53 protein-coding genes (1 of these 53 cut by a window edge) are annotated in these 55540 nt (G+C 65.3%); 23 read left to right on the top strand and 30 right to left on the bottom strand.

All coding sequences use genetic code 11. From position 1 onward, the window contains the following. From AC3FNH_RS15925 to AC3FNH_RS15900, 6 genes are all read left to right on the top strand, one after another. Positions 1–956, top strand: partial view of a 2Fe-2S iron-sulfur cluster-binding protein gene (locus AC3FNH_RS15925; RefSeq protein ID WP_488720712.1) — the 3' portion only. Its footprint begins 34 nt before the window's first position; the window shows 956 of its 990 coding nt (coding positions 35–990); its start codon lies off the left edge, out of view; its stop codon occupies positions 954–956. Between the two features lie 52 nt (positions 957–1008). Continuing rightward, positions 1009–2262, top strand: coding sequence for an aromatic ring-hydroxylating dioxygenase subunit alpha (locus AC3FNH_RS15920; RefSeq protein WP_488720711.1), 1254 nt, complete (start codon positions 1009–1011; stop codon positions 2260–2262). A 4-nt stretch (positions 2263–2266) separates the two neighbouring features. Then, the gene (locus AC3FNH_RS15915) at positions 2267–2737 is read left to right on the top strand and encodes an aromatic-ring-hydroxylating dioxygenase subunit beta (protein WP_488720710.1); all 471 of its coding nucleotides are present in this window, start codon (positions 2267–2269) and stop codon (positions 2735–2737) included. A 23-nt stretch (positions 2738–2760) separates the two neighbouring features. Beyond that, complete coding sequence (locus AC3FNH_RS15910; RefSeq protein WP_488720709.1) at positions 2761–3075, top strand: non-heme iron oxygenase ferredoxin subunit; 315 nt, start codon at positions 2761–2763, stop codon at positions 3073–3075. Positions 3076–3150: 75 nt separating this feature from the next. Beyond that, positions 3151–3372 (top strand): DUF3820 family protein, encoded by a 222-nt coding sequence (locus tag AC3FNH_RS15905; RefSeq protein ID WP_488720708.1) that lies wholly within the window; start codon positions 3151–3153, stop codon positions 3370–3372. Positions 3373–3538: 166 nt separating this feature from the next. Beyond that, complete coding sequence (locus tag AC3FNH_RS15900) at positions 3539–4423, top strand: isocitrate lyase/PEP mutase family protein (RefSeq protein ID WP_276101790.1); 885 nt, start codon at positions 3539–3541, stop codon at positions 4421–4423. 13 nt (positions 4424–4436) lie between these two features. On the opposite strand, the gene AC3FNH_RS15895 is transcribed toward AC3FNH_RS15900, so the two are convergent. From AC3FNH_RS15895 to AC3FNH_RS15880, 4 genes are read right to left on the bottom strand one after another with little or no spacing between them, the layout of a single operon-like run. Further along, positions 4437–5498, bottom strand: coding sequence for a VWA domain-containing protein (locus tag AC3FNH_RS15895; protein WP_276101791.1), 1062 nt, complete (start codon positions 5496–5498; stop codon positions 4437–4439). After that, positions 5495–6517 carry a DUF58 domain-containing protein gene (locus AC3FNH_RS15890; RefSeq protein ID WP_488720707.1) on the bottom strand — a complete coding sequence of 341 codons (1023 nt, stop codon included), beginning with the start codon at positions 6515–6517 and terminating at the stop codon, positions 5495–5497. Before AC3FNH_RS15890 ends, AC3FNH_RS15895 begins: the two co-directional genes overlap by 4 nt. Continuing rightward, positions 6495–7508, bottom strand: coding sequence for an AAA family ATPase (locus tag AC3FNH_RS15885; protein WP_276101793.1), 1014 nt, complete (start codon positions 7506–7508; stop codon positions 6495–6497). Before AC3FNH_RS15885 ends, AC3FNH_RS15890 begins: the two co-directional genes overlap by 23 nt. A 12-nt stretch (positions 7509–7520) precedes the next feature. Further along, complete coding sequence (locus AC3FNH_RS15880) at positions 7521–8444, bottom strand: S1C family serine protease (RefSeq protein ID WP_488720706.1); 924 nt, start codon at positions 8442–8444, stop codon at positions 7521–7523. Between the two features lie 75 nt (positions 8445–8519). Between AC3FNH_RS15880 and AC3FNH_RS15875 the strand changes: the two genes are divergently transcribed. From AC3FNH_RS15875 to AC3FNH_RS15855, 5 genes are all read left to right on the top strand, one after another. Then, the gene (locus tag AC3FNH_RS15875) at positions 8520–9584 is read left to right on the top strand and encodes a VWA domain-containing protein (protein ID WP_276101795.1); all 1065 of its coding nucleotides are present in this window, start codon (positions 8520–8522) and stop codon (positions 9582–9584) included. A 136-nt stretch (positions 9585–9720) separates the two neighbouring features. Further along, positions 9721–10488 (top strand): ParA family protein, encoded by a 768-nt coding sequence (locus AC3FNH_RS15870; protein WP_488720705.1) that lies wholly within the window; start codon positions 9721–9723, stop codon positions 10486–10488. Positions 10489–10581: 93 nt separating this feature from the next. Beyond that, positions 10582–11196 (top strand): TetR/AcrR family transcriptional regulator, encoded by a 615-nt coding sequence (locus tag AC3FNH_RS15865; RefSeq protein WP_488720704.1) that lies wholly within the window; start codon positions 10582–10584, stop codon positions 11194–11196. A 119-nt stretch (positions 11197–11315) separates the two neighbouring features. Continuing rightward, positions 11316–12284 carry a Bug family tripartite tricarboxylate transporter substrate binding protein gene (locus AC3FNH_RS15860; RefSeq protein WP_488720703.1) on the top strand — a complete coding sequence of 323 codons (969 nt, stop codon included), beginning with the start codon at positions 11316–11318 and terminating at the stop codon, positions 12282–12284. A 9-nt stretch (positions 12285–12293) separates the two neighbouring features. After that, on the top strand, positions 12294–13484 hold the full coding sequence (locus tag AC3FNH_RS15855) for a M24 family metallopeptidase (RefSeq protein ID WP_488720702.1): 1191 nt from the start codon (positions 12294–12296) through the stop codon (positions 13482–13484). 76 nt (positions 13485–13560) lie between these two features. Here AC3FNH_RS15855 and AC3FNH_RS15850 read toward each other — a convergent pair whose 3' ends face one another. Further along, positions 13561–14364: a BPL-N domain-containing protein gene (locus AC3FNH_RS15850; protein WP_488720701.1), complete on the bottom strand. Its 804-nt coding sequence runs from the start codon at positions 14362–14364 to the stop codon at positions 13561–13563. Between the two features lie 79 nt (positions 14365–14443). Next, positions 14444–14917 (bottom strand): Lrp/AsnC family transcriptional regulator, encoded by a 474-nt coding sequence (locus tag AC3FNH_RS15845; RefSeq protein ID WP_276101801.1) that lies wholly within the window; start codon positions 14915–14917, stop codon positions 14444–14446. A gap of 410 nt (positions 14918–15327) precedes the next feature. On the opposite strand from AC3FNH_RS15845, the gene hppD reads away from it, so the two are divergent. The 5 genes from hppD (at position 15328) to AC3FNH_RS15820 (ending at position 21338) form a co-directional block, all read left to right on the top strand. After that, the gene (gene hppD / locus AC3FNH_RS15840; RefSeq protein ID WP_276101802.1) at positions 15328–16407 is read left to right on the top strand and encodes a 4-hydroxyphenylpyruvate dioxygenase; all 1080 of its coding nucleotides are present in this window, start codon (positions 15328–15330) and stop codon (positions 16405–16407) included. A gap of 140 nt (positions 16408–16547) precedes the next feature. After that, entirely contained in the window at positions 16548–17933 is a 1386-nt protein-coding gene (locus tag AC3FNH_RS15835; protein WP_276101803.1) for an amino acid permease, read from the top strand. A 119-nt stretch (positions 17934–18052) separates the two neighbouring features. Further along, positions 18053–19252 carry an amino acid aminotransferase gene (locus AC3FNH_RS15830; protein WP_276101805.1) on the top strand — a complete coding sequence of 400 codons (1200 nt, stop codon included), beginning with the start codon at positions 18053–18055 and terminating at the stop codon, positions 19250–19252. A gap of 230 nt (positions 19253–19482) precedes the next feature. Continuing rightward, complete coding sequence (locus AC3FNH_RS15825) at positions 19483–20277, top strand: SDR family NAD(P)-dependent oxidoreductase (RefSeq protein WP_488720700.1); 795 nt, start codon at positions 19483–19485, stop codon at positions 20275–20277. Between the two features lie 230 nt (positions 20278–20507). Continuing rightward, entirely contained in the window at positions 20508–21338 is an 831-nt protein-coding gene (locus tag AC3FNH_RS15820; protein WP_276103266.1) for a MipA/OmpV family protein, read from the top strand. Positions 21339–22191: 853 nt separating this feature from the next. On the opposite strand, the gene AC3FNH_RS15815 is transcribed toward AC3FNH_RS15820, so the two are convergent. Next, positions 22192–22371: a hypothetical protein gene (locus AC3FNH_RS15815; RefSeq protein WP_276101807.1), complete on the bottom strand. Its 180-nt coding sequence runs from the start codon at positions 22369–22371 to the stop codon at positions 22192–22194. A gap of 281 nt (positions 22372–22652) precedes the next feature. On the opposite strand from AC3FNH_RS15815, the gene AC3FNH_RS15810 reads away from it, so the two are divergent. The 3 genes from AC3FNH_RS15810 to AC3FNH_RS15800 all read left to right on the top strand — a co-directional run bounded on the left by AC3FNH_RS15810 (position 22653) and on the right by AC3FNH_RS15800 (position 24707). Further along, on the top strand, positions 22653–23126 hold the full coding sequence (locus AC3FNH_RS15810; protein WP_488720699.1) for a hypothetical protein: 474 nt from the start codon (positions 22653–22655) through the stop codon (positions 23124–23126). Between the two features lie 192 nt (positions 23127–23318). Next, on the top strand, positions 23319–23648 hold the full coding sequence (locus AC3FNH_RS15805; RefSeq protein ID WP_488720698.1) for a DUF3175 domain-containing protein: 330 nt from the start codon (positions 23319–23321) through the stop codon (positions 23646–23648). A gap of 27 nt (positions 23649–23675) precedes the next feature. After that, positions 23676–24707: a class I fructose-bisphosphate aldolase gene (locus tag AC3FNH_RS15800; protein WP_488720697.1), complete on the top strand. Its 1032-nt coding sequence runs from the start codon at positions 23676–23678 to the stop codon at positions 24705–24707. A 10-nt stretch (positions 24708–24717) separates the two neighbouring features. Here AC3FNH_RS15800 and AC3FNH_RS15795 read toward each other — a convergent pair whose 3' ends face one another. Continuing rightward, the gene (locus tag AC3FNH_RS15795) at positions 24718–25251 is read right to left on the bottom strand and encodes a cytochrome b/b6 domain-containing protein (RefSeq protein WP_488720781.1); all 534 of its coding nucleotides are present in this window, start codon (positions 25249–25251) and stop codon (positions 24718–24720) included. 25 nt (positions 25252–25276) lie between these two features. Continuing rightward, positions 25277–25543, bottom strand: a complete 267-nt coding sequence (locus AC3FNH_RS15790) for a PepSY domain-containing protein (protein ID WP_488720696.1) — start codon at positions 25541–25543, stop codon at positions 25277–25279. 408 nt (positions 25544–25951) lie between these two features. Here AC3FNH_RS15790 and AC3FNH_RS15785 point away from each other — a divergent pair, with 408 nt between their 5' ends. Next, entirely contained in the window at positions 25952–26437 is a 486-nt protein-coding gene (locus AC3FNH_RS15785; RefSeq protein WP_488720695.1) for a hypothetical protein, read from the top strand. Then, positions 26418–27032 carry a hypothetical protein gene (locus AC3FNH_RS15780; RefSeq protein WP_488720694.1) on the top strand — a complete coding sequence of 205 codons (615 nt, stop codon included), beginning with the start codon at positions 26418–26420 and terminating at the stop codon, positions 27030–27032. The genes AC3FNH_RS15785 and AC3FNH_RS15780 overlap by 20 nt, the downstream gene beginning before the upstream one ends. 97 nt (positions 27033–27129) lie before the next feature. Here AC3FNH_RS15780 and AC3FNH_RS15775 read toward each other — a convergent pair whose 3' ends face one another. From AC3FNH_RS15775 to kce, 16 genes are all read right to left on the bottom strand, one after another. Beyond that, positions 27130–27609, bottom strand: coding sequence for a nuclear transport factor 2 family protein (locus AC3FNH_RS15775; RefSeq protein ID WP_276101815.1), 480 nt, complete (start codon positions 27607–27609; stop codon positions 27130–27132). Between the two features lie 10 nt (positions 27610–27619). Then, the gene (locus AC3FNH_RS15770; protein ID WP_488720693.1) at positions 27620–28222 is read right to left on the bottom strand and encodes a TetR/AcrR family transcriptional regulator; all 603 of its coding nucleotides are present in this window, start codon (positions 28220–28222) and stop codon (positions 27620–27622) included. Positions 28223–28335: 113 nt separating this feature from the next. After that, on the bottom strand, positions 28336–29103 hold the full coding sequence (locus tag AC3FNH_RS15765) for an IclR family transcriptional regulator (RefSeq protein WP_488720692.1): 768 nt from the start codon (positions 29101–29103) through the stop codon (positions 28336–28338). A gap of 44 nt (positions 29104–29147) precedes the next feature. Next, positions 29148–30305 carry a CaiB/BaiF CoA transferase family protein gene (locus AC3FNH_RS15760; RefSeq protein ID WP_276101819.1) on the bottom strand — a complete coding sequence of 386 codons (1158 nt, stop codon included), beginning with the start codon at positions 30303–30305 and terminating at the stop codon, positions 29148–29150. A 13-nt stretch (positions 30306–30318) separates the two neighbouring features. Then, on the bottom strand, positions 30319–31485 hold the full coding sequence (locus tag AC3FNH_RS15755) for an acyl-CoA dehydrogenase family protein (RefSeq protein ID WP_488720691.1): 1167 nt from the start codon (positions 31483–31485) through the stop codon (positions 30319–30321). Positions 31486–31506: 21 nt separating this feature from the next. Next, the gene (locus AC3FNH_RS15750; RefSeq protein ID WP_276101821.1) at positions 31507–32487 is read right to left on the bottom strand and encodes a Bug family tripartite tricarboxylate transporter substrate binding protein; all 981 of its coding nucleotides are present in this window, start codon (positions 32485–32487) and stop codon (positions 31507–31509) included. A gap of 91 nt (positions 32488–32578) precedes the next feature. Next, positions 32579–32968, bottom strand: a complete 390-nt coding sequence (locus AC3FNH_RS15745; RefSeq protein WP_276101822.1) for a cupin domain-containing protein — start codon at positions 32966–32968, stop codon at positions 32579–32581. A gap of 118 nt (positions 32969–33086) precedes the next feature. Beyond that, the gene (locus AC3FNH_RS15740; protein WP_488720690.1) at positions 33087–33680 is read right to left on the bottom strand and encodes a uracil-DNA glycosylase family protein; all 594 of its coding nucleotides are present in this window, start codon (positions 33678–33680) and stop codon (positions 33087–33089) included. A 124-nt stretch (positions 33681–33804) separates the two neighbouring features. Then, on the bottom strand, positions 33805–34551 hold the full coding sequence (locus AC3FNH_RS15735; RefSeq protein WP_488720689.1) for an SDR family NAD(P)-dependent oxidoreductase: 747 nt from the start codon (positions 34549–34551) through the stop codon (positions 33805–33807). Between the two features lie 226 nt (positions 34552–34777). Then, positions 34778–35938 (bottom strand): porin, encoded by a 1161-nt coding sequence (locus AC3FNH_RS15730; protein ID WP_488720688.1) that lies wholly within the window; start codon positions 35936–35938, stop codon positions 34778–34780. Positions 35939–36089: 151 nt separating this feature from the next. Beyond that, on the bottom strand, positions 36090–36938 hold the full coding sequence (locus AC3FNH_RS15725; RefSeq protein ID WP_276101826.1) for a TauD/TfdA dioxygenase family protein: 849 nt from the start codon (positions 36936–36938) through the stop codon (positions 36090–36092). A gap of 12 nt (positions 36939–36950) precedes the next feature. Next, positions 36951–37931: a tripartite tricarboxylate transporter substrate binding protein gene (locus AC3FNH_RS15720; protein WP_488720687.1), complete on the bottom strand. Its 981-nt coding sequence runs from the start codon at positions 37929–37931 to the stop codon at positions 36951–36953. 80 nt (positions 37932–38011) lie between these two features. Then, positions 38012–38983, bottom strand: a complete 972-nt coding sequence (locus tag AC3FNH_RS15715) for a quinone oxidoreductase family protein (RefSeq protein WP_488720686.1) — start codon at positions 38981–38983, stop codon at positions 38012–38014. 65 nt (positions 38984–39048) lie between these two features. Continuing rightward, positions 39049–39795: an SDR family NAD(P)-dependent oxidoreductase gene (locus AC3FNH_RS15710; RefSeq protein WP_488720685.1), complete on the bottom strand. Its 747-nt coding sequence runs from the start codon at positions 39793–39795 to the stop codon at positions 39049–39051. Between the two features lie 106 nt (positions 39796–39901). Next, positions 39902–40960, bottom strand: a complete 1059-nt coding sequence (locus AC3FNH_RS15705) for a beta-keto acid cleavage family enzyme (RefSeq protein WP_276101830.1) — start codon at positions 40958–40960, stop codon at positions 39902–39904. Positions 40961–41061: 101 nt separating this feature from the next. Further along, positions 41062–41997: a 3,5-dioxohexanoate:acetyl-CoA acetone transferase gene (kce, locus tag AC3FNH_RS15700; protein ID WP_276101831.1), complete on the bottom strand. Its 936-nt coding sequence runs from the start codon at positions 41995–41997 to the stop codon at positions 41062–41064. Between the two features lie 163 nt (positions 41998–42160). On the opposite strand from kce, the gene AC3FNH_RS15695 reads away from it, so the two are divergent. Then, the gene (locus AC3FNH_RS15695) at positions 42161–43195 is read left to right on the top strand and encodes an AraC family transcriptional regulator (protein WP_488720780.1); all 1035 of its coding nucleotides are present in this window, start codon (positions 42161–42163) and stop codon (positions 43193–43195) included. Positions 43196–43316: 121 nt separating this feature from the next. Here the strand turns inward: AC3FNH_RS15695 and AC3FNH_RS15690 are convergent, their stop codons facing one another. The 5 genes from AC3FNH_RS15690 to AC3FNH_RS15670 all read right to left on the bottom strand — a co-directional run bounded on the left by AC3FNH_RS15690 (position 43317) and on the right by AC3FNH_RS15670 (position 51344). After that, entirely contained in the window at positions 43317–44318 is a 1002-nt protein-coding gene (locus AC3FNH_RS15690) for a zinc-dependent alcohol dehydrogenase family protein (RefSeq protein ID WP_488720684.1), read from the bottom strand. Positions 44319–44483: 165 nt separating this feature from the next. Further along, a complete protein-coding gene (locus AC3FNH_RS15685) occupies positions 44484–47810 on the bottom strand; it encodes an error-prone DNA polymerase (protein ID WP_488720683.1) in 3327 nt (1108 codons plus the stop codon). Next, entirely contained in the window at positions 47807–49414 is a 1608-nt protein-coding gene (locus tag AC3FNH_RS15680; protein WP_488720682.1) for a Y-family DNA polymerase, read from the bottom strand. The genes AC3FNH_RS15685 and AC3FNH_RS15680 overlap by 4 nt, the downstream gene beginning before the upstream one ends. Next, positions 49347–50210, bottom strand: coding sequence for a translesion DNA synthesis-associated protein ImuA (gene imuA / locus AC3FNH_RS15675; RefSeq protein WP_488720681.1), 864 nt, complete (start codon positions 50208–50210; stop codon positions 49347–49349). The genes AC3FNH_RS15680 and imuA overlap by 68 nt, the downstream gene beginning before the upstream one ends. Positions 50211–50402: 192 nt before the next feature. Then, on the bottom strand, positions 50403–51344 hold the full coding sequence (locus tag AC3FNH_RS15670; protein WP_488720680.1) for a hypothetical protein: 942 nt from the start codon (positions 51342–51344) through the stop codon (positions 50403–50405). A 489-nt stretch (positions 51345–51833) separates the two neighbouring features. Here AC3FNH_RS15670 and AC3FNH_RS15665 point away from each other — a divergent pair, with 489 nt between their 5' ends. Continuing rightward, positions 51834–55496 (top strand): ATP-binding protein, encoded by a 3663-nt coding sequence (locus AC3FNH_RS15665; protein WP_488720679.1) that lies wholly within the window; start codon positions 51834–51836, stop codon positions 55494–55496. The last annotated feature ends 44 nt before the right edge of the window (positions 55497–55540 follow it).

Raw genomic sequence — 55540 nt, 5'->3', positions numbered from 1 at the left:
TCGACGTCGCCGGCGGCGAGAACCTGCTGGCCGCGCTGCAGAAGCACGGCATCCCCATTTCGCACAGCTGCATGGCCGGTCGCTGCGGGACCTGCCGCTGCCGGGTGATCGACGGGGACATCCATGAAGCCGGCGGCTACGAATTCCACAATGCCGACCACGCGTCGCAGCGCCATGTGCTGGCCTGCCAGTCGGTAGTAGCCGGCAACTGCACCATCGAGATTCCCGAGCCGGACGAGGTGGTCGTGCATCCCGCGCGCATCGTCAAGGCGACCGTCACCGCGCTGACCGACCTCACCCACGATATCCGGATGATCCGGCTGGCACCGTCCAGGCCGTTGTCGTTCTCGCCAGGCCAGTACGCGATGCTGCAGTTCACGCCGGACCATGTCCGCCCGTACTCGATGGCGCGCCTGGCCAGTGACGGCGAGCTGGAATTCCATGTGCGGATGGTGCCCGACGGCCGCGTCACCCGTTACATCCGCGACGTCCTGAAGGTAGGCGACACCGTCCGCGTCAGCGGTCCGCTGGGCACGTCGTACCTGCGCACGCGCAACGACGATCCGATCCTCTGCATTGCCGGCGGCACCGGACTTGCCCCGGTACTGTCGATCGTGCGCGGCGCCATCGCGGCGGCGCTGCAGAATCCGATCCATCTCTACTTCGGCGTGCGCGCGCCGCGCGATGCCTATGGGCTCGACTGGCTGAGCGAACTATCGCAGCGGCACCCGCAACTCCGAGTCGAGGTCGTGTCGACGTTGCCGGGCGACGACGCCGGCTTGCGCACCGGCCTGGTCACCGAGGCTGTCGCGGCGGACTTCTCCGACCTGCAAGGCTGGCGCGCCTACCTGTGCGGCGCACCGCCGATGGTCGATGCCGCCACGCTGCTCCTGCGCAGCAAGGGCGTGCAGCCCGCACACATCTACGCAGACGCCTTCTATGCAACGGGCACCTGACCACCGCGCAACACCCAGACATCCAGACATCACAACGACGGAGACGACATCCATGGCGAGCGACCCCGCACAAGACCGGCCGGTATGGGCCGACGACGGCATCAGCCGCATCCCGTTCCGCGTCTACACGGACCAGCAGCTTTACCAGCGCGAGCTGGAACGCGTGTTCTATCAGGGCCACTGGAACTACGTGGGCCTGGAGGCGGAAATTCCGCATCCGGGCGATTTCAAGCGGACCACCATCGGCGAGCGCTCGGTCATCCTCGTTCGCGACCAGGAAGGCGGGATCAACGTGGTCGAGAACGTCTGCGCCCATCGCGGCATGAAGTTCTGCCGCGAACGCAGCGGCAACCGCAAGGACTTCCATTGTCCTTACCACCAGTGGAACTACGACCTGAAGGGCAACCTGCAAGGCGTGCCGTTCCGGCGCGGCGTGAAGCAGGACGGCAAGGTCAACGGCGGCATGCCGGCCGACTTCAAGCCGCAGGACCATGGACTCACGCAACTGAAGGTCGCCTCGCGCGGCGGCGTGGTGTTCGCGTCGTTCGACCATGGCGTGGAGCCGCTTGAGGATTACCTCGGGCCGGAAATCCTCGGCTATTTCGACCGCCTGTTCAACGGCCGCAAGCTGAAGGTGCTCGGCTACAACAAGCAGCGCATCCCGGGCAACTGGAAGCTGATGCAGGAGAACATCAAGGATCCGTACCATCCCGGGCTGCTGCACACGTGGTTCGTCACGTTCGGCCTCTGGCGCGCGGACAACAAGGCGCGCCTGGTCATGGACCCGCAGTTCCGTCATGCGGCCATGGTCTCCACGCGCGGCCAGGGCGGCAAAGGCGAGGTCACATCGGGCGTGGCCAGCTTCAAGGACCAGATGACGCTGCAGGACGACCGCCTCCTCGACATCGTCCACGAGCCCTGGTGGGGCGACCCGACCGCAGTGATGATGACGGTCTTCCCGAGCGTGATCTTCCAGCAACAGGTGAACTCGGTGTCGACGCGCCACATCCAGCCCAACGGCCCGGATTCCTTCGACTTTGTCTGGACGCATTTCGGCTTCGAAGACGACACCGAGGAAATGACGCGCCGCCGCCTGCGCCAGGCCAACCTCTTCGGCCCCGCCGGCTTTGTCTCCGCCGACGATGGCGAGGTCATCGAATGCTCGCAGGAAGGCTTTGCGCAGAAGCCGTGGCACCGCGTCGTCGCGGAGCTTGGCGGCAAGACCGTGGAGAACACCGAACACATGGTCACCGAGACCCTGATCCGGGGCATGTACGCCTACTGGCGCAAAGTCATGGAGATCTGACGACATGGAATTCGCAACGTATCACGCGCTGCTGTCGCTTTATGCCGACTACGCCAGCGCCGTCGACCAGGGCGAGTGGGACCGCTGGCCCGACTTCTTCACCGACGACTGCCTCTACCGCATCCAGCCGCGCGAGAACTTCGAACGCGGCCTGCCGCTGGCCACCATGTCGCTCGAGAGCAAGGGCATGCTCAGGGACCGCGTCTTCGGCATCCACGAAACGCTGTTTCACGATCCCTACTACCAGCGCCACATCATCAGCGCGCCGCTGGTGCGTGAAAGCACCGGCGAGCACATCGTCACGGAAGCAAACTACGCGGTACTGCGCACCAAGCCCGACCAGGTGAGCGAGGTCTTCAACACCGGCCGCTATCTCGACCGCATCGTACCCACTCCGCAAGGCCTGCGCTTCGCCTCGCGCCTTTGCATCTTCGACAGCGAGATGATCCCCAACTCGCTGATCTATCCCATCTAGCCACGACAACCGGAGACAACACCATGACCGAAACTTGGATGGAGGCCGCCGCGCTCGCCAGCGTACCGCAGGACGATGTGATTGCCGTGGAGGTACAAGGCCGCGAGATCGCCCTGTATGGCGTCGATGGCGAGGTGTTCGCCACCGACAATCTCTGCACGCACGGCCATGCCCGGCTCTGCGACGGCTTCCTCGACGGCCACGAGATCGAATGTCCGCTGCACCAGGGCAAGTTCGATGTGCGGACCGGTGCGGCAATGTGCGCACCGTTGACGGAGGCGGTACGCGCCTATCCGGTGAGGATCGAGGGCGGCAAGGTGTTTCTCGACCTGGGCTGAAGGCGCACCGACGGGTGCGTTCCGCCTGCGGCGGTGGCGCTACAATGCCTGCAACACCCCGAGGAATCACCCGTCATGCTGCCAGACAGCGAATCCCTTCTCCTGCTTGTCACCCGCCAGATGCAGTTCGGCAAACACAAGGGAACGCTGATTGCCGACCTGCCCGGCAACTACCTGAACTGGTTCGCGCGGGAGGGATTTCCTCCCGGCGAAATCGGGCGGCTGCTGGCGTTGATGCACGAGCTGGACCACAACGGACTGACGGACCTGCTCAAGCCGCTGCGCGGCAGGGTCTGAACCTCGGGCTGGGTGCCCGGCCATAGTGTAATCTACAACCAATCCATCTCCCTTTTTGCGGTGCCCGCGCGACCCAAGATCCGCTGCAGTCGCCGCACCGCCCCGTCACGGCGCTCGCCCCTCCCGATGATGCCGCCGGCATTCCTACCAATCCCGGAGACGCCCCATGACCTCCACCACCTCCTCCCGCAGACGAGCATTTCGCCAGCAGGTCGCGTCGAAGCAGGGCCTGCTCATGCCCGGCGCATTCAACGCCATGAGCGCAAGGGTGATCGAAGACCTCGGCTTCAAGGCGCTCTACCTGACCGGCGCCGGTGTCACCAACATGTCATTCGGCCTGCCCGATCTCGGCTTCATTGGCCTGAGCGACATCGCCGAGCACACCGCGCGGGTGCGCGATGCCGTCGACCTGCCGCTGCTCGTGGATGCCGACACCGGCTTTGGCAACGCGCTGAACGTCCGGCATGCCGTGCGCACGCTCGAACGTGCCGGGGCGGACGCGATCCAGCTCGAAGACCAGGTGATGCCGAAGAAATGCGGGCATTTCGCCGGCAAGGACGTCGTCAGCACGGACGAGATGGCGGCAAAGATCCGGGCCGCGGCCGAGGCGCGCGACGATCCGGATTTCCAGATCGTTGCACGCACCGATGCCGCCGCCGTGCATGGCATCGAGGATGCGATCGAACGTGGCCACCGTTTTGCCGAAGCCGGCGCCGATATCCTCTTTCTCGAGGCGATCGAGGATCTCTCCGACATCGCCCGCCTGCCCGGCCTGTTCAAGGTGCCGCTGCTGATCAATATCGTCATTGGCGGCAAGACGCCGGTGCAAGGCCGCGATGCCCTGCAGCGGTTTGGCTACGGCCTGGTGCTCTATGCCAACGCCGCGCTGCAGGGCGCCGTGCGCGGCATGCAGCAGGCACTCGGCAGCCTGCAGTCGAACGGCCGGATGGACGAGGACCCTGCCATGGTCGCGCCCTTCGGCGAACGCCAGCGCCTGGTCCGCAAACCGATGTACGACGAACTTGAAGCGCGGTACAAGACCGAGGACTGAGCGCTGGGCCGACCTATAGCACCCGCCCGAACCACCATAACGACAGCAGCCCGGCACAGGCTGCCAGCAGCGCGCCCAGCGCCGCGAAGAACGCCGTCACTTCGACCTGGTCGCGCTTGTCGAAGGCAAGCCTTGCATTGAGCGCGCGGTATACCTTCTTCAGCGAGGCGGCATCCTCGAGGCGGAAGTACTCGGCCCCGGTTGCATCGGCGACTTGCTTCAACGCCTTTTCGTCGAGCCTGACACGCGCCGACCAGCCGTCCGCCGACAGCACCACGCCTTCGGTGGTGCCGACGCCGACGGTATAGACGCGCACACCGTACCTGGCGGCGAGTTGCGCGACCTGCTCCGTGCCAGGGCCCGCGTTGTTTTCGCCATCGGAGAACAGGACGATTGCGCCCGACGCATAGGAACCAGGCGTCGCGGGGCCATCGTCGCCGGGTGCCCCGGGCTTTTTCGGCGGCGCGACGTCGATGCCGTTCATCAGGCGTTCAGCGTCGCCGGCAGCCTCCGGCAACAGCGTTGTCAGCGCAACGAGCAGGCCATTGCCCAAGGCTGTGCCGCCTTGCGGCTTCAGCCCTTCAATGGCCGCGGCCACGTCGTCCTTGCTGCGACTGGGCGCCTGTGCCAGCGCGGCGGTGCCCGCCATCGCCACCACCCCCACGCTGACGCCCGCTGGCTGGGCGTCGAGCAGGACCTTTGCTGCCTGCTGGGCAGCGCGGATGCGGCTCGGGCGCACGTCCTGAGCACGCATGCTGCCCGACAGGTCGATGACGAGGATCACGGTCTTGATACGCGAAGGCAGCATCAAGACCGCCTGCGGACGGGCCATGGCAAAGATCAGCGTGCTCAAGGCCAGCAGTGTCAGCACGGCAGGCACGTGACGGCGCCAGCCTGTCCCGCCCTTGATGGCCGCGCCGACGGATCTCAGCGCGGGACGGTTCACCGCCGCACGCCGCCGGCGCAGGTCGAGCCAGAGGTAGCTTGCGGCCAGTACCAGGACCAGGGCGAGCAGCCAGAGCATGCCGGGCCACAGAAAGCTGAATAGCGGCAGCCGGTTCACGGTCTCGGTCATATCGTCCCCATGGCCGCCATTCTGTCCGCTCCCCTGGCTGCCCCTTGCCGGAATCGGCGCTCGCGCGTGAACTGCAGCAGTGCCAGGTCGATCGGCGCGTAGGTCGAAAGCGTCAGGCATTCCACGCCCGCGCACGCGAACGCGCGGCGCAGTTCGGTCTCGCGCGCCTCGGCAGCGGCGGCGAAGCGCTTGCGGAATGCAGGATCATGCGTGTCGACGAACATCTGCTCTGCGCTTTCGGCATCCTGCAGCACCACCAGCCCCAGGTCGGGCAAGGCCATCTCCAGCGGATCGACCAGCCGCACGGCGACGACTTCATGGCGCCGGGCCAGCATGGCAAGCGGCACTTGCCAGCCCGGGGTGCTGATGAAATCGGAAACGACGAACATCACCGAGCGCCGCTTCGCGACGGCGCGCGCGCGCTCGAGCAGGTCGCGCAGGCGGGTCTCGCCCGGGCATGCGGCCGGGGTCGCGTGCATGCGGTTCAGCAGGTGCAGCAGCTGGCGCCTGCCGGAGCGCGGCGGGATCATCGATGCCTCCGCCCCGCCTGCCCCGCCATAGAGCACGGCGCCGACGCGGTTGCCATAGCGCGTCAGCAACAGCGCCATGACGGTGGTGAAGTCGCTCAGCAGGTCGCGCTTGCGCACCGCGCCCGAGCCGAATTCCACCGACCCGCTCAGGTCGAGCACGAACCACGCCGAGAGGTCGCGGTCTTCCTGGAACTCGCGCACATGCGGCGTCTGCAGCCGGGCCGTCACGTTCCAGTCGATATGCCGCACATCGTCGCCGGGACGGTACTCGCGCAAGTCGGCAAGATCCAGCCCGAAGCCGCGGAACAGCGTGCGGTAGTCGCCTTGCAGAAGACCGTCGAGGCGCCGCACCACGGTCCACTCCAGGCGCCGCAACAGCGTCTCGGCCTGCCTGGCGCCGACACTTGCCAGCGCCGCGCCGGCACGCGCGGCCTCGGGGGCGACCGCCCCCGCGCCGTGCCGGCGCTTACCGAGCCACCGCCCGAACATGGGATTCGAGCGGGCGCTCCGGAACCGGCAACGCCTGCAGGATGCGCGTGATGAGCTGGTCCGCCGTCGCGCCGTCCGACATGGCCTCGTACGACAGCGACAGGCGGTGGCGCAACACGTCGGGCACCAGGTCGACCAGGTCTTCCGGCACGGCATAGTTCCGGCCGCGCAGGAACGCCAGCGCGCGCGCGCCTTCGACCAGGCCGATGGTCGCGCGGGGACTCGCACCGAACGCAATGTAGCGCCCCAGCTCCTCCAGGCCGCAGCTCGCCGGCTTGCGGGTGGCGGCCACCACGCGCACGGCATACTGGACCAGCGACGGGTCCACATAGACGTTGCGGCATTCCTCCTGCAGGCCCGCCAGATGCTCGGGCGTGGCAATCGCACTCACGCTGATCCTGGGTCCGGTGACGCGGTTGACGATGACGACCTCCTCCTCCTCGCTCGGATAGCCGACCAGCACCTTCATCATGAACCGGTCGACCTGCGCCTCGGGCAAGGGATAGGTGCCTTCGGTCTCGATCGGATTCTGCGTCGCCATGACCAGGAACGGCGTGGGCACGCGATGGGTCTCGCCGGCAATGGTGACCTGCTTCTCCTGCATGACTTCCAGCAGCGCGCTCTGCACCTTGGCCGGCGCCCGGTTGATCTCGTCGGCCAGCAGCAGGTTGGCGAAGACCGGCCCGCGCACGGTCGAGAACTCGCCGGTGCCCTGGTTGTACATGCGCGTGCCGACCAGGTCCGCGGGCAGCAGGTCCGGCGTGAACTGGATGCGCTTGAAGGACCCGCTCATGGTCATGGCCAGCGTGTTGACGGTCAGCGTCTTGGCCAGGCCAGGCACGCCTTCGACCAGCAAGTGGCCGCCCGCGAGAATGGCCACCAGCACGCGTTCGAGAAAGTGGTCCTGCCCGACCACGATCCGCTTCACCTCGTACAGCAGGCGCTCCATCAGGTCGGCGCTGTCCATCGCGCCATGGGCTTGATCGTTCATAGGCCTCCGCGTCTAGAAAGGAGAAGTTCCAAGGGAAGCGCCGGCGCTTTCGATGGTGACGGCAAAGCCGATCCCGAGGAAGGTGCCGCTCTGGTTGGGGTTGAGGATGGCGGTGACGATCCCGACCACTTCGCCGTCCATGTTCACCAGCGGGCCGCCCGAATTGCCGGGATTGGCCGCTGCGTCGAACTGGATCAGGTTGTCCAGGCTCTGCTTGTTGTCGGGCGACACGAACTGCCGGTCGAGCCCCGACACCACGCCGGCGGACACCGACGGCCCGATGCCGAACGGAAAGCCGACTGCGACGACTTCGGACCCCGGCGCAAGGTTGCGGCTGGAGCCCAGGGTCGCTGCCGGCAGGTCGTCGGGGATGGATTTCGGCCTGACGAGGGCAAGGTCCTTTTCCGGTATCGCCTGCATCACCGTCGCCTCGGAAGTCAGGCCATCGTGAAACCGGACCTCCACGCGCTTGGCATCGGCAACCACGTGGTAGCTGGTCAGCACCAGCCCGCTTTCGGTCACGACCACGCCCGAGCCAATGTGACGCGCTTCACGCCCGCCTTTGGCCGGATCCTTGCCGGCAGGCGGATCTGCCTTGGCCTGCTCGTCGGGCGGCGAGCGCCGTGATGGCGGCAAGGCTCTTGGGCGTGTGGCCGGCGGATCACGCCTGGCGCGCGGCGCGGGCGCAGCTTCGGGCACTGGCTCCGCCGGCGAGAAGCTGCGCACTTCCACCACGGATTCGCGGATGGCCTCGGCCGCCCGCGCGGTGCGCGACGGCAGGCTCTTGGTCTGCAGCGTGTGCAGCACGGCCGCGTCGATATCCGCCTGCGTCAGTACCCGTGGCGATGGGCGCGACAGCCACGCAAAGGCCAGCGCCGACGCCACCACCACCGTGACCGCCGCCGAGACCCATCCGTAGATCGTCACACGCTTCATCGCACGCTCCCGAGGTCCCGTGCCGCCTTAAAAAATACAGTACCATCCCCTTAACCATGCGCCAAGGAGCAGGGCATGCAGTTTCTCTGGCCGCAAATGCTCTGGCTGCTGCTCGCGCTTCCGTTGCTGGCAGTCGCTTACCTGTACCTGATCGCGCGACGCAAGAAGGCCGCCCTGCTTTACGCCAGCCTTGCGCTGCCGCGCGCCGCGCTCGGCCCCGGCCAACGGCTCCGGCGTCACATTCCCCCGCTGCTCTTCCTGTTTGCCCTGGGCGCCGCCCTGCTGGCCTGCGCGCGGCCCACGGCTACCATCACGCTGCCGTCCGACACGATCACCCTCGTGCTGGCCATGGATGTCTCGCGCAGCATGGAAGCCACCGATGTGGCGCCCACGCGCATCAGCGCCGCACAGCAGGCGGCGCGCGACCTGATCGTCGGCTTGCCGGGTAGCGTTCGCCTTGGCATCGTCTCGTTCGCCGCCACGGCTACCGTGGTGCTGCGCCCCACCAGCAACCGGCAGGACATGATCGACGCGATCGACCGGTTCCAGCTCCAGCGTGGGACGGCGACGGGCAGCGGACTGATCCAGGCACTGGCCGTGCTGTTTCCGGACGATGGCATTGACCTCGAAGCGATTCTCTTCAGCGACGACCCGCCCTTCTCCTCGGCGCGCGGGGCCAGGCCGCTCGACGAAGCGGCCGCGGCCGACGCCGCGCGCAAGCGTGCGCAGGAGCGGCCACCGGCGCAGCCGGGCTCCTACCGGCACGGCGCGGTCATCCTGCTCAGTGATGGCCGCCGCACCACGGGCCCGGACCCGCTCGACGCGGCGCGCATGGCGGCACAGCGTGGCGTGCGCGTCTATACCGTCGGCTTCGGAACGCTGGGCGGCAACGCGCCCGAGACCAGCCTCTCCTACTACATGCAGCTCGATGAGCCCACCTTGCGCACGGTGGCCACGCTGACCGGGGCCGAGTACTTCCAGGCAGGCTCGGCGGCGGACCTGAGCCAGGTGTACCGCGAACTCAGCGCGCGCTTCGCGATGGAGCGCCGCGAGACCGAGGTCGGTGCGCTGCTGGCCGCGGTGGCAGTCTTGCTGCTGGTGTCGGCTTGCGCACTTTCGATGCTGTGGTTCCGGCGCTGACGTTGCCTGGCAGGCAAGGTCCTGACATACCGGAATCCAGGTGTCAACGCGTGCCTGCAGCCTTGTGCACCGTGTCCCGACGCCATGTTGTTGAGGTATGCTTCCGCCTCCAGAACGATCTTCTCCAGAGGGGCAAATGCGGCGCGTCGTGTTCAATCAGAAGGGTGGCGTGGGCAAGTCGACCATCGTGTGCAATCTCGCCGCGATCAGCGCCAGCAAAGGCTTGCGCACGCTCGTCGTGGACCTGGACGCGCAGGGCAACTCCACCCAGTACCTGATGGGCGCACAGGCCGCCGAGGCCAGCCCCACCGCCGCCCACTTCTTCGAGTCGTCGCTGACCTACAGCTTCAAGCCGGTCGACCTGGGCAGCTTCATCCATGCCACGCCATTCGAGAACCTCGATGTGATGCCGGCGCATCCCGACCTCGATGCGCTGCATGGCAAGCTGGAATCCCGCTACAAGATCTACAAGCTGCGCGATGCCCTGATCGAACTGGAGTCGGTCTACGACGCGATCTACATCGACACGCCGCCCGCGCTCAACTTCTACACGCGCTCCGCGCTGATCGCGGTGGAGCGCTGCCTGATCCCGTTCGATTGCGATGACTTCTCGCGCCGGGCCCTGTACACGCTGCTCGACAACGTGAAGGAGATTCAGCAGGACCACAACGAGGCGCTGCACGTGGAAGGCATCGTCATCAACCAGTTCCAGCCGCGTGCGAGCCTGCCCGTGAAGCTGGTCGAAGAACTGGTCAGCGAAGGGCTGCCGGTGCTGGGCTCACGGCTGTCGTCGTCGGTGAAGATCCGCGAATCGCACCAGCACGCTACGCCCATGATCCACCTCGATCCGCGCCACAAGCTGTCGCAGGAGTACCTGGCGCTGCACAGCGAGCTGGCAGGCTGAGGCATCGTCGGGGATCGTCGGAGCCGGATCACGTAGAATTCCGGCCTGCCGCCCTGCCCCGCTTTCGGGGCGGTGCACGACGACCACCGAGCCATGCCGAAATCCAAAGCCACCGCCATTGACCGGTCCACCAGCGAGCAGGCACTCCAGCTGCTCGACGCCGCCACCGGGCAGGTGCTTGCCAATGGCCTCGGGGACCTGTCGCTGCGCAGCATGGCCGATGCGCTCGGCACCAGCCACCGGATGCTGATCTACTACTTCGGGTCCGCCGATGGCTTCTGGCAGGCGCTGCTGCACCGTATCCGGCACGCGGAGCAGGACGCGCGCCAGCGCGTGATCGTCGACGGCATGGAGCCCCAGGCCGCGATGGAAGCCGCTTGGGACCGCTACTCCGCGCCCGGCTACCTGCCGATCATGCAGTTGCTGTTCGAGATCTATGGCAAGGCCATCCGGGATCGCGAGCGCTTCAGCGGCTTCCTCGAGGACGTTGTCGGCAGCTGGACCACGATGCTCGCCGAGCGCTTTCGCCAAAGCATGGACCTTGACGAGGACGAAGCGCGCCTGCGTGCGCGCGTCGAAGTTGCCACGATGCGTGGCCTGTTGCTGGACCTCGTCACCACCGGCGACCGCGAGGGCACCACGGCCGCACTGAAGTATTTCGCCAGCCGCATGGCAATGTCCCCCACCTCCGGCAAATCCTCCACGTAGCTCCCGCTTCGCTGACGAGATCGGCGTAAACCCCGATTTCGCCCTTCGATGTACCACATGGTACATTGCTTCCACGCTCCGGCGGTCGGGGCGTCTCTCGCAATGAATCAAGGTGGAATATGGACCGGCGACAACTACTGGCCTGGGCGGCCGGTACCGCGGCAGCGATCACGCTGCCGGGTATCGGGCTGGCGCAGGCTTTTCCCTCGAAACCCGTGCGGCTCGTGGTGCCGCAGGCCGGAGGCAGCGGCAACGACGTATTGGCCCGCGCGCTCGCGGAAAAGCTGGGGCAGGCCTGGAAGCAGCCTGTCGTCGTGGAGAACAAACCCGGCGCCAACGGCACGCTGGCGATCGGCTACGTGCTGGGCCAGCCGGCCGATGGCCACACGCTGTTCTTTGCCGGCGTCTCCAACCTCGCGTTCAATCCCTTCCTTTACCCGAAGCTGCCTTACAGCCCGACCCGCGACCTGACCGGCGTGGCGATGCTGGCCAATTCGCCGTTCGTATTCGTCGCGGCGCCATCGCTCAAGGTCGGCTCGTTCCAGGATTTCGTGCGCATGGCGAAGGCGCATCCGGGCGAGATCAGTTTCGCATCGGGTGGCATCGGCAATTCCACGCACCTGGCCATGGAACTGGTCGCGGAACGCACCGGCATCCGCATGCAGCACGTGCCGTTCAACGGCACCGGCGGTTCCACCAGCCTGATGAGCGGACAGACGCCCGTGATGATGAACGTGATCGCCGGAGTGCAGCCCTTCTTTGCCGGCAGGAAACTCGTCCCGCTGGCGGTTACCGGTGACAAGCGCCTGCCGGCCCTGCCAGCCGTGCCCACCTTCAGGGAACTTGGCTACGACGTTCAGGTGCCGGGCTGGTACGCCATCGTCGCGCGGGCGGGCACGCCGGCTAGCGTGATCCAGCAGGTCAATGCCGACATCAACCACGTGCTGGACGACCCCGGATTCAGGGAGAAGCTCGGCTTCCAGTTCCTTGAGCCGATCAAGGGGCCGCCGTCGGAAGTCGAGCGCTACATCCAGCGCGATGCCGACACCTGGGGCCCGATCATCCGGCGCCTGAACATTTCTCTCTAGGACATCGATATGGCATACCTGAGCAAGGCAGTACACGACTATCGCCTGGCGGCGATGCATCGGCTGATGGACCGCCTGCGCGTCGACGCGCTGGTCTTCGGCACGCCCGACTTCTTCCAGTACGCGACCAATTTCCAGCTCGACGTCTGGCCGTGGGAACGCCCCGTGTTCGTGGTCGTTCCGCGCAACGGCGAAACGTTCGCGGTGATGAACGAACTGTCGACCAACCACCTGCGCTTCGCCGCCAGCAAGGGCACGGTATGGCTCACGGACGTGACCTTTTATGCCGAGCATCCGCGTATTTCGAACCGGCTGCCGTTGCCCGCGCAATTGCCTGAAGTCGTCGCGGCGCTGCTGGGCGCAAAGGGGCTCGGCATGTCGCGGATCGCCGTCGACGTCCAGCATCCGATCCTTGCCGGCGCGCAGCGCTACCTGCCGGAACTGACCTTGCGTCCGTCGCTCGCGGAAATGCGCAGCCTGCGCTGGGTCAAGCACGCCGAGGAGCACCAGGTCATGCGCGACCTGGCCGCGCTGACCGACTGGGTACAGGACCGCTACCGCGAGAACATCCGTGCGGGCCGGCTGGTGCAGGAACTCGACCACGCCATGGCCGCGCTGATGGTGGAAGAAGCGGCGCGCCGCTTCCCGGGTGAGGACTTCGACATCCTTAAATGCTGGACGCTCACCGGGCCCGCCTCGGCCTCGCCGCATGGCGACGGCGCCGCATGCGGGGCACGGATTGCGCGCGGCGACACCATCGTCAACCTCGTGCTGCCGCGACTGAACGGCCTCCATGTCGAGAACGAACGCACCTGGTTCTGTGGCCAGCCCGACGCCGAACAGTCGCGGCTTTACCAGGTCGCCGCGCAGGCGACCGACGCCGCGGTGGCCGCCGCCGTGGTCGGCAACCGCGTCTGCGATATGGATGCCGCGGCCCAGGCGGTGATCGAAGCAGCCGGCTGCGGACAGTACGTCTTCCACCGTACCGGCCATGCGGTCGGCCTGCTGCTGCACGAGTATCCCGAAGACATGGCGTTCAACACGCGGGCGCTGCTTGCCGGCGAAGTGTACTCGTCCGAGCCGGGACTCTATGTCTATGGCCTTGGCGGCTTCCGGCTCGACGATACGGTGATCGTCGGCGACAAGCCGGAAGTGATCGTCAATACGCCGAAAACGCTCGAGTATGCGACGGTGAGGTAAGACGCGCAGGGTTGGCGCGGGCGCCTGGCATCCCAGCCGCGCCAGCCCTTCCGGGATTGCCCGATGCGGCTGCCGGTCAACCCAGCGCCAGCCCGCCGTGCGCCAGCACTTGCCGGAACACCTCAAGCCGGGCGTCGCCGGTCGCGGCCAGCCGCTGGCAGACGTGCATATGCTTGTCCATGTCGCTGTGTCCGCGCAGCGCTTCCTCGCACTCCTGCTCGGAGATTTCGAGGTGGACGCCGGTCAGGATCGCGCGTCCCTGGCCGACCCGCGAACTGACGATTGCCGGTGGCGTGCCCTCGATATCGGCATAGACGGCCAGCACTTCCGTGCCGGCATCGGCCGCTTCGCCAAAGTCGAATCGGCAGCCGCCATGGTAGTGGGTGTAGACCGACATCGGCGCCGCGGCCAGCCGGTCGGTGGTGCGCAGTTCAACCGCTGCGGTGGTGCGCGGCGTCCCGTCATAGAGCCGGCCGCCAGTGAGCTCGGGCAGCGAGCCGACCGCGACCGCATCGACGAAGCTCAGTTCGCGCGGGCCGCAGATCGCGCCTTGGGTGCCAGCGTGGAAGGCCAGTTCCCGGCACGCGTAGTAGGCGCCCGCGCAGATCCCCAGGTAGACGCCGCCCTCCTCGACGAAGCGCCGGATGCGCGCATTGGGCGCGCCATTGAGCTTCGCGCAATACGGCAGGTCGGCACCGCCCGGCATGACGAACATGACGGCGTCGTCGAACAGCGTCGGGTCATGCCGGATGTCCGATGCCATGACCGCGCGCATTTCATAGGCGCCGGACTGCAGCTGCTGGCCGATCGTGCGCATCAGGCACGCGGTCCAGTCGGAGGCACCGGCATCGATGTAGGTCAGGATGTGGGGCTTTGGCATCTTGGATTGCAACCGGTCGGGCCACCATGGCGCTTTGCACCGAGTGTATGCCACATACGGATCGGCATCCGCAAAGGCTTCACACCTCCATCGGCACGGCGCTGGTGCACTTGATCTCGTCGAGGCACACGCTGGACTTCACGCCGCTCACGCCTGGAATGCGCATCAGCGTATCCAGCAGGAAGTCCGACAGCGACTTGAGATCCCTGGCGACCACCTTCAGCACGTAGTCGATATCGCCAGTCACCGAGAAGCACTCCTGGATCTGCGCGAGTTCCGCCACCAGGCTCTTGAAGTTGGACAGGTCGCGGATATGGCCGCGCTCCATGGTCACGTGGATGAACGCCACGACGCCGAAGCCCAGGGCCGCCGCATCCAGCCGTGCCTCGTAGCGCTTGATGATGCCGCTCTCCTCCAGGCGGCGGTGGCGGCGCAGCGTTTGTGCCGGCGACAGCGCAATGGCTTCAGCCAGCTCCAGGTTCGAAGCCCGTCCCTGCTCCTGTAGCACCCCCAGCAAACGGCGATCCGTGCGGTCCAGCTCGATGGTTTGCACTTTTGTTTCCCCTATATTCGATTACATGCAATCAGATTTCGTAATTCAGGGTTTCCCTGCGTGAGTTATGAAATCCAATTTTGTCGGCCAGAATATACACTGCATCCCAGATTGGCAATGCCTACGAGAAGCCAGAGAGACTTCCAGACATTGCCAGCGCGCGCCGCAGGTCACGATCGTGGCGCACCGTTCGCAATATTATTTCCCGGCCAACCGGCCGGCCTGCAAGCGCCCCATGACCACTCGCCTACCGTCCCCGCCACGTCAGAACGCCCACCGGCACGACGCCGGGCTCCGGACACGCGTGCGCTGATTCCAGCGCTTGCCCGCTTTTCCCTTTTCCCCCACGCTGCCGGGCACCCTATCCGGCGCGTGAGATCAAAACACTTACCTTCCCCGTGAGACAAACCATGGCCGACCTCTTTGACAACCCGATGCAACTGATGGGCTTCGAATTCGTCGAATTCGCCTCGCCCACCCCCAATGTGCTGGAGCCGCTGTTCGAGAAGATGGGTTTCTCGCTGGTGGCCCGCCACCGCTCCAAGGACGTGCTGCTGTATCGCCAGGGCGAAGTCAACTTCATCGTCAACCGCGAGCCGCACAGCCACGCCGCCTACTTTGCCGCCGAACACGGCCCGAGCGCCTGCGGCATGGCGTTCCGCGTGAAGGATTCGCACAAGGCCTATGCCCGCGCGCTGGAGCTGGGCGCGCAGCCGGTGGAAATCCCGACCGGCCCGATGGAACTGCGCCTGCCCGCGATCAAGGGCATCGGCGGCGCGCCGCTGTACCTGATCGACCGCTTCGAGGAAGGCAAATCGATCTATGACATCGACTTCGAGTTCATCGAGGGCGTGGACCGTCACCCCGAAGGCCACGGCCTGAAGCTGATCGACCACCTGACGCACAACGTCTACCGTGGCCGCATGGCCTACTGGGCCAGCTTCTACGAGAAGCTGTTCAACTTCCGCGAGATCCGTTACTTCGACATCAAGGGCGAATACACGGGCCTGACCTCCAAGGCCATGACCGCGCCGGACGGCAAGATCCGCATCCCGCTGAACGAGGAATCGTCCAAGGGCGCCGGCCAGATCGAGGAATTCCTGATGGCCTTCAACGGCGAGGGCATCCAGCACATCGCCTTCCTGACGGACAACCTGATCGAAGTCATCGACAACCTCCAGCTCGCCGGCGTGGAACTGATGACGGCGCCGAACGACTACTACTACCAGGCCCTGGATACCCGCTTGCCCGGCCACGGCCAGCCGGTGGACCAGCTCAAGGCCCGCGGCATCCTGCTGGACGGCACCACCGAAGGCGGCAAGCCGCGCCTGCTGCTGCAGATCTTCTCGAAGACCGTGCTCGGCCCGGTGTTCTTCGAGTACATCCAGCGCAGCGGAGACGATGGCTTCGGCGAAGGCAACTTCAAGGCGCTGTTCGAATCGCTGGAGCGCGACCAGATCGCGCGCGGCACACTCAAGGTCGAGGCCTGACCGGCCCCGTCCTGTCACCGTCGCCGGGCACCGCACCCCATGCCCGGCGATCCTTACGGCCCAGGCGTCCCACCCGCACAGCAAGAGACGCCAGGCCTGCGCATGCCATTCCATAAGAATGGGTAGAGGAAACAACACAGATGGTTGCAAGCAACAATGACGGCACGCTCAAGCGTGGCCTCAAGAACCGGCACATCCAGCTGATCGCCCTTGGTGGCGCCATCGGCACCGGGCTGTTCCTGGGCATCGCCCAGACGATCAAGATGGCCGGCCCCTCGGTCCTGCTCGGCTATGCCGTCGCGGGCATCGTGGCCTTCTTCATCATGCGCCAGCTCGGCGAGATGGTGGTGGACGAGCCGGTTGCCGGCTCCTTCAGCTACTTCGCCAACAAGTACTGTGGCCACTTCGCCGGCTTTATGTCGGGCTGGAACTACTGGGTGCTGTACATCCTGGTGAGCATGGCCGAGCTGTCGGCGGTCGGCATCTACGTGCAGTACTGGTGGCCCGGCATTCCGACCTGGGTCTCGGCGCTGGCGTTCTTCCTGATCATCAACGCCATCAACCTGTCGAGCGTGAAGTCGTTCGGCGAGATGGAATTCTGGTTCTCGATCGTCAAGGTCGCGGCCATCATCGGCATGATCGGCTTCGGCGGCTACCTGCTGGTGTCGGGCAATGCCGGCCCGCAGGCCAGCATCACCAACCTGTGGCAGCACGGCGGCTTCTTCCCGAACGGCCTGGGCGGACTGGTCATGGCCATGGCGGTGATCATGTTCTCGTTCGGCGGCCTGGAACTCGTCGGCATCACGGCGGCGGAAGCCGACCAGCCCGAGAAGAGCATCCCGAAGGCGACCAACCAGGTCATCTACCGCATCCTGATTTTCTACGTCGGCGCGCTGGCGGTGCTGCTGTCGCTGTACCCGTGGGAAAACGTCGTGACCGGCGGCAGCCCGTTCGTGCTGATTTTCCACGCGCTGAACAGCAACTGGGTGGCCAATGTGCTGAACGTGGTGGTGCTGACGGCCGCGCTGTCGGTCTACAACAGCGGCGTGTACTGCAACAGCCGCATGCTGTTCGGCCTGGCCCAGCAGGGCAATGCACCGAAGTCGCTGCTCAAGGTCAGCAAGCGCGGCATTCCGCTGACGGCGCTGGGCGTCTCGGCGGCGGCCACCGGCCTGTGCGTGCTGATCAACTACTTCATGCCCGGCAAGGCGTTCGAGCTGCTGATGGGCCTGGTGGTCTCGGCCCTGATCATCAACTGGGCCATGATCAGCATCATCCACCTGAAGTTCCGCGCCGATAAGCGCAAGGCCCGCCAGGAAACGCGTTTCCAGAGCTTTGGCTACCCGCTGACCAACTACCTGTGCCTGGCATTCCTGGGCGGCATCCTGTACGTGATGTACCTGACCGACGGCCTGCGCATCTCGGTGTACCTGATCCCGGTGTGGCTGGCCGTGCTCGGCATCAGCTACCGCCTGCGCCAGAAGAACGCCGTGCCGGCCCTGCAGGGCAGCGTTTCGGCCCGGTAAGTCCCCGGCAAGACAACGGCGGCGCGCCATGGCGCGCCGCCGGTTACACTTCAGTCTGTGCGCCCGGCGCCCGGCCGGCCGCGCACGCTCCAGCCCCGACCCAGAATCCTGAGAATCCCATGTTTGCACATATCGAGGCCTTTCCCGGCGACCCGATCCTTTCGCTCAACGAAGACTTCCAGAAAGACCCGCGCACCGAAAAGGTCAACCTGAGCATCGGCATCTACTTCGACGATGACGGCCGCCTGCCGGTGATGCAGGCCGTCGAAAAGGCGGAGGCCGCGCTGCTGGCCGACATGGGCCCGCGCCCCTATCTGCCGATGTCGGGCCTGGTGGCCTACCGCAATGCCGTGCAGGCCCTGGTGTTCGGCGAGGACAGCCCGGCCCGCGCCGCCGGCCGCGTCGCCACGCTGCAGACCCTGGGCGGCTCGGGCGCGCTGCGCGTCGGTGCCGACTTCCTCAAGCGCTACTTCCCCCAGTCGCAGGTATGGATCAGCGACCCGAGCTGGGAAAACCATCGCGTCGTGTTCGAGCGCGCCGGCTTCACCGTCAACACCTATCCCTACTATGACGATGCCACCGGCGGCCTGAAGTTCGACGCCATGGTCGACGCCATTGGCAAGCTTCCGAAACAAAGCATCGTGCTACTGCACGCTTGCTGCCATAACCCGACCGGCGTGGACCTGAACCAGGACCAGTGGCGCCAGCTCGTCGGCGTGCTCAAGGCGAAGGAACTGCTGCCGTTCGTCGACATGGCCTACCAGGGCTTCGGCGAAGGCCTGGAGGAAGATGCGTTCGCGATCCGCGAACTGGAGCGCCAGGGCGTGCCGTGCCTGGTGGCCAACTCGTTCTCGAAGAACTTCTCGCTGTACGGCGAGCGTTGCGGTGGCCTGAGCGTGGTGTGCAACAGCGCTGGCGAAGCGGCCAACGTGCTGGGCCAGCTGACCGGTGCGGTGCGTGCCAACTACAGCAACCCGCCGACGCATGGCGCACGCGTGGTGGCCAAGGTGCTGACCACGCCTGAGCTGCGCTCGCTGTGGCAGCAGGAACTGGCGGAGATGTGCAACCGCATCGCACGCATGCGCCAGGCCATCCACCACAACCTGCGCGACCATGTCAGCGGTGAAGCGCTGTCGCGTTACCTGACCCAGCGCGGCATGTTCACGTACACCGGCCTCACCGCCGGCCAGGCCGACCGCCTGCGTGAAGACCACGGCGTGTACCTGCTGCGTTCGGGCCGCATGTGCGTGGCCGGGCTCAATGAACGCAATGTGACGGTAGTCGCCAAGGCCATCGCCAGCGTGCTCGGCGGCAAGTAAATCCCCCGCCGCTTGCGCGGTCCGGCCTCTGTTCCGGACCGCGTTCCCTCCTTCAGGGCCCACGGCCACCGTGGCGCCTGCGCTACATTCTCCGCATTCCCCCCGCCTGCAAGCCTTGGCCGTTCGTAGTACAAACGCAGGGGCGGCGGCGGCGCCATGCCAGGTGCCGTCCATGCCATCCTCCGAGGCCTCCTGCGCCGCGTTCGGCGCACATCCTGAAAGGTACCGCCATGAAGATCGATCTGTCGGGCAAGACTGCCCTGGTCACGGGTTCCACCGCGGGTATCGGCTTTGCCACGGCGAGGGGCCTGGCGCAGGCCGGCGCGCGCATCATCCTGAACGGGCGAAAGGCCGATGCGCTGGCGAAGGCGGCGGACACGCTGCGCGCCGAAGTGCCCGGCGCGGACGTGGTCACGTTCGCCGGCGACCTGGCCACGCCGCAAGGCGTGCAAGCGCTGCTGGCGCAAGTGCCGGCCGTCGACGTGCTGGTCAACAACCTGGGCATCTTCAACCCTCAGGATTTCTTCGAGACGCCGGACAGCGAATGGACGCGCTTCTTCGAAACCAACGTGATGTCGGGCGTGCGGCTGTCGCGTGCCTACGCGCCCGGCATGGTGCAGCGCAAGTGGGGACGGATCGTGTTCATCTCGTCCGAATCCGGGCTGAACATCCCCGTGGAGATGATCCACTACGGTTTCTCCAAGACCGCACAGCTCGCGGTATCGCGCGGGCTGGCCAAGCGGCTGGCCGGTACCGGCGTGACGGTGAATGCGGTGCTGCCCGGGCCAACCCTGTCGGAAGGCGTGGAGGAAATGCTGGCTGATGAAGTCAAGCGCACCGGTAAACCCGTGGAGGAAGTCGCGGCGGATTTCGTCAAAGCGCATCGCAGTTCATCTATCATTCAGCGCGCGGCGACCGTCGATGAAGTGGCCAACATGATCGTGTACGTGTGCTCGCCGCAGGCGTCCGCGACGACCGGTGCCGCGCTGCGCGTGGATGGCGGCGTAGTCGATACCATTGCATGACCGGTGCCGATGCAGATTCTGCGAGCGGCAGGGAAGTTTGAGATGGCTTGCACGGCTTTGCCGGGCCGCGCGAGCCGCATGACCAGCTGAGGCATCGGGCATCGCGCTTGCTCGGCCAGATACAAGAAAAAGACCGCCCTTGCATGGCATGCGGTCAGGAGGAATACGTGAAGAACGTGAAGACCCCGGGAATCGCAATGGCTTCCAGTACGCCACGCGCCGGCTGCCGCATGCGCGTGTCAGCGTACCTGCTGGCGCTGGGCGCTCTGGCGTCGACGCAAGCGCAAGCGCAGACGCCGGCCCCGCTGGCCGAATGGCAGTTCTCCGTCGGCGTGCCGCTCGAAAAGCTGTTCGAAGAGACCATTCCGGAATGGGAAGTCCGCCTTGGCGCGGCGGCAATGCTGCGCCCGCACTATGACGGCTCGTCGAAATACATCGTGATCGGCGGACCCAGCGTCGATATCCGCTACCGCGACATCGCGTTCGCCTCGATTGGCGAAGGCCTCGGTGTCAATGTCCTGCGCGGCAAGAACTACCGGGCAGGTATTGCGCTGACCTACAACCTGGGCCGGCGCGCCGAGGAAAATTCCCCGCTGCTGGACGGCATGAAGAACATCAACCCGGCGCCGGAAGCCAAGCTCTTTGCAGAATACGCCGTGTCCAAGGAATTCCCGCTGGTGATGCGCGTCGACGCGCGCCGCAGCCTGGGTGGCTCGGATGGCTGGATCGGCGACATCGGCGCCTACATGCCGTTGCCGGGCAGCTCCGAGAAGTTCTACTGGTTCGCGGGCCCCACGCTGACCCTGGCGGACTCGCGCTACATGAACGCCTGGTACGGCGTGAGCGCATCGCAGGCACGGCCCGGACGGCCGCAGTTCAGCCCGGGCGGCGGCGTACGCTCCTACGGCTTCGGCCTCAGCGCGGTCTGGTTCTTCGACAAGCACTGGTTCGCCACGACCGATGTCTCGGTGCTGCAGCTCGTGGGCGATGCCAAGCGCAGCCCCCTCACGCAGACTGCGACGGGCGGGGCCTTCGATCTGTCGATCAATTACCAGTTCTGAGCGGCGCGGCAAGAAAAAAGGTTCTTTGCCGGATTGCGGGGGGATGGGGAATGACGGGGTTGTCGTTCTTGGCAGGCGCCGCTGTTTCGCCGGCGTAGCCGGCGAGTCACTTTTTGTCCGAGCGACAAAAAGTAACCAAAAAGCGCGTTTACTTGCCCTAGCGGGCGAATATTGATCGTAGTGTGCTGCGGGTGTTGTACGGGGATGGGCTTCAGAGTGTGCTTGGCCGCCTGCCGCGTGGTGCGCGTCCGTGGGCAGGATTAGAGCGCTGATTGAACGAGCCCCGAAACTGTCCGTGGTCCCTGCTGCTATCGACATCGTGTAATCGCCTTCGGCTGCGCTACGCGCAGAGCCCTAGTCTGAGCACCGAGGCCGCAGGCAAACCGCGCCACAGCGAAGCAGAGAAACCGAACCGTTGGCACGGGCGACGACGATGCCCGTCGCATACCGACTAGGACGTGCGCGCAGCGCAGCCGAAGGCGTCCCACCACTGACCTCGTTGGAACGCTGTACCCGAGCCCTACATGGGGATCGTACAAGAGCCGGTTATCGCAGGCACTGGTTCTGAATCACTATGCGTAGCAGGCTCGAACGGGCACCCAAGCATCGCGAGACCAAAGCCGCTTGAACACAAAAAGCGCATCGTTGATGGCCAGCCGCCAGGCGACGCGCTTTTCTGCTTACTCTTTTGTCGCTCGGACAAAAGAGTAAGTCGCCGGCTACGCCGGCGAAACAGCCGCGCCTGCCAAACACGCCCCCCTCCCCCATTCCCGCAATCCGGTGAAGAACCGAAAAAAAGCGGCGGAGCCTCCTGCCGAGGCTGCGCCGCACGGCAAACCCATCAGCCCGGCACTTATTGCGCCGTCTTGTCGGCGGCAGGCTTCTTCGCGTGCTTGTGAGCGTGGGTCTTCTCCTTGTGGTTGCTCTTCTCCACCTTGGCAGGCTCCTTCGACTCCGGCGCGGCAGCCGGCGCTTGCGCAAATGCACCAGCGGCAAACAGGCCCAGGGTCAGGATGGCAAGGACTTTCTTCATTGTCAGTCTCCGGAAGGACGCGCGAGGTTGCGCGTTGCTCCTGAAAACGTCGACCGGCAGCGTACTGTTGACGGGCCGCCCGCGGAGTGTGTAACGGAATATTTCCGCCGCACGGAGGACTTTGCGGTACCGCAATATCCCGTCGATGTGATTTAAAGCTGGCAATCCTGTGCCGATAACGCTGGCATCCCCCGCATATTCCGTTCCCCAGCCTCGTACGTACGTTGCCCCCGGCGTGGCGTGCAGCAAATCGCAAGCAGTCCCTCAACTGGAGCATCACCATGAGCCTGATCGAATCCGCCACGGCAAGCCCGCCCGTCCCCTCCTCTGCGGATACTCCCGCCATGGCAGCGGACGCGGCTGCCGATACGCCGGGTAGCGCCACGGCGCGGCCCGGTGCCGACGTCCGGATCTCCATGCCCGGGAGCATCCTGGGTTCCGGACGCGCGGCGAAGGAGGCAGCCGCCAAGGACAGCGAAATCGACAACAGCAACCTGCCCGACAACGTCAAGAAGCTGGTCAAGCGGCTGCGCGAACTGCGCGAGAAGCTTGAGCAGAAGGTCCAGGAATTGCAGGAGCTCAGCAACAGCACGACCGGCAACCCCGAGCAGCGCCGCATGCGCATCGAGGCGCTGCGCACCGAGGTTGACGGGCTGACGGCCGCCATGGCCAGCGTCAGCGCCGACCTCGCCGAAGCTACCCGCAAGTTCAGCAGGGATCAGAAGACGCTCGTAGCCAGCCTGATCATGGGCTAAGGCCACGCCGTATCCGGCTGCGGGCTCAAGCGGGGCATCAAGCGGGGCATCAAGCGGGGCAGCGACATCGGGCCGCCTTGTGATGCCCCGCCCTGATGTAACCGCTCCCACGCAAAGGAGCGCCCCTGGCACCCACATTGCACCTGGAATCGCCTAGTCTGGGATAGAGAGCAGCCGTTTCGGGGATGCACAGTGGCCGCAGCCAGATCCACACGACAGTCCAGCAAGCAGCGCCGCCATGGCCGCCATGCGCGCCGCTGGTCAAAGCAGGTCGGTGAACACAGTGACGCGCTCGACCTGGAACCCGACACCTTCAAGCGCACCGACCCGAAGGAAATCGCCGCTTCGCTGAAGCGCTCTGCCGAACACAGCCGCCGGCGCAAGGGCACGGCGTTCCAGTCGGCCATGTCGATGCTCAATTTCTACATCAACCGCGCGGGCCGCAACCTGCCGAAGACGCAGCTGGACGTACTCCAGCGTGCCAAGGGCAAGCTGCGCGAAGCCTTTGGGCGCGCGCCGTGACAGGACAGCTGGAGAACCGGAGAAGCTATGGATACCGCAAGCGAACTGCAGGCCACGGTGAAGGCCATGGTGCAGCCGGGCAAGGGATTGCTCGCCGCCGACGAAAGCGGCCCCACCATTGCCAAGCGCTTCGCCACCATCGGCGTGGAGTCGAATGAAGAAAACCGCCGTGCATGGCGCAGCCTGCTGTTGTCGACGCCAGGGCTTGGCGCGCATATCAGCGGCGTGATCCTGTATGAGGAAACGCTGGGCCAGCGCGCCGACGACGGCACGCCGCTGCCCGAGCTTTGCGCGCGCCAGGGGATCGTGCCCGGCATCAAGGTCGACAAGGGCAAGGTGCCGCTCGTGAATGCGCCGGGCGACGAGATCACGGAAGGGCTGGATGGATTGCCGAGGCGGCTGGAGGGCTACCGCCAGCAGGGCGCACGCTTCGCCAAATGGCGTGCGGTGATCAATGTTTCGGACACCTTGCCCGGCGCGCTTGCCGTGCAGGCCAACGCGCAGGTGCTGGCCGCGTATGCGGCGATCTGCCAGGCAGCGGCGATCGTGCCGATCGTCGAGCCTGAAGTCCTGATGGACGGCGACCACAGCATGGCGCGCTGCGCGGCCGTGACCGAACGCGTGCTGCATGCGGTGTTCCATGCGCTGCATCGCTATGGCGTGGTCTTCGAACACATGGTGCTCAAGCCGAGCATGGTGATCGCCGGCAAGAAGTGCGCGCAGCAGGGATCCGTGCAGGACGTGGCCAGCGAGACCGTGCGCGTGCTCAAGCGCACGGTGCCGGCGGCGGTGCCCGGCATCTTCTTCCTGTCAGGCGGACAGACTCCCGAACAGGCGACCGCGAACCTCGATGCCATGAACCGGCTCGGCCCGTTGCCGTGGCCGCTGAGCTTCTCCTACGGACGCGCGCTGCAGGAGCCGCCGCTCGCCGCATGGCGCGGACAGGCGGCTAATCTCGGAACGGCGCAGCAGGCACTGCTGAAGCGCTCGTTGCTCAATGGCAAGGCTTGCCTGGGGCAGTATGAAGCGGCGCAGGAGACGATGAAGGAAGGCGCCTGACCGCTGGATGCTAAGCGTCGGGGTTCCGGCGCTTGCGCCCCGTCAGCATCGCCAGCACCAGGTTTTCCTTGCCGGTCACGCTGAACACCACGGCGGCAAGCACGTGGACGATGATCAGCGCGGTCAGCATGTCCGCGAGCGCGCCATGGATGTCGATCGGCCAGTCTTCGCCCCACAGGGCATCGAGCCGCGACATCCATCCGGTGACTGCCAGCGCCAGGATCAATGCCCACATCAGCAGCATCATGACCGCGCCAAGCGGCGTGTGGCTGAGGAAGCGCGGCGCGCGGCGCTGCACCAAGGCCTTGCTGTAGGCCAGCACGCCAGCCGGCTGCGGCACCCACGCACGGAAGCGTGCATGCTCGCTGCCGACAAAACCCCAGAGCATGCGCAATAGCACGAGACCGGCGGCCACATAGCCAAGCGCGCGGTGCAGGCGGCCGCCGGAATCCTCGATCAGGTCCCACAAGACCAGGACCGCCACGCTCCAGTGCGTGACACGGACGACCAGGTCCCAGACTCGGAACGAAGCCTTGTCCTGCATGGCGGAACCGATGAGGGAGAGGACCTTATTTCCCAATCTCGGACTTCACGATATCCAGGGTCTTGGTGTCGAAGTAGATCTCCGCCTTCTTGCCGTCCTTGGTCGTGCCGTAGATCTCGTAGCAGTTGCCATCCACCTTGAACTTCTTGATGACATAGCCCTGCGCCTCGATCTTGGCCCGGGCGTCGGCTTCCGTCATCCATTCGGATTTTGGATGAGACACGCACTTGGCACTGGCGAGTGCACCGGTAGAAACCGCAGCGGCGGCGGCGAAGGCGATGATCTTGAGCATGGGAGTCTCCGACAGGAAGCCCGTGACGGGCGATGGCGAGATCGTACCGTTAAACGGGAATTGTTCTCAATATCGGGTTTCCCCAGATTGCCTGGAATCGCCGTTTCACCGTTGCTTTGCCCCCCTGCCTCAGTGGGGTCAGCTCCCGGCCCACCCGGCCGATAGTCTCTTAACGACGGCTGACGTCAGGGAGCGATGCATGGGAAAGCCCGCATCGGGAACCGGCCAGCCGGCGTAGGAATCCCTCAAAACAAAAGAAGAGCCATGCAAAACAGTTCAGGAAACCACTCTGGTCGGTCCGTTGTTCGTCGAATTTCCCTCGCCCTGGCAATATCCGGCGCCGCGCTGCTGTCCGGCTGTGCCACCAGCTATGTCGATACGGCGACCAAGGAAATCCCCGCAGCGAGCATGAAGAAGCCCGAGCAACCCAGGCCGGTCCAGCTCGCCTTCGAGTTCCAGTCGAAAGGCGCGCCCAACGCCCGGGCCACCAACTTCCTTAAGGAAGATGTCACGAAGCAGGTGGCGGAAAGCGGGCTGTTCTCGAAGGTCGCCACCGAGCCGACGCCTGGGGCTTCCCTGCTCAGCGTGACACTCAACAACATTCCCCTGACCGACGACGCCGCCAGCAAGGGCTTCGTCACCGGGCTGACATTCGGACTAGCAGGCAGCGCAGTGTCCGATGGCTATGTCTGCACAGTCAGCTATCTTCCGGCCGGTCAGTCGGCAGCAATCGTCAAGACAGCGCGCCACGCGATCCACACCACGGTCGGCAATGCGAACCCTCCCCCCGGCGCAGTCAAGTCCGAAAGCATCGCGGCGGCGGTCCACCAGATGACGCGCGATGTACTGAGCAACGCGCTGAAGGAACTGTCGGATGACGCGTCGTTCCACTGACGTCGCCATTGCCGGGCGCCCCGTCCGCCTGACCGTTCTGGTGGCCCTCCTCGCCGGCTTGCTGCAACTGGCCGGCTGTGCAGAAATGCAGATGGGGCAACCGAAGGCAACGGTGGAAAACGCCACCGTCATGCGTGGCGCCGGCTTCGCGCCTGTCGACGTCGGGCGGTTCGTCGCCGACGACGCGAAAGGCTCTGGCATGGACCGTGGCGTCAGCATCCGAAGCAATGCGTTGCGCTCGCCCGTTGACGGTTCTCTCGCGCAGTATTTGCGGGAAACCTTGCGCGTGGAGCTGGCTTCCGCAGGGTTATTGGATCCCAAGGCCAGAACAGTGGTGACGGGCGTCCTGTCGGACAGCGAGGTGAATGCCCCCGTAGGCGAGGGTACCGCATCGCTCGGCGCAAGGTTCGTCGTCACGCGCGCCGGCACGGTCCGCTATGACAAGCAACTCGGTGTCAGCGCAAAGTGGGATTCGCCTTTCATGGGCGTGTCGGCTATCCCGCAGGCCGCGGGCCAGTATGAGGCGCTCTATCGCAAGCTGGTGGGCACGCTGCTGACCGATCCGGCATTCCGGTCGGCGATGCGCGAGCCTTAAAGCCAGTCCGCGCCAGTCCAGACTTCAACCGGCAGCGCATCAGGCGACGCAGTCTCCCCGCCCCGGCCTGCACGCCGGGGCACTCTTCCAGTTGCCGTCAGAGCCCCAGCTCCGACAGCCCCGGATGCTCGTCCGGACGACGGCCAAGCGGCCAGTGGAACTTGCGATCCGCCTCCCTGATCGGCATGTCGTTGATGCTGGCGTACCGGTTGATCATCAGTCCGTCCTCGCCGAACTCCCAGTTCTCGTTGCCGTAGGAGCGGAACCAGTTGCCCGAGTCATCGTGCCATTCGTAGGCATAGCGCACGGCGATGCGGTTGCCGCCGAAGGCCCACAGCTCCTTGATCAGGCGGTAGTCGAGCTCCTTCTTCCATTTCCGCTCCAGGAAACCGCGTGCCTCCTCGCGGTTATTGGCGAACTCGGCGCGGTTGCGCCAGCGAGTATCCAGGCTGTAGGCCAGCGAGACTTTCGCGGCATCGCGCGTATTCCAGCCGTCTTCGGCCAGGCGGACTTTCTCGATGGCGGTTTCGCGCGTGAACGGCGGAAGCGGCGGACGGATTTCGGAGTTGGATGTCATGGGGAGCACCTCAATGGTGGGACGAAGACGGTCCGTTGACGGACCGGGAAGATTCGAGCAGCACGGCCGCGGCCCTGCCGGCGCTGTCGGCGGCGCTGGCATCGCCGCTGACCATCGCTACGGCAGTCGCGCCGTCGATCAGTACGAGTAGCTGCCGCGCGGTTTCGCCGGGATCCGGCAAGCCACAGGCCTGCGTCAGTTCATTGAGGTAGGCCAGCAGGCGCTGCTTGTGGAACCTGGAAACGGCGCGGATTTCGCTTTGCGGATCCTCTGTCTCGCCCGCCGCGTTGATGAAAGCGCAACCATGGAAGCCGTCAGACTCGAACCATTGCCGCAATGCTGGAAAGATCGACATCACGCGGGCAAGCGCTTCACCCGTAGGCGGTGTCGAGCGCATGAACCACGCCATCCAGCGCTCGTCGCGGTTTTTGAGCGCTGCTGAGACCAGCGCTTCCTTGGTCGGATAGAGCCGGTAGATGCTCTTGCGGGCCACCCCAGACGCCTTGACGATGGCATCCATGCCAGTGGCGTGTATGCCACCCGAATAGATGAGCTGCTCGGTGGCTTCGAGCAGCCTGAACTGCGCGGAGAGATCTTCGGTATCTTCGGGCATGGTCTTTCGCTCACGCGAGAATGATCGTTCTCTATAGGAGGTATAGTAGAACGACCATTCTCCACAGTCAAGCGTTGCCCGCGACCGCGTGTAGCCGGCTCCCAGGCGCCGGCCTATCCCCTCAGTGAAGCCTGTCCGCTGCGCAGCGCGTCGACGATCGGCCCCACGCTGGATTCGACGCGATGGATCGGCCCGGCCACGGACATCCCATACACCACCCCGCCGATGTCCACTGGCACGGCGATCGCACCCAGGTCGGGAAACGACTCGCCGAAGTTCGGATACCAGCCTTGCTGCTGCCACTGCGCGATGCCCTGCTCCAGCGCTGCACGCGAGGCCACGGTGCGCTCGGTGCGGGGCCGGAACGAGACCTTCGCCAGCGCTGCGTCGCGCGCCTCTTCCGGCATGGCGCCAAGAATCGCGCGGCCGATCGAGTTGATATGCACGTCGCGCAGTTCGCCCGGCGTGGCGATATAGCGCACGGGGTTCTGGGACTCCCGCACTTCCAGGTACAGCACGCGTCCGTCATCCTGCAGCTTGCCGAAGATGACGGTTTCCCCGGTGGCATCGCGCAGCGCTTCGAGCACGGGCTGCACGCGCTCCAGCAACGGGTCATTGCGCGAGATGCGCTGGGCGATATTGAGCAGCCGGCTGGTCGGGTAATAGCCCTGCCGCCGCCCGGTCTCGTAGAGATAGCCGAGCGACGCCAGCGTGCGGATCAGGCCGAGGCAACTCGACATCGGCGCGCCGAGCAGCTTTGCCAGTTCCGTCAGCGTGAGCGAACGGCCTTCGCGCGCGTAGATCTCCATGATCTCGATCACGCGCAGTGCCGTCTTCACGCTGGCCTGCCCTGCCTTGTCGCCCGTCTCGGATTCCGCCATCTCCCTGTTCCTTCAGCCTTGCCGTGCGCGGATTGTACGCGTCTTCATGCGTCGTCCGGCGACGGCAGCGCCTGCGCCCATGTGCGGATATTGCCGGGCGTGCGCGAGAAGCGCGTCGGGATGCCGATGCCGCGCAGGCGCCCTTCGGTCGGATGCTCGTACTCGAACACCATGCCTGTGGCGCGCAGGTGCGGGTCCTGCACCACGTCTTCGAATGCCGGCACCTCGCTGTGCGGGATGTCGGCATCGGCCAGCAGCGCGAGCCACTGCGCCGTGGTCTTGCGGCTGACGATATCGGCCAGCGTGGCATACAGCTCGTCGATATTGGCACTGCGCGCCGCCGGGTCGATATAGCGCGGATCTTCCGCAAGTTCCGCATGACCGGACAGCGCGAAGAAGCGCGCCCATTGCGGCGTGGTGTATGGCAGCAGCGCAATATAGCCGTCCAGCGTGCGGTAAGGCTTGCGGTGCGGCGACATCACGCGCGGGTAGCCGCATGCGCCCTGCTCGGGCACGAACGTATGCCCGGCAAGCTGTTCCGCCGCAAGGAACGACACCAGCGTCTCGAACATCGGCACCTCGATGGCCTGGCCCTGCCCCGAGCGCTCGCGCTCGTACAGCGCCATCGGGATGGCATAGGCCACCGTCAGGCCGGCGACCTTGTCGGCCAGGATAGTGTTGACGTACTGCGGACCCTCGGTGCTGTTGGCGCCCTGGAACTGCGCCAGGCCGCTGCGTGCCTGGATGATGTCGTCGAACGCGGGCATGCCGGCGTACGGCCCCGTTTCCGAGTAGCCGTAGGCACCGCAGTAGATCAGGCGCGGGTTGGACGCGCGCAGCGACTCGTAGTCCAGCCCCAGCTTGCGCAGCGACTGCGGGCGAACGTTGGAGATGAACACGTCGGCGCCGGCAATCAGGTCCTTGAGCCGCGCCAGGTCGTCCGCGCGCTTCACGTCGAGCACCAGGAACTGCTTGTTGCGGTTCAGGTTGAGGAAGGTGGCGCCCATGCCCGCGTGCAGCGCGGGCTCGGCATGCCGGAAGACGTCGCCGGCAGGCGCCTCCACCTTGATCACCTCGGCACCCATGTCGGCGAGGATCTGCGTCGCGTACGGCCCCATCCCGACCGAGGTCATATCCACTACGCGCACGCCTGCCAGCGGCCCGGTGGCCCTCGGGGTTGCTGCCGCGTTCTGCATCGTCATCGTGGCCTCCCGCTCAGTACGACTTGGGCAGGCCCAGCACGCGCTCGGCAATGAAGCACATAATGAGCTGCGGGCTCACCGGCGCAATACGCGGGATATACGACTCGCGCAGCAGCCGCTCGACGCGGTACTCGCGCGAGTAGCCCATGCCGCCCAGCGTCAGGATCGCGGTCTGGCAGGCATTGTGGCCCGCTTCGGCCGCCAGGTACTTGGCGGTGTTGGCCTCGGCGCCGCAGGACTCGCCCGCGTCGTAGCGCGCGGCGGCCTTGAGCATCATCAGGTTGGCCGCTTCAAGCTGCATCCACGCCTGCGCGAGCGGATGCTGCACGCCCTGGTTCATGCCGATGGGCCGGCCGAACACCACGCGCTCCTTCGCATACTGCGTCGCAATGGCCAGCGCCGCGCGGCCCAGGCCGATGGCCTCGGCGGCGATCAGGATGCGTTCCGGGTTCAGGCCATGCAGGATGTACTCGAAGCCGCGCCCTTCCTCGCCGATGCGGTCTTCTTCGGGGATGAACAGGTCGTCGATGAACAGCATATTGGTATCGACGGCCGAGCGGCCCATCTTATCGATCTCGCGGATCTCGATCTTGCTGCGGTCCACCTTCGTGTAGAACAGCGACAGCCCTTCGGTCGGCTTCTTCACCGATTCCAGCGGCGTGGTGCGCGCCAGCAGCAGCATGCGGTCGGCCACCTGCGCGGTCGAGATCCAGATCTTGCGGCCCGTCACCGAATAGCCGCCCTCCACCTTGCGCGCGTAGGTCTTGAGCTTGGTGGTATCGAGGCCCGCGTCGGGCTCGGTCACGCCGAAGCAGGCCTTCTCCTTGCCGGCGATCAGCGGCGGCAGGAAGCGCGCCTTCTGCTCGTCGGTGCCGAACACCACGACCGGGTTCAGGCCGAACACGTTCATGTGCACGGCCGAAGCGCCGCTCATGCCGGCGCCGGACTCGGAGATGGTCTGCATGACCAGCGCCGCTTCCAGGATGCCCAGCCCAGCGCCGCCGTACTGCTCCGGCATGGCCACGCCCAGCCAGCCGCCTTCGCACAGGGTCTTGTAGAACTCGTGCGGATAGGTGTGAGAGACGTCCAGCTTGTTCCAGTACTCCATGTCGAACTGTGCGCAGACCTGCTGCACGGCTTCGACGATCGACTGCTGTTCGGCGGAGAGATCGAAATTCATGTCGGTGTTCCTCGTACTTTTTTATTCAGCCTCGATGCCGGCGTCCTTCACCAGCCGCGACCACTTCTGCAGTTCGGCCACGACGAACTGGCCGAGCTCGGCCGGCGTGCTGCCGAACGGTTCGAAGCCGAATGCGTGGAACTGCGGGGCGTACTGCTTGCTGGAGGCAATGGCCACCAGTTCATGGTTCAGGCGCTCGACCACCGGCGCTGGCGTGCCAGCCGGCGCAAAGATGCCGTTCCAGGAGGTGATATCGAATCCCTTGAGCTCAGGCTGGCTGGCCAGCGGCGGCAGGTCCGGCAGCAGCGCGCTGCGCTGCGCGGTGGTCACCGCCAGCGCGCGCAGCTTGCCGGCCTTGACGTTGGCGATGCCAGCGGCAAAATCGACGAACATGACCTGCACCTGGCCGCCGATCACATCCGTCATCGCCGGAGGCGTGCTCTTGTAGGGGACGTGCAGCATCTTCAGCCCGGCCATTTTCGACAGCGTGGCGCCGGCCACGATGCCGGTGCTGTTGCCGCTCGCATAGGACATGCCCGGGTGCGCCTTGGCGTAGGCAATGAATTCCGGCAGCGTCTTGACCGGCAGCGACGGGCTGACCACCAGCATGAACGGCAGGTTGCCCATGCGCGAGACCGGCGTGAAATCCTTCACCGGGTCGTAGCGCAGCTGCTTCATCAGCGACGGGTTGGCCGAATGCGTGGTGTTGGTGGTCATGAACAGCGTGTAGCCATCAGCCGGCGCCTTGGCCACGAACTCGGCCGCGATGGTGCCGTTGGCGCCGGGCCGGTTGTCCACGACCACCGGCTGCTTGAGCGATTCACCGAGGTATTTGGCCGTCAGGCGCGCCACCGCGTCGGTGCCGCTGCCCGCGGCGAACGGCACCACCAGCCGGATCGGCTTGGACGGATAAGGTTCCGCCGCGCCCGCCGGGGAAATCATGGCCATGGCGGCACCACAGCCCACCGCCAGGGTGAGCAAAGCCTGTTTTGCGAACTTCACGATGCTGGTCTCCTGTTTCAGCGTGTCAGTGCCGGTCTGTGGCGCCGGCTGTCGGACGGGGGAATTGGGAATCGGAAGCTGGGCGGCGGCGCTACGCGGGCCGCACGACGCGCTCCGGGGATTCTTCGTAAGGCGGGGAATAGATCACGAGGATCTTGGCCGGCTCGTCGCTCACCACGGTGAACACGTGCATGGTGTCCGGCGGAAAGTAGCAGCAGTCGCCCGGCCCCAGTTCCTTGCTCTGGCCGCCGACCTCGGCAATGGCGCGGCCTTCCAGCACGTAGCAGACCTGCTCGATGCCCGGGTGCGCGTGCGGCAGCGCGCCCTTGCCCTTCTCGATCGTGCCGTGCAGGACTTCGAGGTGGCGCGCGCCGACAGTCTCGGGGGAAATCAGCCGGCGGTTGAGGGTGCCGGTGTGGTTGGCCGGATGGTAGCCCGGGGTGTCCGCAGTGGAAACGAAATAGACGGGGGATTTCGGCATGTCGCGTGCGGCCCAAGGCCTATAATTCATGTCTGTGAATTCAAGTTTATCATCATGAATTATTGAGGCAAGGCCGATTAGCCGGATTCCGGGTTTACACCGGTGCCGGATGCGGCGTTTAGTCCGCCAGCGCCGTGGCCACCTGCTGCCGTAGCCGCGGCACAACGTCTGCCTCGAACCACGGGTTGCGACGCAGCCAGAGCCGGTTGCGCGGGCTAGGATGCGGCAAAGGCAGGAAATCGGGCAGGTAGTCGGCGTAAGCGGCAACCGTGTCGGTCAGCGTCGGCCTGGCATGGCCCCTGAGGTAGTACGCCTGGGCGTAGCGGCCGACCAGGAGCGTGAGCCTGATATGTGGCATGGTCGCCAGCAACCGGGCGTGCCACAGGGGCGCGCATTCGGGCCGCGGCGGCAGGTCGCCGCTGGCACCCTTGCCGGGGTAGCAGAAGCCCATCGGCACGATCGCCACGCGGCTGGCGTCGTAGAACGCGTCACGCGTCATGTCCAGCCAGGTGCGGAGCTGGTCGCCCGACGGGTCGTTCCATGGGATGCCGGTTTCATGCACGCGGCGCCCGGGCGCCTGGCCGACGATCAGCAGGCGCGCGCTGGCGGCTGCCCGCACGACCGGGCGCGGTCCGCACGGCAAGTCGCAGGCGTGGCAGCCGGTGATGTCATCGAGAAGGATGTCGAGGGGAGAACGGGACTTGGCGGGCAATGTGCGCGGGCGGTATCGGTCGGGAGGTTTCAGTGTAGCCCTGCCCCCCCATCCGCCGGCTTCTGCCGCGGCCGTCCAGTCTGGCGACCAGTGCCGCGAAAGCTTTCCATGATTTGCTTTTCTCCTATTGGGCGGTATAGCCGCCATCCACCATCAGGCTGGTTCCAGCCATGAACGAGGCATCATCGCTTGCCAGGAACGTGATGGCCGCGGCAATTTCCTCTGCCCGGCCGAGCCGGCCGATCGGATGGAGGTTCGTGACCTGCGCGAGGAAATCGGTGCCGGCGCCAGCGATCAACGGTGTCTCGATATACCCCGGGCATACCGCATTGACCCGAATGCCCTCCTTTGCGCAGGCCACACCGAGCGAGCGCGTCATGTTCACCACGCCGCCCTTGGCCGCGTTGTATGCCGTGGCGCCCGGCCTGCCGACATGGCCCAGCACCGAGGCGACATTGACGACCGCGCCGCCGCCTCCCTGCTGCTTCATCTGCGCGATGGCGTACTTGTTGCTGAGGAATACGCCGGTGAGGTTCACGTCCAGCATCTGGTGCCAGGCCTCGCTGGTAAGCGATTCGACCGGCACGCCTTGCTGCGCGATACCGGCATTCGCGACCATGATGTCGAGCCGGCCAAAATCCAGCGCCACCGCTGCCACCAGTTCACGCACCTCGTGCTCGCGCGCGACGTCCACGCGCGAGAATTGCACCGCATGCCCCGCGCCGGCCAGCTCGCGGGCCAGCCGCTCGCCGCGTTCGGACAGGTCCGTCAGCACCACCGTCGCACCTTCGGCGACGAACCGCCGCACGGTTGCCGCGCCAATCCCGCTGGCGCCTCCGGTGACAATCGCCACCCGGTTCTTCAGCTTCATCGATCCCTCTGCGGTTGTCCGCGGACTGGTTGCCTGTTGAAAACAAAGAAGAGGTCCCACAGGCGTTGCCCGTGGAACCTCCGAAACCCGGATGCCGGGAAAGTGTCATAAAGACCGGAGATCGGCATCCGGGGTGAGGAAGTTATGAATGTCCAATCTCAAAGCTCGCGGGGGTGCCGTGGGCACAGGCTGCTAGCTGCCCGCGGCACCGCCGCCATGCGGGTCGTCAGAAGATATGGCGGATGCCGACGGCCGCGCCATACATGGATTTCTGCCCGCTGGACAGCGAGTAGCTGTTGCCCAGCGACAGGCTGGTGGCGAAGCCGATTGCCGCCGAGTCCATGGCCAGGCCGGCGTTGCGCGTATATGCCGTGGTCAGGTAGACGTCGGTCCGCTTCGAGAACGCATAGTCGGCAATCAGGGCAATCTGCCACGGATTGGCCGCATTCGTGCTGCCGCCGAGGTTCTTCAGGTTCTGGTAGTCATACTCCAGCGTGAAGTCCAGCGCCGTCGACACGCGGTACTGGCCACCGATCCAGTAGAAGTCGTCGCGCAGGAACTCCTTGCCGGTCTGGTCCTTGTTCTGCCCCCAGCGGTAGCCGCCCATCACCTTGCCCGCGCCAATCGCATAGCTGGCCATGACGGCCGCCTTTTTTATCGTCCCGTTGCCAGTGCCGATCGTCGGGTTCCACTGGTCATAGGCAACGCCCAGGCCAAGCGGGCCGCTCATGTAGGTCACGCCGGCACCGTAGGCCGAATCGCGCCGGAACTGGCCCGGCACTTCGCCATTGCCGCCCAAGGTGGGAATACCGGGATTGATCTGCGGCAGCGTGGTGCCGACGCCGAACGACCAGTGCGCCATGGCGGTCACGGGACCGAACGTGCCCGTGTACTGCGCCACGTTGTCCTCGCGGAAGTTCGCGCCGGCAATGACGCCCGCCGGTTCATACTGCGTGGCGAAGCGGGCCGGCACGAAGTTGGCCATCGACACGAACAGCGACGTGTACTGGCGGCCGAAGGTGACCTGCCCGTAGCTGTCCGACTTGACGCCGACAAAGGCCTGGCGGCCGAACATGCGTCCGCCCTGCTGCATGGTGCCGGCATCGAGGTTGAAGCCGCTTTCCAGCACGAAGACGGACTTCAGTCCGCTACCGAGGTCTTCCGTGCCGCGCAGGCCCCAACGCGAGCCGGAGTAGCCGCCGGAGTTCTCGCGGACCACCGAATGGCCCGTGCCAGGATTGAAGCCGTTGGCCGGCGTCGGCACGACGCCGACCTTGTTGACGTATTCGATGTTGACGTCGGTCACGCCGTACAGCGTTACGCTGGACTGCGCCTGGGCTGCACCACATGCCATCGCGGCGGCCAGGGCAAGAATTGCTCTCTTCATCTACTCCCATCCTCCATGGTTCAACGTTTTGATTTGTTTGTTTTCAAGCTCAGTCACTACGACTTCCGGCGTCTGCGCGCGCCGTTGCTACAAAGAGGCGGACCTTGCGATCCGCCCCCTCTTTGGTCAACGATCACCAGCCCGCCCCTGATCAGAAAGGACGGTCTCCGATGATCGTTGCGCGGTCCATCCTCCGGTGGCACGGCGGATAGTCCATGACGGCGTAATGCTGGGTCGACCGGTTGTCCCAGATCGCCACGCTGTTCTTCTTCCAGCGCCAGCGGACCTGGTATTCGGGGATGGTCGCCTGCGTCACCAGGTAGCGCAGCAGGTCCGCCGCACCGGGGTTGTTGTCCTGGCCGAAACGCACGCGCGCCGGCGTGTGGAAATTGGTGAAGTGCGTGGTAAACCCGTTGACGAACAGCACCTTCTCGCCGGTCTCCGGGTGGGTCCGCACCACCGGGTGCTCGGCGTCAGGAAACTGGGCCTTCAACGCCAGGCGCTTTTCGATGGGCATGGCGGCGCCAAAGCTCGCCTCGATGCTGTGACGCGCGCGCAGATCGGCGATCTGCTCCTTGACGTGGGCCGGCAGGTTTTCGTACGCCAGCGCCATGTTGGCCCACATGGTGTCGCCCCCGACCGGCGGGCACTCGCGGCACCGCAGGACAGCGCCAAGCGGCGGTGCTTCGCGCCAGGTAGCATCCGTGTGCCAGGCGTTCTCGTAGCGATCCGGCGGGTTCTCGGGCGTCTTGTAGATCTGCACCAGCCCCGGATTCTCCGGATCGCTGCCCGTCACGGGGTGATCCTCCAGATCCCCGAAGCGCCGGGCAAAGGCCACGTGCTGGGCGGCCGTGATGTCCTGGTCGCGCAGAAACAGCACGCGGTGCCTGAGCAGCGCCTCGCGAATGCCGGCGAACAGACCGTCGTCATGGATCGCATCGGCCAGGCTGACCCCGATGAGTTCGGCACCGATTGCGCAGGTAAGTTGTTCAACTCGCATGGTCGATCGGTGTTATTCCGGCTGGATATGGAAGGCCTTCACGATGCGGGCGTTGCGCTCGAAATCGGCGCGCAGATCCTGGCTGAGCTGGCCAAGGCTCTGCGGCTGCAGCGGCTCGAACCCGAGCGCGGCAATCCGTTCCTGCACGCTGGCCCTGGTGGCCGCCTTGTAGACCGCGGCCTGGATTTTCTCGGTCAGCTCTGCCGGCACCTTGGACGACACGAACACGCCGGTCCAGTTGCTGAAGTCAATGTCCGGATAACCGAGTTCGGCGAAGGTCGGGACCTGCGGGAGCATCGGCAAGCGCTGCTTGGCGGCCACGGCGTAGGCCTTCAGCTTGCCCGCCTTGAGATATGGCAGCGAGGTCACCATGCCGTCATACATCACGGCGATCTGCCCGCCCATCACCTGCGTCAGGGCCGGTGGCGATCCCGGAAACGGGATGTTCTGGAGATCCATGCCCGCCTTCTGGTTCATGATCATGCCGGCGTACTGCGAGGCCGTGCCCGGGCCGTAGGTGGCGAAGCTCAGATTGCCCGGATGCGCCTTGACGTAGCTGATCAGCCCCGGCAGGTCCTTCGCCGGCAGGCTGGGCGCGCTGACCAGCAGCAGCGTTGACTTGGCCGCGGCGGCAACCGGCTTCACATCCTTCATCGGATCGTAGGGCACCTTCATCACGTGCGGGATCTCCGCAAACACATTGGTCGCCGACACCAGGATGGTCTGCCCATCGGGCGGTGCCGCCAACATGGCGCCGACCGCGATGGCGCCGCCGGCTCCCGGCTTGTTGTCGACGATCACCGGTTGTCCCAGGTCTGCCGTGAGTTGTTCGGACAGCATGCGGGCCATCACATCCATCGTGCCGCCGGCAGGCGCAGGCACCAGCACCCGCACCGGTTTGTTGGTCCACGCCATGGCGGCAGGCATGGCAAGCGCCAGGATCGTCGCGGCGACGACGCGGCGTACGCGCAGGAAGGCAGGTCGATTCGACATCTCTAGTCTCCGTTTTGGAACTTCCGGAACTTCCGGAACTTCCGGCAATGTGCACTTGCCTTGTTGAAAGCAGTCTCGCCTTACGGCACCAGTACCGTTGCGCCGCTCGTCTGCCTGTTCTCCAGGGCGCGATGGGCCTGCGCGGCATCTTCCAGCGCGAACTGCTGCTTCGGCTCGCTGGTGATCTTTCCGGCCATCACCATGTCGAACACCTCGTTGGCCATGGCGAGCATGTGCGAGCGCGGCGTGGCGTAGTGCACCATGGCCGGACGCGTGACCCAGAGCGAGCCCTTCGCCGCGAGCGTGCGGCTGTCGATCTCGACGGGACCGGAAGTCGTGCCGTTGCTGACCAGCGTGCCGCGCACCTGCAGGCAGGACAGCGACGCGTCCAGCGTCGACTTGCCGACCGAATCGAACACCACCGGAACCTTCTTGCCGTCGGTGATTTCCATCACGCGGTCGACGATGTTCTCGCGCGAGGTGACGATCACGTGCGAACAGCCGTTGGCCCTGGCAAGTTCCGCCTTCTCGTCGGTGCTGACCGTGCCGATCATGTTCACGCCGAGCGCGCGGGCCCATTGGCAGGCGATCAAACCCACGCCGCCGGCCGCGGCGTGATAGAGGATGGTCTCGCCGCCCTTGAGCGGATAGACCTGGCGGAACAGGTACTGCGCCGTCATGCCCTTCATGATGAGCGTGGAGGCGACGCGGTCAGAGACGCCATCCGGCAGCGGGATCAGCCACTCGGCAGGCATGACCCGCACGTCCGAGTAGGCGCCCTGCGGGCCGAGCAGGTAGCCCACGCGGTCGCCCACGCGGATGTCCGTCACGCCGGGGCCCACGGCCTCGACCACACCCACGGCGTCGGAGCCCAGGCCGTTGGGCAGCTCCAGCGGATAGTGGCCGGTGCGGAAATAGATATCGATGAAGTTGACGGCGATGTAGCTATGCCTCACACGCGCCTGGCCGAGGCCGGGATCGCCGACCTCCACGGTCTCGAGCTTGAGGACATCAGCGCTGCCCGTCTCGTGAAACCGGATTGCCTTTGCCATACTTGTCTCCTGAAATAATTTATTCGTTGCGTCTTAGCGCACTTGTTGGCCCAGCGCGTCGGCGGCTACATCGCCGTCTTGCCGCCATTGACTGCGAGAATCTGGCCCGTTATGTACCTGGACCCGGTGGACGCCAGGAACACGATGGCGTCGGCGACCTCCTCGGGGGTCCCAATGCGACCCGCGGGGATACCCGCGGCCACTGCCGCAACGTTCTCGGCGCCTCCCGCAATGCGGTCCAGCATCCCGGTCTCGATCGGGCCGGGCGCCACCGCATTCACTCGCACATTCGATCTGGCCACATCGAGTGCCGCAGCCTTGGTCAAGCCTTCGATCGCGTGCTTGCTGGCCACGTACATGGGATTCTTTGCATTGCCGCGGCTTCCCATGGTGGACGAGAGGTTGATCACAACGCCCTCCTTCTGTTCCAGCATGACGCGCAATTCGTGCTTCATGCTCAGGAACGTGCCAAGGACATTGGCGTCGAAAGTTGTCGCATAGGATTCAACGGTCTGGTCGACGATCGATCCTGGCGTGCCTTCAGTCCCTGCACTGTTCACCGCGACATCGAGCCGCCCAAAACGCGTGACGGTATGCTCGACGAGTTTGCGGACCTGCTCCTCATTGCCTACATCAGCGGGCACGAACTCGGCCTCGGCCCCGAGCTCCCGGAGTTGAGACACCAGTGCAGCGCCTGCAGCGGCATTGCGGCCGGAGCAAACCAGCTGCGCCCCCTGACGGCCAAAGGCAAGCGCAGTGGCGCGGCCGATTCCAGACGTGGCTCCCGTAACGAGAACGACGGTACGAGTCATGACAATCCCTTTTGAATCAAGTCAAAACGAAGCGATCCGGTCGCCGCAATTCAGGCTGATGTGCGCACCGCAACCGGATCGATTTCCTGTCTGCGCCGTAGCCGGCTCAGGCTGCGTTGCGCAGCGGCACGTTCTTGACACCCGGCTTGCGGTTCGGGGTCATGCCGTTGGCGGCCAGGGTTTCATCGATATCGTCATACCAGGTGCCAATGCGGTAGATTTCCCGCGCTTCCTTGCCATTGGCGATCTCGCGTCCCAGTTCCTTGGCGATACGCACGGTCTGCTGGATCTGCTGCACCGAGGTGAAGCGATTGCCATGCTGGTCGATGAGGGTGTCCTCGATGCCGCAGCGCACGTGCATGCCCATGGCCAGCGCCATCGTGTTCCACGGCAGCACGTTCTTGAACAGCGATTCGGAGGTAATGGTGCAGCCATCGGGCGCACGCTGGATGAAGTCGAACAGGTTGTACGGATGCGGCCCATGGTGGCCGCCGCCGATGCCGATGCAGGTCAGGTTCAGCGGGCCCTTGTAGAGCCCCCTGCGCACCATGCGGTCCAGCGTCTCGAGCGCATGCATGCCGACCAGCTGGAAGTGCGGCTGGATGCCGGCTTCCTGCAGGCGGCGCAGGTGCTCTTCCGCCCAGGCCGGGCCGGCCGGAACAATCATTTCCCGGTACGCGTCGTAGACGGCCGGGTTGGCCATGTGCGTGCTCTCGTAGAACTCCGGGTAGATCAACTCCATGATGTTCATCTGGATGGTGTTGAGTGCTACCGTGACCTGGTCCGGCTTGGGGTCGAGGTCCGCCAGCGCGTGGCGCGTGTCATCATCGAGCCACTTCGCGGCCTGGCCTTCGTCTTCCGGTGCGAACGAGATCGAGCCGCCGACCTGGATGATCATGTCCGGCACCGCCTTGCGCACGCCGGCGATCAGTTCGTTGAACATGGACAGGCGCTTGGAGCCCTTGCCATCCGGCTCGCGCACATGCAGGTGCAGCACGCTGGCGCCGGCTTCATAGCAATCCACTGCCTTCTGGATCTGCTCTTCCATGGTCACCGGGATGTCTTCCGGGAAATCTTCCGGCATCCACTCCGGGCCGTACGGGGCCACGGTGATGACCACCTTGTCCATGTTCTCCGGGTGCAGCGAATCATCCAGGAATTGCATGACTGTCTCCTTGATAAGGGATTTATTGACCGGCGTCGCAGCAGCTTGCGGAGGCCGGGTCGGGTATTGATCGAGTTGAAAGCCGGGCGCCGCGGGACGACTCAGAATGCGACCGCATGCCTGCCCTTCAGCTGGAGCATGTCGCGCGTCTCGTCCGGCGTGGCCACCTCCAGATTCAGGGATTTCAGGATCCCGACGATGCGCCTGACCTGGTCGGCGTTACTGGTCGAAAGTTGGCCCCGACCCTCCCAGAGCGAATCCTCCAGGCCCACGCGGACATTGCCGCCCATCGCGGCCGCCATGGAAGCGATCGGCATCTGGCTGCGGCCCGCTCCGAGCACGGACCAGTAGTAGTCCTTGCCGAACAGCCGTTCGGCGGTGCGGCGCATATGCATGACGTCATCGGGATGCGTGCCGATGCCGCCGAGCAGGCCGAACACGGACTGGATGAAGAACGGCGGCTTGAGGATGCCGCGATCAATGAAATGCGCCGCCGTGTAGAGATGGCTGGTGTCGTAGCATTCGATCTCGAAGCGAGTCCCATTGTCGGCGCACGATTCCAGGATGTAGCGAATTTCCTTGAACGTATTGCGGAAGACGCGGTCCTCCGAGCCCTCGAGATAAGGACGTTCCCAGTCGTACTTGAACGCCTTGTGCCTGCCGAGCATCGGATACAAGCCGAAGTTCATCGACCCCATGTTCAGCGACGCGACTTCAGGCTTGAGTTGCAGCGCCGGTTGCAGTCGTTCCTCGACGAGCATGTTGGGGGCGCCGCCAGTCGTGAGGTTGATGATGACGTCGGTGCGCGCGGCGATCTCCGGCAGGAATTCCCGGAACAGTGCGGGATCCTGCGACGGCTGGCCATTCTCGGGCTTGCGCGCGTGCAGGTGGACGATCGAGGCGCCAGCCTGGGCCGCGCCGATTGCCTCGCTGGCGATCTCTTCTGCCGTGATCGGCAGGTAGGGGGACATCGTCGGCGTGTGAATACCGCCCGTTACGGCGCAAGTGACTATGACCTTGTTCTGAGGGGCTGCCATGGGGTTCCGTCTGTCGTCGATTTACGGGGACTAGTCTAGTAATCCCCAGTCGGCCGCCACCTCTCATTTCACGACATTCATGTCTCATTTCGTGACAGAATGTCGGGTATTCGGGTTTGCCCGGAGCGAACGAATCCGGGTTAAACCGGATGCAGGAGAAGCAATGGGCACATTGATTCGCACTGGCGTGCTGACCCACTATTTCAAGGTTGCGCAGCAACTGGGCCTGGAACCGAAGCCACTGCTGCGCAAGCTCGGGTTGAGCAGCGAGAAGCTTGCGGACCCCGAACACTGGATTTCCGGAAGTGCTGCCGTGACCCTGCTGGAAGCGTCAGCGCGGCTCACGCAATGCCCGACGTTCGGGCTGCGCATGGCCGAGCTGTGGCAGCTGTCCGACCTTGGCGTCGTCAGCGTGTTGCTCACGCATCAGAAGACGCTGCGCGACGCGCTTGGCACCATGATTCAGTACCGGCACCTGATGAACGAGTTCCTGGTCATCCGCATCGAGGAGAGTGGCAGGAAGGTCATCGTGCGCGAGGACGTCGTCGCGGATGAAGCCGGGCCGACCGTGCAGTCGGTCGAGCTCGCACTGGGCACGCTTTCACGCCTGTGCAGCACGTTGATCGGCACGTCCTGGCAACCCCTCGGCGTCCATTTCACCCATGACGCGCCCGATGACCTGCGGCTGCACCGCCGCATCTTCGGGGGGAAGCTGGAGTTCTCAAGCGCGTTCAATGGCTTGATCTGCCGCGCTGCCGACCTGGACTTGCCCAACCCTATTGCCGACCCCGTCATGGCGCGCCATGCGCAACGCCTGCTTGCGGGTCTGCCGGGCGCCAACGAGCCGTCGATCGTGCTCGAGGTGCGCAAGGCGATCTATCTGATGCTGCCGGCAGGGCGCGCGACGATCGAGCAGGTTGCCCAGGGCCTGGGAATGAACGTGCGTACCCTGCAGCGCCAGCTGGAAGGCGCCGGGAAGGTCTTCTCGGACATGGTCAATGGCGTGCGGCGCGATCTCGTCATCCACTATATGGACAACAGAAGCTACTCGCTCGGACGCATCGCCGAATCGCTTGGCTATTCGACGTATGGCTCGTTCGTGCGCTGGTTCGCGGCGCAGTTCGACATGACGCCGACGCAGTGGCGCAGTACCAGGCCGGCAAAACAGGTTCTTCGCCGGAGTGTGGGGGAGGGATAAGGATGGGGGTTCTTGGCGGGCGCCGCTGTTTCGCCGGCGTAGCCGGCGAAACAGCGGCGCCCGCCAAGCACGACAACCCCAACCCCCACCCAAACCCTCCCTGACGCATCCCACGCCACGCTCAGATATCCAGCACGATCTTCCCGAAATGCCGCTGTCCCGCCTGATAGCGAAACGCATCGGCGATCTCATGCAGCGGAAACTGACGGTCGATGACAGGCCGGATGCCCGTGGCATTCAGCGCCCGCACCATGTCAAGCTGATGGCGCCGGCTGCCGACCAGCAGCCCCGTGATCCGCAACTGCTTGCGCAGGATCATCCTGACGTTGAACGGCGAATCCGCACCCGACAAGACGCCGATGATGGCCACGTGCCCGCCGGTACGTACCGCAGCGACCGACTGTTCCAGCGTCGCCGCACCACCCACTTCAATAACGTGATCCACGCCGGCGCCGCCGGTCAGCGCCCGTACCGTCTCGCCCCACTTGGGTTCGTCACGGTAGTTGATCACATGGTCCGCACCAAGACTGCGCAGGCGCGCAAGCTTGTCCTCCGAGCCCGAAGTCGCAATCACGCAGGCGCCTGCCGCCTTGGCGAACTGGAGCGCGAATATCGACACGCCACCCGTCCCCAGGACCAGCACGGTTTCTCCGGGCTTCAGAGCGCCGTCAACGAACAGTGCCCGCCAGGCAGTCAGTCCCGCAGTCGTCAGGGTCGCCGCCTCGGCATGGCTATAGCCGTCCGGCGCATGCGTGAAAGCCGTTGCGGGCAAGGTCACGAGGTCTCGTGCAAAGCCGTCGATGCCATCACCGGGAACGGTGGCAAAGTCGGACAGGGCGGGTTCACCATCGAGCCATGTCGGAAAGAACGTGCTGACCACGCGGTCGCCGACTGAAAATTCCTTCACGCCTGCGCCCACTTCCGTGATGATCCCGGCGCCATCCGACATCGGAATGCGCCGCACGGCCCCGACTCCGCGGCTGACGACGCCAAAGTCGTGATAGTTCAGCGAGCTTGCGTGAATACGCACCGCGATTTCGCCAGGGCCAGGCGGTTGCGCTGTGGCGGTTCCAAGGACCAGGCGGTCAAGCCCTCCAGGTGGATCGAGGTAAATGGCTTTCATGGCAGTCAATGGTCTTTCCTCCGGAGGTTTTCACAACAGTATCTGCTTCCTCGTCGCCACTCCTGAGTATTGGCGAAGATGCGGCTGGCCATTTGACCTTTCGGGACCGCCGCTTGATGCGTCGGGACACCCCCGGGGAAACCCGACATCAACGGTTCCGGCGGCTCAGTGAAAATCGCGGCTCTCCACCATCAGGCGGCCCAGCAGCGGGCTCAGGTCGATCAGCTCCTGCGCCACCAGGTGGCGCACCTCGCCCTGCCGCTGCCATGTGCCGACCACGCCCAGCAGCGTCGCGCCGAGCACTTCCTTGCGCTGCCGCTCGATCAGGTCGGGCCAGTAGATCAGGTTGACGGTGCCGGTTTCATCCTCGATGGTGGCAAAGATGGTGCCGCTGGCCGTGGCGGGCCGCTGCCGCACGGTGACGATGCCGCAGGCGCGCACGCGGCGGCCGTTGCGGCAGTGGGAAAGCTGCTCCGCCGTGGCGTAGTCCATGGCATCGAGCTTCGCGCGCAGCAGTGCAAGCGGGTGGGACTTGAGCGACAGCCCCGTGGTGGCATAGTCGGCAGCCACCTCCTCCCCGAGGCGCGGCGCCGGCAGCGACAGCTGGCGTTCGGTCAGCGGCGCTTCATGAAGCAGGTCCCGGTGCGCGACCTGCAGCGCCGCGGCGCTGGCCTGCCAGCGGGCCTGGCGCCGGTTGCCGGCGAGTGCCGCCAGCGCGTCGGCGGCAGCCAGCACATCGATATCGTGCCGGTCCAGGGCGGCGCGCAAGGCCAGGTCTTCCACGCTGTCGAACGGACGTTGCGCGCGCACGGCCTCGATCCGCAGCGCAGCCTCTTCGCGCATGCCCTTGACGCGGTTCATGCCCAGACGCACCGGCGGCTTGCCCGCGCCGGTCTGGCCGGGCGCGGGTTCCAGCGTGCTGTCCCAGTGGCTGACCGTCACGTCGACCGGCAATGCCGCCACGCCATGGCGCTTCGCATCCTGCACGAGCTGCGACGGCGAGTAGAAGCCCATCGGCTGGCTGTTCAGCAGCGCGCACAGGAATGCCGACGGGTGGTGGCACTTGAGCCAGGCGCTGATATAGACGAGCTTGGCAAAGCTGGCCGCATGGCTTTCCGGAAACCCGTATTCGCCGAAACCCTCGATCTGCTTGCAGATGGCCTGCGCGAAGGACATCGGATACCCGTGCCCGGTCAGGCCCTCGATCAACGCCTCCTGATGCCGGCTCAGGTCGCCGCGGCGGCGCCAGGCCGCCATCGAGCGGCGCAGCTGGTCGGCCTGCCCCGGCGTGAAACCGGCCCCGTCGATGGCCAACTGCATCACCTGTTCCTGGAAGATCGGTATGCCCAGCGTGCGGCCCAGCACCTTTTCGATCACGGCGTCATAGTAGGCCGGTGGCTTCTTCGTGCGGCGCACGGCCTCGCGCCGCTTCAGGTACGGATGGACCATGCCGCCCTGGATCGGGCCCGGCCGCACGATGGCCACCTCCACCACCAGGTCGTAATAGTTGCGCGGCTGCAAGCGCGGCAGCATCGACTGCTGCGCGCGCGATTCGATCTGGAACACGCCGACGGTATCGGCGTGGCAGATCATCTCGTAGGTCTCCTTGTCTTCCTTCGGGATGTCTTCCATCCGCGCCGGCACGCCGGCCCTGGCAAGATCCTCATCCGGATTCGGCAGCAGCGCGAGCGCGCGGCGGATCGCCGACAGCATGCCCAGCGCGAGCACGTCCACCTTGAGCAGGCCCAGCGATTCGAGATCGTCCTTGTCCCACTGGATCACGCTCCGGTCGGCCATGGCCGCGTTCTCGATCGGCACCAGCCGCGACAGCTTGCCGCGCGCCATCACGAAGCCGCCCACGTGCTGCGACAGGTGGCGCGGGAAGCCGCGCAACTGCTCGGTCAGGCTGGCCCACTGCTGCACCGCCGGCGATTCGCGGTCCAGCCCGTAGCGGCCGATGCGGTCCAGGAAGCCCTGCCCGCTTTCCCACCAGGCCTGCCCCTTGACCACCTGCTCCACCACGCTGGCATCGATGCCCAGCGCGCGCCCCACGTCGCGCAGCGCGCTGCGCGAGCGGTAGGTGATCAGCGACGCGGCCAGCGCGGTGCGGTCGCGGCCGTACTTGCCGTAGATGTACTGGATGATCTCTTCGCGCCGCTGGTGCTCGAAGTCGACGTCGATATCGGGCGGCTCGTCGCGTTCGCGCGAGAGGAAGCGGCCGAACAGCAGGTTGGCCTGCTCGGGGCTGACCTCGGTCACGTACAGGCAGTAGCAGACCAGCGAATTGGCCGCCGAGCCGCGGCCCTGGCACAGGATGCCCCTTGCGCGCGCCTCGCGCACGATGTCGTGCACGGTCAGGAAAAAGTGCTCATATTGCATGTCCTCGATCAGCGTCAGTTCCTCTTCGAGCTGCTTCTCCCATTCCGGCTTCAGCCCGTGCGGAAAACGCACGCGCTTGCCGGCCTCCACTTCCTTGCGCAGGTAGCTGATCGGCGTCTCGCCCTTGGGCACCAGTTCCTCGGGATACTCGTAGCGCAGCGTATCGAGCGAGAAATCGCACAGCCCGGCAATCTTCAGCGTCTGCGCCAGCGCCTCGCGCGGATACAGGCGCGACAGCACCTGGCGCATGCGCAGGTGCTGCTCGGCATTGGGCGCGAGCGCCATGCCGCATTCGGGCAGCGGCTTGCCCAGCCGGATCGCGGTCAGCACGTCGGACAGCGGCTTGCGCGAACGCACGTGCATGGTCACCGCGCCCGCTGCCGCCAGCGGCACGCCGGACTGTGCCGAAGCGGCCTCGATCCGGCTGCGGTGCAGCGCATCGGCATGGCCCTGAAGCTGCTCCAGCGCGATCCACGCGCGTTCGCCAAAGACCTCGCGGCACCATTGCGCCTGCGCCAGCAAGTGCGAGGGATCGGGGCAGTAGTCGGGCAGCAGCAGTGCCAGGCAACCCGGCATGCCGCGCAGGTGTAACTGGCCTTCTTCGGGCACCGACAGGTCGTCCGGATGCAGCCGGTAGCTGCCCTTCTGCGCGCGCATGCGGCCCAGCGTGATCAGCTCGCACAGGTTGCCGAAACCGTCGCGGTGCTGCGCGATCAGGATCAGCCGCAGCGGTGGCCGTTCGCCCTCGCCTGCCGGCGCGGTCAGGCTGAAGCGGCTGCCGATCAGCAGCTGGAAGGCATTGGCGGCTTCGGCGTGCTCCTTCAGCGCATTGAGTTCGCCGTCGTCCTGCGGGTCGCCGGCGGCCGCCTCGCAGCGTTCCACGGCATCCTTCAGGCGCGTGCGCAGTGTCTTGATGGCGTCGTGCGCGCGCGCGGTGCCCGCCACCGAGCATTCATCGGTCAGCGCGATGCCGCGATAGCCGAGCTGGAAGGCACGCTCGATCAGTTCGACCGGATGCGACGCACCGGTCAGGAAGGTGAAGTTGGAGATGCAGTGCAACTCCACGTAGTCGGGCAGCGTGGGCAGCCACGCGGACAGCTCGGGCACGCTCATGCGAACAACCCATGCAGGAACCAGCGGTATTCGCCGCCGTCGTCCTGCCCGTCACGCCCCGGATGGCCGGGGCGCTCGCGGTAGACCCAGCAGCGCAGGCCATCGGCGCGCTCGGCGATGAAGTAATCGCGCGTGGCCAGCGCGCCGTCCCACCAGCCGGCTTCGATCCGCTCCGGCCGGGTCAGCATGCTCAGCGGGCCGCCGTGGTTCGGACGGTGGTTGCGCACCGGCAGCGGCTGCGGCTGCGGCAGCAGCCACAGCGGGCGCTCGGGCAAGGCCGGCAGCGGTGGCAGCGGCGCGCCCGCCGGCTTGCCGGCGGCCTCGTCGAGCGGGCACCAGCGGTTGGCGCACTCGGGCCGGTGGTCGGCCAGTGGCTGCGGCTGCAGCACGTTGTCGCGGCCCAGGCGCGCGACCAGCGTGTCGAGCACGCGGCCCAGCTCGGCCGGCGTGCCGCCGGGCTCGGGGAACAGCGCATCGCTCTGCGGCAGGTATTCGGCCATGGCCTCCACGCGCAGCGCCAGGCCGGTCACGGGGGCATGGAAATGCAGCTGGTCCAGCTTCTCGCGCAGCAGGCGCGACAGGTGCGCCGGATCGCGGCTGGGCTGGGCCACGCCCACTGTCACGGGCGTGCCCACGGTATCGACGCCGAGCCGGTAGCGCTCATGCTCGAGCACCAGCACGCAGCGCGTGACCCCGGCCTGTTGCACCGCCAGCCAGCCGGCCAGCGCCAGCAGCAGGCGCTGCGCACCGGCCAGCACGCCTTCGGCCGATTCGATGCGGCCCGGCAGGTCCATGCGCTGCGCGAACGCAGGCGGCGCGGCAAACCAGGTGAAGCTGGCCGTGGCCTCGCCATAGGCCTGGTCCAGCCGGGCCAGCAGTGCCGGGCCCAGCCGGCGCGCGAGCCCGGCGCGCGGCAGGCGCCGCACCTCGCCCAGCGTGCGGCAGCCGATGCCGTCGAGCCAGGCCGGATCGGCCAGCAGGCGCAGCACCTCGACCGGCAGGCGGTCCAGCAGGCGGCCCATGCGCGCGGCCTGCACCGCCCGCCGCGCCGGCCGCACGATGCCGCGGCGGGTACGGCGCATGGGCTGGCGCGCGAGCCACGCCGCGCCATGGGCCGTGGCCCCGCTGCCCACCTGCGCAAACGTGCCGAGTTGCCGCACGCACGCGCGCACCGCCCGGCACAGCGCGCGGTGGCCGCCGAACAGGCGCAGGCTGGCGGTGACGTCGAGCATCAGCGTGGCCGCTTCCGGGTCTTCATCGAATGTCACCAGCGGCGTGAAATGCAGCAGCGCCAGCGCCGCCGCGTGCAGCAGCGCGGCTTCGGCGGCCGGGTCGCGCTCCAGTTGCACGACCTCGGCCGACAGCGCCTGCACGCCGCCGCGCCGCATGCCGAAACCCACGCCCAGCGCCATGGCCGGGGCGTTGGCCAGCATCACCCGTTCGCGCTCCATCACCACCACCGGCACGGCATGGTGCAGCGTGCCAAGGGCGGAGACGGGCGTGGAGGAAGACGCCGCGGAAGGCGGCATGGCCGGCTCAGGCCAGCTCGGCTGCAGCGCGTCCAGCGACAGGCGCGGCAGATGCACCGCGATCCAGTACGACATGGGCGGAACCTCCCGCAACAACAGGTGAAACAGCCGGGACAGGCGCGGCATGGCCGCCGCGGCGGGCGCCCTCCAGGCCATCCAGCCGCAGCCGCAGCGGGGCCTCGCGCACCGGCCCGCGCCGCTTGTGGAAGACGATGGACAGCGCGTTGCCCGGCAGCGGCGACAGCAGCAAGCGCAGCACCGCCGGCGACGACTCGCGCAGCGCCGTGGCCGGCCGCATGGCCCACACCGCGGCGTCGCCGGCCTGCGCCAGCACTTGCAGGCGGCGCACCGCTTCCGGCCGCGCGGCCGGCAGCCATACCAGCACCGCGCCGAACGCCTGGCTGCGCAGCATCTGCTCGGCCGCCCACAGCACATCGGCCTGCTGCGCGTGCTTGCCGGCACCGGCGGCCGCCCGCACCCAGTAGAGCTGGCGCGCCGGCAAACCCGCCGCGGCCAGCCCCATCGCATTGGGCAGGTAAGGCGGCCCCACCAGCCCGATGCGCCGCCCCGCCGCCGCCAGCGCCCGCAGCGCCGGCAGCAGCAGGCGCAGTTCGCCCGCCCCGCCCTGCGTGGTCAGCAACTCCGTCACCCCGCCCACCGGCCAGCCGCCGCCGGGCAATTCCGCCGCCAGTCCGGCATAGCCGGCCGGCCACACCGGCTGGCTGCCGGCGCGGCCAAGCTGGCCGGCACGCCACAGGCTGGGATAGCGATGCTCGAGCGCGGCCACGGCCGCCTCCCGGCTTGGCGGCGGATGCTGGGCAGGCGCAGGGAAAGCGGGAGCCTCCGCGGCGGGGGCTGCGGGTGCGGTCATGTGAATGTTGAGTCTCGCCGGCGTGGCGAATAGTGGTTTTACGATAACTGTATATTTATACAGTATTCGAGGCAATGCAAGGGGGTAGGTGGAATGTGATCAACTCGTTCCGGGAAACCGGAATTGGCCACTCTATTCCAACCTTAGCGGCTGCGAACGTGTAGTTCGCAGCCGCTACTACTATCGCGCACGCTAACTCATGATCGGTGCCATCGCAGTTTCGATTCTGGAAAGCTGGTTCCCGGTAATCATGCCACTGAGAACCTGACTGAAGCGGGGCTCCTGCACTCCGGAGATGATGTATTGCCACCTGTATGCGGCAAGCAGGCCGATGCGCACTGCATCCTTGTCAGCCATCGACAGCGGTCGTCGGCAGATCATGGCAAAGTAGTCAGCGTCCGCACTGGCCTGAGTTTGCAGAATGCCGTCCACGGCGGCGACCAGTTCGATCAGATCGTTGACAGCTGCGTCACGTTCTTCAGGCGAAAGCCTCCCATCTTCGCGTTGCCATTCGATTTCATCGAGAATCGCATGCTGTGATTCCTCGCGCCAGTGATAGAGAAAGACATCTTTCCATAGTTCAGAGGAGTTCATGTCGCCGTCGATGCTGCCTCGATAGTGCGCGAGCACGAAGAGTTCGATGTGGCAGGTTAGAGCGAGCACTGACCACGTGGACTTCCCGAGGACGAACGAGGCCACACTATTTGCTTCCGGCAAGAACGTATAACCAGCTGGCATGCCTTCGGCGCACATGCGTTCGATGCGGCGAAACAGCTCCTGGTGCTTGATTTCTTCGTCACCGAACCGGACCAGGGCTTCCAGCGCGATCTGGTCGCCGAGTCGGTAAGGGCCGCTCATCTCCAGTACCTTCGCCGCGATGAAGCGTTCGACGAGACCAAACATGTTCGCATACGTACGGCCCTGAATCTGACTGAGCAGACGCTGCTCGTCGTGTCCGAGAAAGGCGAGAGAATCGACCTTTGATAGAGCGTCCGGCAGAAATTTCTTCGTAAAATCGAAGCTTCGGCCACGAATTACGTCGCGGTCGATATCCCAGCGGACGCGCTTGGATGCAGCGATGCACTTGGCGTAGCGGTTGGTGATCACCTTTTGCCCATCAGTCATGATTTCCATTGAAACTCTCCTTCGATACGTCTCACGTCCCGTGGCGGCCGCGAGCGACGACTGTCCTCCGACCCTGCACGGTTCGAACGCCGGGCGGCGGTTTGAGGCACCGAGGTGTGGATCTGCCGCCTGGCGCAAGCGATGGTGCCGCCCGGATTTGCCATCCTTCCGAATGGCAAGCCACGTTTGGACTACGGCAACATCACGATTCCAACTATCGTTGGCTGACGTCAGCAATCCGTGAACAGCGGGCGAGGCCGCGTAAAAACGCCGTAAAAAGAGTTCTCATGAAAGCAGCCGCATCTTGCCGGGTAGCCTGCGCAAAGGCCGTATTCGAGTCAGCAACCAACCCCATGCCTACTCCGACCCTTTGTAGGACGAGGTGAACCTAAAGAAGTGACCTGCGCGAGACAGCGGGAGCGCAGTCTTCACTGATACCTGACAGTCGCGCCGGGCGGACTAGACTTTTCGAGAGCGACGCTTCACCTCACGCACGACATGGCCCGGCTCAAGATAGAAGTCCTCGGAGGCCTGCAAATCAGGCTTGCCGGGCAGCATGGATCGCTGGCTTTTCCCACCAGGAAGAGCAAGGCCGTCCTGGTCTACCTTGCCTTGTCGCCGGGCATGCTGCGGTCGCGAGAGCAACTGGCCAGCGTGCTTTGGGAGCGCAGCGCGGAGGAGCAGGCAAGAGCCAGTTTGCGGCAGACACTGTCGAGCTTGCGCCGGATCCTGCCGGACGCCCCGACACTCTTGAACGCGGAGCCGGATGCGATATGGCTTGACGGACAGTCCGTGGAAGTCGACGCGCTGCAATTCACGAGCCTCTCGGCTGAACGATCTCCTGATTCCCTGGCAAAAGCTGCTGCACTCTATCGGGGCGCCCTACTCGATGGCTTCGGCCTTCGTGAAGAACCCTTCGAGCAGTGGATGATCATGGAGCGTCGCTGGTTTCATGAGCGCGCCGTGGAAGTGTTCACCGAGCTTGCCAGCCATTACGAACAATCTGGCGAATTTGATCGTGCAATGGCGACGGCAAGCAGAGTATTGGCTTTGGACTCGACACTCGAGTGGGCCCATGCGCTGCTTATGAAACTGTATGCGATGACCGGACGCCGGAACGCTGCTGTCCGCCAGTACCAGGAATGCGCCCGAGTGCTCAATACCGAACTCGGCATTGCCCCGGCCGAGAGCACTCAACGTCTGGCTGCTCAAATCCAGCAGGATTCAGGTGGAATTGGAGAACCTAAAGGCCAGACCGTGGCTGTCGGGAAACCCGCCAAGCAGTCCGGGATTGCGTCGCGCGCTGGCTACGCAGCGGACAGCGCAACGGCATTGCCGGCGGAGCGCAAGCACCTGAGTGTGCTCTGCGCGCGCGTGCGCCAACCCATCAGCGTCATCGATCACGAGAAGGCGCTTGAGCGCATCGATGCTGTGTTGAAAGCAATGGTCGACTCTGTTCAGCGATTCGGTGGCCTCGTTACCCAACTCAGAAGCGATGGTGTCACTGCATTATTTGGAGCGCCCGTCGCACACGAAGAGCATGCGGTGGAAGCCTGTTTTGCAGCGCTCGCGATGCGCGCACACATTTCGGCGCTCATTGAGCGATCCCTGGACGTGCGGATTGGCATACATTCCGGCGAGGCTGTCGTCCGGACGATTGGCGACGAGGGGTCGAAGCACTATGACGCGCTCGGCTCCGTTCCGCAGCTCGCGAATCAGATCGATGCCGCACTCGCCGCCGGAGAGATCGGCGTGAGCGCCGACACGGTTAGGTGTGCGGAAGGGTTCATCGAACTTTTGGATCTTCGCGCGAGACCGCTTCCTGGTGCGACGCCCCCCCTCGATATCTTCACGCTGGGGACAAAGTCCGAGTTGCGTCTTCGCTGGAACGCTCGTACCGTACGCGGCCTCACGCATTTTGTCGGCCGCGACACAGAGATGGCCAGCTTGCAGGGGATGCTTGCGCGTGCCGGACACAGCGCAGGCCAGGTATGCGCCGTCGTCGGGGAACCGGGCGTGGGAAAGTCTCGCCTCGTGCATGAATTTGTCAACTCGGAACAGGCGGCCGGGTGGACAAAATTCGAAACGGGCGCGACATCGCGCGACACGAGCACGATCTATCTTCCGCTGGCCAGTCTGCTCCGGACGTGGTTCGGCATCGGGACGCATGACACACTGGCCGAGGCTGCCGACAAGCTTCGTCGCGGCATCGATGCGGTCGACCCGGCGCTCGCCTGGACGTTCCCTGCGTTGGCTGCAATGCTGGACTTACCGCCGGACGATCCGCAATGGGACATGGCGAGTCCGCCGCAAAGGCGCAAGCGCACACTCGAAGCGATTACCTCCCTCGTGATCCGAGCGAGTGAGCACCGCCCATCGATCCTCGTTGTCGAGGATCTGCACTGGATCGATGAGGGCACGCAGGCCGTGCTCGATCATCTTGTCGACTTTATCGGTGCGTCACGCGTGATGCTTCTCGTGACCCATCGCCCCGAGTATCGGCACTCATGGTCTGGCAAAAGCTATTTTTCCCAGCTGCACGTCGACAGTCTCGGCGACGAAGAAGCAAGCTTGCTGCTGCAGTCGCTGCTCGGCGACGGCAGCGAGCTTTCCGCCCTTAGACGTCACCTGATCGAACGCACGGGATGCACACCGCTGTTCCTGGAAGAGTCCGTTCGTGCGCTCGCAGATTCGGGCGCACTGGTTGGCCAAAAGGGCGCCTACCAGATGGCGCGAACGATAGACACGTTCGAGATTCCATCGACCGTGCATGCTGTTCTCGCTTCGCGGATCGATCGCCTGTCTGCGCAACAGAAGGCCATTCTGCAGATGGCGGCCGTGATCGGTCATGAATTCTCCGTCGATCTTCTTGAGCCGATAGCCGATCTCGATCGCGAGCGGCTACTCGATCTGCTCGCCGATCTGCAAGCGGCCGAATTCCTCTATCAGACCCGCTTGTTGCCGCATCAGCAATACACCTTCAAGCATGCGCTCACGCATCGAGTCGCCTATGCAAGCGTACTCAAGGAGCGAAGACGCTCCATTCACGTGCAGCTTGTGGGTGTCATCGAGCAACTTTACACGCAACGTCTTGATGAGCATGTCGAACGCCTCGCGCATCATGCGCTTGCTGGAGAGCTTTGGGACAAGGCTATTCACTATCTGTACCAGTCCGCAGGCAAGGCGCTGCAGCGGTTCGCTTATCCGCAAGCCGTAGATCATCTGAACAAAGGACTCGAGATCATCCAGATGTTTCCTGGTTCCCCTGCGCGGCTCAGGCAAGAGCTCGAATATCAAAAGGTCCTTGGCGTGACCATGATGGCAGCGAAGGGTTGGGCGGCCAAGGAAGTCCTTGACGCGTATACGCGGGCAAGGGAGCTCTGCGAGGAGCTTGGAGACGAGAGCGAACTGTTCACCGCACTGCGGGGAGAAGGACAGTATCGAATGATCCGTGGTGAGTCGAAAATCGCCCGTGAACTTGGCAACCGGTGCACAGCACTGACCGCCGGCTCGCATGACCCCGGGATGCAAATCGAAACGCATCATCTCTTCTGGACGAACAGCTTCTTCATGGGGGAATATGCGGCTTCAGAGTTTCATAGCCGAAGCGGAATGATCCTTTACGAGCGAGAGCGAGACCACGCGCTGACATTCAAATACTCTGGACATGATCCTGGTGTGTGCTGCCGGTGCTTCATCGCGCTGGTTCAGTGCCTGCGTGGGTATCCGGACAAATCACTGTCGATTTGCGACGATGCGCTGGGGCTCGCCCAAGAACTCGGTCATCCACTGACGACCGCATTGGCCTATTGGGCCCGCAGCTTCGTACATATCTTGCGGGGCGAGCCGGAGCTGGCGCGGCAGTGGGCTGTGCGGGAAATTGCAGTTTGCGATGAGTACATGCTGCCCTTGCTGCTGTCGCAAGGCAAGTTTCAGCTGGGTTGGTCGCTGGCACAAATGGGCGATCTCGACGAAGGCATAGAACGGATGCGGGAGGGAATTTCAGCAATCAGTGCAACAGGCGCGGAAATGGGGCTGCCGTACTTCAATGCGCTGCTTGGCGAGGCGCTTGGCCGGGCGGGCAAACCGGACGCAGGGCTCGTCGAAATCGATCGGGCGCTCGGGACCTATCCGGAAATTTGTGTACGAGGCATATCATGAGAGGTAATGACCATGGATATGCCGATGAAGAAGAAACGTACGGT

This window comes from Cupriavidus sp. 22TCCZM01-5 (assembly GCF_057798915.1).
This window is presented reverse-complemented; position numbering and strand designations above follow the sequence as displayed.

What these genes read in the sequence shown, in the direction of transcription:
- AC3FNH_RS15690 (WP_488720684.1), bottom strand. Translation starts at nt 44,318, where the DNA reads ATGAAAGCCATTTACCTCGATCCACCTGGAGGGCTTGACCGCCTGGTC.
- AC3FNH_RS15910 (WP_488720709.1), top strand. Translation starts at nt 2,761, where the DNA reads ATGACCGAAACTTGGATGGAGGCCGCCGCGCTCGCCAGCGTACCGCAG.
- AC3FNH_RS15780 (WP_488720694.1), top strand. Translation starts at nt 26,418, where the DNA reads ATGACGCGTCGTTCCACTGACGTCGCCATTGCCGGGCGCCCCGTCCGC.
- AC3FNH_RS15900 (WP_276101790.1), top strand. Translation starts at nt 3,539, where the DNA reads ATGACCTCCACCACCTCCTCCCGCAGACGAGCATTTCGCCAGCAGGTC.
- AC3FNH_RS15835 (WP_276101803.1), top strand. Translation starts at nt 16,548, where the DNA reads ATGGTTGCAAGCAACAATGACGGCACGCTCAAGCGTGGCCTCAAGAAC.
- AC3FNH_RS15855 (WP_488720702.1), top strand. Translation starts at nt 12,294, where the DNA reads ATGGCATACCTGAGCAAGGCAGTACACGACTATCGCCTGGCGGCGATG.
- AC3FNH_RS15705 (WP_276101830.1), bottom strand. Translation starts at nt 40,960, where the DNA reads ATGCAATTCCTGGATGATTCGCTGCACCCGGAGAACATGGACAAGGTG.
- AC3FNH_RS15915 (WP_488720710.1), top strand. Translation starts at nt 2,267, where the DNA reads ATGGAATTCGCAACGTATCACGCGCTGCTGTCGCTTTATGCCGACTAC.
- AC3FNH_RS15785 (WP_488720695.1), top strand. Translation starts at nt 25,952, where the DNA reads ATGAAGAAGCCCGAGCAACCCAGGCCGGTCCAGCTCGCCTTCGAGTTC.
- AC3FNH_RS15825 (WP_488720700.1), top strand. Translation starts at nt 19,483, where the DNA reads ATGAAGATCGATCTGTCGGGCAAGACTGCCCTGGTCACGGGTTCCACC.
- AC3FNH_RS15695 (WP_488720780.1), top strand. Translation starts at nt 42,161, where the DNA reads ATGGGCACATTGATTCGCACTGGCGTGCTGACCCACTATTTCAAGGTT.
- AC3FNH_RS15755 (WP_488720691.1), bottom strand. Translation starts at nt 31,485, where the DNA reads ATGAATTTCGATCTCTCCGCCGAACAGCAGTCGATCGTCGAAGCCGTG.
- AC3FNH_RS15875 (WP_276101795.1), top strand. Translation starts at nt 8,520, where the DNA reads ATGCAGTTTCTCTGGCCGCAAATGCTCTGGCTGCTGCTCGCGCTTCCG.
- kce (WP_276101831.1), bottom strand. Translation starts at nt 41,997, where the DNA reads ATGGCAGCCCCTCAGAACAAGGTCATAGTCACTTGCGCCGTAACGGGC.
- AC3FNH_RS15745 (WP_276101822.1), bottom strand. Translation starts at nt 32,968, where the DNA reads ATGCCGAAATCCCCCGTCTATTTCGTTTCCACTGCGGACACCCCGGGC.
- AC3FNH_RS15665 (WP_488720679.1), top strand. Translation starts at nt 51,834, where the DNA reads ATGGCCCGGCTCAAGATAGAAGTCCTCGGAGGCCTGCAAATCAGGCTT.
- AC3FNH_RS15715 (WP_488720686.1), bottom strand. Translation starts at nt 38,983, where the DNA reads ATGGCAAAGGCAATCCGGTTTCACGAGACGGGCAGCGCTGATGTCCTC.
- AC3FNH_RS15815 (WP_276101807.1), bottom strand. Translation starts at nt 22,371, where the DNA reads ATGAAGAAAGTCCTTGCCATCCTGACCCTGGGCCTGTTTGCCGCTGGT.
- AC3FNH_RS15775 (WP_276101815.1), bottom strand. Translation starts at nt 27,609, where the DNA reads ATGACATCCAACTCCGAAATCCGTCCGCCGCTTCCGCCGTTCACGCGC.
- AC3FNH_RS15810 (WP_488720699.1), top strand. Translation starts at nt 22,653, where the DNA reads ATGAGCCTGATCGAATCCGCCACGGCAAGCCCGCCCGTCCCCTCCTCT.
- AC3FNH_RS15725 (WP_276101826.1), bottom strand. Translation starts at nt 36,938, where the DNA reads ATGCGAGTTGAACAACTTACCTGCGCAATCGGTGCCGAACTCATCGGG.
- AC3FNH_RS15895 (WP_276101791.1), bottom strand. Translation starts at nt 5,498, where the DNA reads ATGACCGAGACCGTGAACCGGCTGCCGCTATTCAGCTTTCTGTGGCCC.
- AC3FNH_RS15795 (WP_488720781.1), bottom strand. Translation starts at nt 25,251, where the DNA reads ATGCAGGACAAGGCTTCGTTCCGAGTCTGGGACCTGGTCGTCCGTGTC.
- AC3FNH_RS15720 (WP_488720687.1), bottom strand. Translation starts at nt 37,931, where the DNA reads ATGTCGAATCGACCTGCCTTCCTGCGCGTACGCCGCGTCGTCGCCGCG.
- AC3FNH_RS15850 (WP_488720701.1), bottom strand. Translation starts at nt 14,364, where the DNA reads ATGCCAAAGCCCCACATCCTGACCTACATCGATGCCGGTGCCTCCGAC.
- AC3FNH_RS15790 (WP_488720696.1), bottom strand. Translation starts at nt 25,543, where the DNA reads ATGCTCAAGATCATCGCCTTCGCCGCCGCCGCTGCGGTTTCTACCGGT.
- AC3FNH_RS15680 (WP_488720682.1), bottom strand. Translation starts at nt 49,414, where the DNA reads ATGTCGTACTGGATCGCGGTGCATCTGCCGCGCCTGTCGCTGGACGCG.
- hppD (WP_276101802.1), top strand. Translation starts at nt 15,328, where the DNA reads ATGGCCGACCTCTTTGACAACCCGATGCAACTGATGGGCTTCGAATTC.
- AC3FNH_RS15830 (WP_276101805.1), top strand. Translation starts at nt 18,053, where the DNA reads ATGTTTGCACATATCGAGGCCTTTCCCGGCGACCCGATCCTTTCGCTC.
- AC3FNH_RS15765 (WP_488720692.1), bottom strand. Translation starts at nt 29,103, where the DNA reads ATGGCGGAATCCGAGACGGGCGACAAGGCAGGGCAGGCCAGCGTGAAG.
- AC3FNH_RS15800 (WP_488720697.1), top strand. Translation starts at nt 23,676, where the DNA reads ATGGATACCGCAAGCGAACTGCAGGCCACGGTGAAGGCCATGGTGCAG.
- AC3FNH_RS15920 (WP_488720711.1), top strand. Translation starts at nt 1,009, where the DNA reads ATGGCGAGCGACCCCGCACAAGACCGGCCGGTATGGGCCGACGACGGC.
- AC3FNH_RS15820 (WP_276103266.1), top strand. Translation starts at nt 20,508, where the DNA reads ATGCGCGTGTCAGCGTACCTGCTGGCGCTGGGCGCTCTGGCGTCGACG.
- AC3FNH_RS15730 (WP_488720688.1), bottom strand. Translation starts at nt 35,938, where the DNA reads ATGAAGAGAGCAATTCTTGCCCTGGCCGCCGCGATGGCATGTGGTGCA.
- AC3FNH_RS15885 (WP_276101793.1), bottom strand. Translation starts at nt 7,508, where the DNA reads ATGAACGATCAAGCCCATGGCGCGATGGACAGCGCCGACCTGATGGAG.
- AC3FNH_RS15670 (WP_488720680.1), bottom strand. Translation starts at nt 51,344, where the DNA reads ATGGAAATCATGACTGATGGGCAAAAGGTGATCACCAACCGCTACGCC.
- AC3FNH_RS15760 (WP_276101819.1), bottom strand. Translation starts at nt 30,305, where the DNA reads ATGACGATGCAGAACGCGGCAGCAACCCCGAGGGCCACCGGGCCGCTG.
- AC3FNH_RS15905 (WP_488720708.1), top strand. Translation starts at nt 3,151, where the DNA reads ATGCTGCCAGACAGCGAATCCCTTCTCCTGCTTGTCACCCGCCAGATG.
- AC3FNH_RS15735 (WP_488720689.1), bottom strand. Translation starts at nt 34,551, where the DNA reads ATGAAGCTGAAGAACCGGGTGGCGATTGTCACCGGAGGCGCCAGCGGG.
- AC3FNH_RS15890 (WP_488720707.1), bottom strand. Translation starts at nt 6,517, where the DNA reads ATGTTCGGGCGGTGGCTCGGTAAGCGCCGGCACGGCGCGGGGGCGGTC.
- AC3FNH_RS15710 (WP_488720685.1), bottom strand. Translation starts at nt 39,795, where the DNA reads ATGACTCGTACCGTCGTTCTCGTTACGGGAGCCACGTCTGGAATCGGC.
- AC3FNH_RS15880 (WP_488720706.1), bottom strand. Translation starts at nt 8,444, where the DNA reads ATGAAGCGTGTGACGATCTACGGATGGGTCTCGGCGGCGGTCACGGTG.
- AC3FNH_RS15865 (WP_488720704.1), top strand. Translation starts at nt 10,582, where the DNA reads ATGCCGAAATCCAAAGCCACCGCCATTGACCGGTCCACCAGCGAGCAG.
- AC3FNH_RS15770 (WP_488720693.1), bottom strand. Translation starts at nt 28,222, where the DNA reads ATGCCCGAAGATACCGAAGATCTCTCCGCGCAGTTCAGGCTGCTCGAA.
- AC3FNH_RS15870 (WP_488720705.1), top strand. Translation starts at nt 9,721, where the DNA reads ATGCGGCGCGTCGTGTTCAATCAGAAGGGTGGCGTGGGCAAGTCGACC.
- imuA (WP_488720681.1), bottom strand. Translation starts at nt 50,210, where the DNA reads ATGACCGCACCCGCAGCCCCCGCCGCGGAGGCTCCCGCTTTCCCTGCG.
- AC3FNH_RS15860 (WP_488720703.1), top strand. Translation starts at nt 11,316, where the DNA reads ATGGACCGGCGACAACTACTGGCCTGGGCGGCCGGTACCGCGGCAGCG.
- AC3FNH_RS15685 (WP_488720683.1), bottom strand. Translation starts at nt 47,810, where the DNA reads ATGAGCGTGCCCGAGCTGTCCGCGTGGCTGCCCACGCTGCCCGACTAC.